Origin of the sequence: Desulfosporosinus acididurans, assembly GCF_001029285.1 — a bacterium.
GTDB classification, from domain to species: Bacteria; Bacillota; Desulfitobacteriia; order Desulfitobacteriales; family Desulfitobacteriaceae; genus Desulfosporosinus; species Desulfosporosinus acididurans.
Window position 1 is genome coordinate 57672 of record NZ_LDZY01000013.1, and the last position, 57671, is coordinate 115342.

Annotated in this window: 48 protein-coding genes, 2 pseudogenes and 1 riboswitch (1 of these 51 only partly in view); of the genes and pseudogenes, 36 read left to right on the plus strand and 14 right to left on the minus strand. The window is 41.4% G+C overall.

Annotation, left to right across the window (positions count from 1 at the left end; genetic code table 11):
* Both DEAC_RS17120 and DEAC_RS17125 read left to right on the plus strand, forming a co-directional pair.
* Positions 1–671, plus strand: partial view of a vWA domain-containing protein gene (locus DEAC_RS17120; protein ID WP_047811294.1) — the 3' portion only. Its footprint begins 748 nt before the window's first position; the window shows 671 of its 1419 coding nt (coding positions 749–1419); its start codon lies beyond the left edge, outside the window; it ends in the stop codon at positions 669–671.
* A 40-nt stretch (positions 672–711) separates the two neighbouring features.
* Positions 712–1644: a hypothetical protein gene (locus DEAC_RS17125; RefSeq protein ID WP_047811295.1), complete on the plus strand. Its 933-nt coding sequence runs from the start codon at positions 712–714 to the stop codon at positions 1642–1644.
* Between the two features lie 195 nt (positions 1645–1839).
* Here DEAC_RS17125 and panB read toward each other — a convergent pair whose 3' ends face one another.
* Positions 1840–2673 carry a 3-methyl-2-oxobutanoate hydroxymethyltransferase gene (gene panB / locus DEAC_RS17130; protein WP_047811296.1) on the minus strand — a complete coding sequence of 278 codons (834 nt, stop codon included), beginning with the start codon at positions 2671–2673 and terminating at the stop codon, positions 1840–1842.
* A gap of 563 nt (positions 2674–3236) precedes the next feature.
* Here panB and DEAC_RS17135 point away from each other — a divergent pair.
* The 14 genes and pseudogenes from DEAC_RS17135 to DEAC_RS17190 all read left to right on the plus strand — a co-directional run bounded on the left by DEAC_RS17135 (position 3237) and on the right by DEAC_RS17190 (position 17897).
* A complete protein-coding gene (locus DEAC_RS17135) occupies positions 3237–6689 on the plus strand; it encodes a pyruvate carboxylase (protein ID WP_047811297.1) in 3453 nt (1150 codons plus the stop codon).
* A 273-nt stretch (positions 6690–6962) separates the two neighbouring features.
* Positions 6963–7337, plus strand: a complete 375-nt coding sequence (locus DEAC_RS17140; RefSeq protein WP_047811298.1) for a BlaI/MecI/CopY family transcriptional regulator — start codon at positions 6963–6965, stop codon at positions 7335–7337.
* A gap of 53 nt (positions 7338–7390) precedes the next feature.
* Positions 7391–8311 (plus strand): annotated as a pseudogene (locus DEAC_RS24815) (M56 family metallopeptidase); the annotation flags it as partial.
* Between the two features lie 171 nt (positions 8312–8482).
* Positions 8483–9175, plus strand: a pseudogene (locus DEAC_RS24820) (phosphodiester glycosidase family protein); the annotation flags it as partial.
* A 10-nt stretch (positions 9176–9185) separates the two neighbouring features.
* Positions 9186–10157 carry a phosphodiester glycosidase family protein gene (locus DEAC_RS17150; RefSeq protein ID WP_083996250.1) on the plus strand — a complete coding sequence of 324 codons (972 nt, stop codon included), beginning with the start codon at positions 9186–9188 and terminating at the stop codon, positions 10155–10157.
* Positions 10158–10200: 43 nt separating this feature from the next.
* Positions 10201–11466 (plus strand): hypothetical protein, encoded by a 1266-nt coding sequence (locus DEAC_RS17155; RefSeq protein ID WP_047811301.1) that lies wholly within the window; start codon positions 10201–10203, stop codon positions 11464–11466.
* Positions 11467–11610: 144 nt separating this feature from the next.
* Positions 11611–12093, plus strand: a complete 483-nt coding sequence (locus DEAC_RS17160) for a cytochrome c3 family protein (protein ID WP_047811302.1) — start codon at positions 11611–11613, stop codon at positions 12091–12093.
* Positions 12094–12504: 411 nt separating this feature from the next.
* Positions 12505–12702: a helix-turn-helix transcriptional regulator gene (locus tag DEAC_RS17165; protein ID WP_047811303.1), complete on the plus strand. Its 198-nt coding sequence runs from the start codon at positions 12505–12507 to the stop codon at positions 12700–12702.
* Positions 12703–12704: 2 nt separating this feature from the next.
* The gene (locus DEAC_RS17170; protein ID WP_047811304.1) at positions 12705–13133 is read left to right on the plus strand and encodes a hypothetical protein; all 429 of its coding nucleotides are present in this window, start codon (positions 12705–12707) and stop codon (positions 13131–13133) included.
* Positions 13134–13272: 139 nt separating this feature from the next.
* Positions 13273–13551 (plus strand): hypothetical protein, encoded by a 279-nt coding sequence (locus DEAC_RS17175; RefSeq protein ID WP_047811305.1) that lies wholly within the window; start codon positions 13273–13275, stop codon positions 13549–13551.
* Between the two features lie 152 nt (positions 13552–13703).
* Positions 13704–15440, plus strand: a complete 1737-nt coding sequence (locus DEAC_RS17180; protein WP_047811306.1) for a cell wall-binding repeat-containing protein — start codon at positions 13704–13706, stop codon at positions 15438–15440.
* Between the two features lie 365 nt (positions 15441–15805).
* A complete protein-coding gene (locus DEAC_RS17185) occupies positions 15806–16852 on the plus strand; it encodes a phosphodiester glycosidase family protein (protein WP_083996252.1) in 1047 nt (348 codons plus the stop codon).
* 304 nt (positions 16853–17156) lie between these two features.
* Positions 17157–17321: an aspartyl-phosphate phosphatase Spo0E family protein gene (locus DEAC_RS22885; protein ID WP_083996254.1), complete on the plus strand. Its 165-nt coding sequence runs from the start codon at positions 17157–17159 to the stop codon at positions 17319–17321.
* Positions 17322–17402: 81 nt separating this feature from the next.
* Positions 17403–17897: a GNAT family N-acetyltransferase gene (locus DEAC_RS17190; protein ID WP_047811307.1), complete on the plus strand. Its 495-nt coding sequence runs from the start codon at positions 17403–17405 to the stop codon at positions 17895–17897.
* 26 nt (positions 17898–17923) lie between these two features.
* On the opposite strand, the gene DEAC_RS17195 is transcribed toward DEAC_RS17190, so the two are convergent.
* Positions 17924–18928 carry a cation diffusion facilitator family transporter gene (locus DEAC_RS17195; protein ID WP_047811308.1) on the minus strand — a complete coding sequence of 335 codons (1005 nt, stop codon included), beginning with the start codon at positions 18926–18928 and terminating at the stop codon, positions 17924–17926.
* A gap of 132 nt (positions 18929–19060) precedes the next feature.
* Here DEAC_RS17195 and DEAC_RS17200 point away from each other — a divergent pair, with 132 nt between their 5' ends.
* On the plus strand, positions 19061–19684 hold the full coding sequence (locus DEAC_RS17200) for an SGNH/GDSL hydrolase family protein (RefSeq protein ID WP_242847187.1): 624 nt from the start codon (positions 19061–19063) through the stop codon (positions 19682–19684).
* A gap of 153 nt (positions 19685–19837) precedes the next feature.
* Here DEAC_RS17200 and DEAC_RS17205 read toward each other — a convergent pair whose 3' ends face one another.
* Positions 19838–20482: a TVP38/TMEM64 family protein gene (locus DEAC_RS17205; RefSeq protein ID WP_047811310.1), complete on the minus strand. Its 645-nt coding sequence runs from the start codon at positions 20480–20482 to the stop codon at positions 19838–19840.
* A 162-nt stretch (positions 20483–20644) separates the two neighbouring features.
* On the opposite strand from DEAC_RS17205, the gene DEAC_RS17210 reads away from it, so the two are divergent.
* From DEAC_RS17210 to DEAC_RS17220, 3 genes are all read left to right on the plus strand, one after another.
* Positions 20645–22195 carry a sensor domain-containing diguanylate cyclase gene (locus tag DEAC_RS17210; RefSeq protein ID WP_047811311.1) on the plus strand — a complete coding sequence of 517 codons (1551 nt, stop codon included), beginning with the start codon at positions 20645–20647 and terminating at the stop codon, positions 22193–22195.
* A gap of 161 nt (positions 22196–22356) precedes the next feature.
* Entirely contained in the window at positions 22357–25665 is a 3309-nt protein-coding gene (locus tag DEAC_RS17215; protein ID WP_053006481.1) for a sensor domain-containing phosphodiesterase, read from the plus strand.
* Between the two features lie 313 nt (positions 25666–25978).
* Positions 25979–27139 (plus strand): aminotransferase-like domain-containing protein, encoded by a 1161-nt coding sequence (locus DEAC_RS17220; RefSeq protein ID WP_047811312.1) that lies wholly within the window; start codon positions 25979–25981, stop codon positions 27137–27139.
* Positions 27140–27452: 313 nt separating this feature from the next.
* On the opposite strand, the gene cobS is transcribed toward DEAC_RS17220, so the two are convergent.
* The 3 genes from cobS to cobT are packed head-to-tail and all read right to left on the minus strand — an operon-like array spanning position 27453 to position 29948.
* On the minus strand, positions 27453–28190 hold the full coding sequence (gene cobS / locus DEAC_RS17225; protein WP_047811313.1) for an adenosylcobinamide-GDP ribazoletransferase: 738 nt from the start codon (positions 28188–28190) through the stop codon (positions 27453–27455).
* A 3-nt stretch (positions 28191–28193) separates the two neighbouring features.
* Positions 28194–28820, minus strand: coding sequence for a bifunctional adenosylcobinamide kinase/adenosylcobinamide-phosphate guanylyltransferase (gene cobU, locus DEAC_RS17230; RefSeq protein WP_047811365.1), 627 nt, complete (start codon positions 28818–28820; stop codon positions 28194–28196).
* A gap of 48 nt (positions 28821–28868) precedes the next feature.
* A complete protein-coding gene (gene cobT, locus DEAC_RS17235) occupies positions 28869–29948 on the minus strand; it encodes a nicotinate-nucleotide--dimethylbenzimidazole phosphoribosyltransferase (RefSeq protein WP_047811314.1) in 1080 nt (359 codons plus the stop codon).
* Positions 29949–30051: 103 nt separating this feature from the next.
* Positions 30052–30226, minus strand: a riboswitch (cobalamin riboswitch).
* A 334-nt stretch (positions 30227–30560) separates the two neighbouring features.
* On the opposite strand from cobT, the gene DEAC_RS22340 reads away from it, so the two are divergent.
* Both DEAC_RS22340 and DEAC_RS17245 read left to right on the plus strand, forming a co-directional pair.
* Complete coding sequence (locus DEAC_RS22340; RefSeq protein WP_053006482.1) at positions 30561–30968, plus strand: c-type cytochrome; 408 nt, start codon at positions 30561–30563, stop codon at positions 30966–30968.
* A gap of 286 nt (positions 30969–31254) precedes the next feature.
* Positions 31255–32598, plus strand: a complete 1344-nt coding sequence (locus DEAC_RS17245; protein ID WP_047811367.1) for a hemolysin family protein — start codon at positions 31255–31257, stop codon at positions 32596–32598.
* An 86-nt stretch (positions 32599–32684) separates the two neighbouring features.
* Here DEAC_RS17245 and asnB read toward each other — a convergent pair whose 3' ends face one another.
* Complete coding sequence (gene asnB / locus DEAC_RS17250) at positions 32685–34571, minus strand: asparagine synthase (glutamine-hydrolyzing) (RefSeq protein ID WP_047811315.1); 1887 nt, start codon at positions 34569–34571, stop codon at positions 32685–32687.
* A 288-nt stretch (positions 34572–34859) separates the two neighbouring features.
* On the opposite strand from asnB, the gene DEAC_RS17255 reads away from it, so the two are divergent.
* The 6 genes from DEAC_RS17255 to DEAC_RS17280 all read left to right on the plus strand — a co-directional run bounded on the left by DEAC_RS17255 (position 34860) and on the right by DEAC_RS17280 (position 40905).
* Positions 34860–35081 (plus strand): hypothetical protein, encoded by a 222-nt coding sequence (locus tag DEAC_RS17255; RefSeq protein ID WP_047811316.1) that lies wholly within the window; start codon positions 34860–34862, stop codon positions 35079–35081.
* Between the two features lie 268 nt (positions 35082–35349).
* Complete coding sequence (locus DEAC_RS17260; RefSeq protein ID WP_047811317.1) at positions 35350–36582, plus strand: LL-diaminopimelate aminotransferase; 1233 nt, start codon at positions 35350–35352, stop codon at positions 36580–36582.
* Between the two features lie 154 nt (positions 36583–36736).
* Positions 36737–37936, plus strand: a complete 1200-nt coding sequence (locus DEAC_RS17265) for a saccharopine dehydrogenase family protein (protein WP_047811318.1) — start codon at positions 36737–36739, stop codon at positions 37934–37936.
* 9 nt (positions 37937–37945) lie between these two features.
* Positions 37946–39085, plus strand: coding sequence for a carboxynorspermidine decarboxylase (nspC, locus tag DEAC_RS17270; protein WP_047811319.1), 1140 nt, complete (start codon positions 37946–37948; stop codon positions 39083–39085).
* A 47-nt stretch (positions 39086–39132) separates the two neighbouring features.
* Entirely contained in the window at positions 39133–39384 is a 252-nt protein-coding gene (locus tag DEAC_RS17275) for a hypothetical protein (RefSeq protein WP_047811320.1), read from the plus strand.
* Positions 39385–39720: 336 nt separating this feature from the next.
* On the plus strand, positions 39721–40905 hold the full coding sequence (locus DEAC_RS17280; protein ID WP_047811321.1) for a pyridoxal phosphate-dependent aminotransferase: 1185 nt from the start codon (positions 39721–39723) through the stop codon (positions 40903–40905).
* Between the two features lie 333 nt (positions 40906–41238).
* Here the strand turns inward: DEAC_RS17280 and DEAC_RS17285 are convergent, their stop codons facing one another.
* A complete protein-coding gene (locus DEAC_RS17285) occupies positions 41239–42084 on the minus strand; it encodes a patatin-like phospholipase family protein (RefSeq protein ID WP_047811368.1) in 846 nt (281 codons plus the stop codon).
* Positions 42085–42325: 241 nt separating this feature from the next.
* On the opposite strand from DEAC_RS17285, the gene DEAC_RS17290 reads away from it, so the two are divergent.
* Positions 42326–43606, plus strand: a complete 1281-nt coding sequence (locus tag DEAC_RS17290; protein WP_047811322.1) for a 4Fe-4S dicluster domain-containing protein — start codon at positions 42326–42328, stop codon at positions 43604–43606.
* 121 nt (positions 43607–43727) lie between these two features.
* Here the strand turns inward: DEAC_RS17290 and DEAC_RS17295 are convergent, their stop codons facing one another.
* Positions 43728–44336 (minus strand): nitroreductase family protein, encoded by a 609-nt coding sequence (locus tag DEAC_RS17295; RefSeq protein ID WP_047811323.1) that lies wholly within the window; start codon positions 44334–44336, stop codon positions 43728–43730.
* Positions 44337–44639: 303 nt separating this feature from the next.
* On the opposite strand from DEAC_RS17295, the gene DEAC_RS17300 reads away from it, so the two are divergent.
* The 4 genes from DEAC_RS17300 to DEAC_RS17315 all read left to right on the plus strand — a co-directional run bounded on the left by DEAC_RS17300 (position 44640) and on the right by DEAC_RS17315 (position 49110).
* On the plus strand, positions 44640–46379 hold the full coding sequence (locus tag DEAC_RS17300; RefSeq protein WP_047811324.1) for a methyl-accepting chemotaxis protein: 1740 nt from the start codon (positions 44640–44642) through the stop codon (positions 46377–46379).
* A 98-nt stretch (positions 46380–46477) separates the two neighbouring features.
* Complete coding sequence (locus tag DEAC_RS17305) at positions 46478–46657, plus strand: hypothetical protein (protein WP_047811325.1); 180 nt, start codon at positions 46478–46480, stop codon at positions 46655–46657.
* 101 nt (positions 46658–46758) lie between these two features.
* Positions 46759–48294, plus strand: coding sequence for a Na+/H+ antiporter NhaC family protein (locus tag DEAC_RS17310; protein ID WP_047811326.1), 1536 nt, complete (start codon positions 46759–46761; stop codon positions 48292–48294).
* Between the two features lie 96 nt (positions 48295–48390).
* Positions 48391–49110: a M48 family metallopeptidase gene (locus DEAC_RS17315; RefSeq protein WP_047811327.1), complete on the plus strand. Its 720-nt coding sequence runs from the start codon at positions 48391–48393 to the stop codon at positions 49108–49110.
* A gap of 50 nt (positions 49111–49160) precedes the next feature.
* Here DEAC_RS17315 and DEAC_RS17320 read toward each other — a convergent pair whose 3' ends face one another.
* Positions 49161–50084: a LysR family transcriptional regulator gene (locus tag DEAC_RS17320; protein ID WP_047811328.1), complete on the minus strand. Its 924-nt coding sequence runs from the start codon at positions 50082–50084 to the stop codon at positions 49161–49163.
* 633 nt (positions 50085–50717) lie between these two features.
* On the opposite strand from DEAC_RS17320, the gene DEAC_RS17325 reads away from it, so the two are divergent.
* From DEAC_RS17325 to splB, 3 genes are all read left to right on the plus strand, one after another.
* Positions 50718–51020: a phasin family protein gene (locus DEAC_RS17325; protein ID WP_047811329.1), complete on the plus strand. Its 303-nt coding sequence runs from the start codon at positions 50718–50720 to the stop codon at positions 51018–51020.
* Between the two features lie 99 nt (positions 51021–51119).
* Positions 51120–52796, plus strand: a complete 1677-nt coding sequence (locus DEAC_RS17330; protein ID WP_047811369.1) for an ABC1 kinase family protein — start codon at positions 51120–51122, stop codon at positions 52794–52796.
* A 134-nt stretch (positions 52797–52930) separates the two neighbouring features.
* Positions 52931–53974, plus strand: a complete 1044-nt coding sequence (gene splB / locus DEAC_RS17335; protein WP_047811330.1) for a spore photoproduct lyase — start codon at positions 52931–52933, stop codon at positions 53972–53974.
* 163 nt (positions 53975–54137) lie between these two features.
* Here the strand turns inward: splB and DEAC_RS17340 are convergent, their stop codons facing one another.
* From DEAC_RS17340 to DEAC_RS23945, 4 genes are all read right to left on the minus strand, one after another.
* Positions 54138–54851, minus strand: coding sequence for a LutC/YkgG family protein (locus tag DEAC_RS17340; protein ID WP_047811331.1), 714 nt, complete (start codon positions 54849–54851; stop codon positions 54138–54140).
* A gap of 16 nt (positions 54852–54867) precedes the next feature.
* Positions 54868–56310: a LutB/LldF family L-lactate oxidation iron-sulfur protein gene (locus DEAC_RS17345; protein WP_047811332.1), complete on the minus strand. Its 1443-nt coding sequence runs from the start codon at positions 56308–56310 to the stop codon at positions 54868–54870.
* The gene (locus DEAC_RS17350) at positions 56297–57034 is read right to left on the minus strand and encodes a (Fe-S)-binding protein (RefSeq protein WP_047811333.1); all 738 of its coding nucleotides are present in this window, start codon (positions 57032–57034) and stop codon (positions 56297–56299) included. Before DEAC_RS17350 ends, DEAC_RS17345 begins: the two co-directional genes overlap by 14 nt.
* 266 nt (positions 57035–57300) lie before the next feature.
* Positions 57301–57471, minus strand: a complete 171-nt coding sequence (locus DEAC_RS23945; protein WP_172408182.1) for a hypothetical protein — start codon at positions 57469–57471, stop codon at positions 57301–57303.
* Positions 57472–57671 lie beyond the last annotated feature (200 nt).

Sequence of the window (57671 nt, forward strand, 5' to 3'; positions counted from 1 at the left end):
TAAAAGGTAACCTGCCAAATTACTTGGCAGGCATGATATCATTACTTAGAAATAGTAAAGGTGAATTGCCTTGGAATTTATATCTCAAGAGGTTAATGGGAACTGTTGAAAGTAATAAAAAGAAGACTATAACCAGAAGAAATAGAAGACAGCCTTATAGACTGGATTTAAGAGGTGAACTCAGAAGTCATAAAGCAAAAATTATTGTTGCCCTAGACATAAGCGGAAGTATTAGTGATGGAGAATTTTGTCAAGCAATTAAAGAAGTACTCGATATAGTGAAAAATTATAACCAAGAAATAACCATTATCGAATGTGATAATGAAATAAGACGTGTTTATAATGTCAAATCTATTAAGGATGTAAGAGATAGGATTAATATCAGAGGAGGTACAAAATTTAGCCCAGTTTTTGAATATGCTAATCAGAATAAGGCTAATTTGTTAGTTTATTTTACGGATGGCAAAGGTGAAGATAAGCTTCTCGCAAAACCTAGGGGGTATAAAACGTTATGGGTTATTTCCGGAAGAGGAGATAAGCTTTCCTTAAAAGAAGCTTATGGACCTGTCAAAAAACTTAAAACTATTGAAGAAAAAGATGACTCACTAAATATGAGTGATGTTAAAAGAGACGGGTTTTCAATGAACGACCAAGAAGAAATACATATCTAAACCAGCTATCCGTTAGATTGAAAGGGGTTCCGTAACAAATATGGCTATCAAAATCAATAGTAAGAATAAGAAGATCCTTTTAGTATTAATCACACTTTCCCTTCTTTTAACAGGATGTGGAAATGCAGAAAAAGTATCTACTGCGACTGTAAGTGATGCATCAGCGAAATCTTCGGCAGCGAAGAAATCTTCACCGACAACTGTAACCAATGATTCGGTTGATTATAATCAGTATGTTAAAAAGGTATGGAAGCTGAAAAATAATAGCGATATGTCATTCGTGATTTCAAAAATTGAAAACAGTAAGGCGATAGGCAAATTAAGTGTCCTCAACTATACAACTGCAGATAAAAATTTACAAAGTTTCGAGGCTGATTTTGAGGGGGAAATTAATAAAGATACTGCTGTCTGCCAGTATAATGATTCCAAGGGTAATAAGGGATCCTTGAAATTAGTCTTTAAATCCAATCAGGAAATTGAAGGAACTATAACTATAGCAGATAAAGCAAAGGCAACAGTTCAACCGTCACTTGGAACTTTTTATTTTGCCCCGGAAACTATTAAAGATATAAAGGGGTTTAGCCCGATTGAAAAACAATCGTTTATGGTCAACCTAAATTCTTGGGGTAACATCAAATTTGTTTCAGGAAAACTTACGGGCGGCAGTCACGTACCTGTGGAATTCTATTTAACGGATAAAGATGGAGACATCCTCTATGATTTCGCTGCTACACTCCCCTATAGAGTCGATGTCAAAGCCGTTTCTTTTGAGGATGTAAACAAAGATGGGTTAAAAGATATAATCATTATTGTTAACGATGAAGATGATTCAAGTAATTGTTTGGCAACAGTCTATTTTCAAAAGGCAGATGGTTCCTTCGCTAATGATATGAAATTGGATCAAGAAATAAATGAATCAAAAAATAACAAAGACGTTAAAACAGTACGGACCTTTTTAGCCTCGAAATTTTAATGGTTTAACGCCCTCACTTACAAGAAGGGGGAGTCTTAAAAACTGGATAAATGTGAAAATGCTGATTCCCTTCCATTATGAACGGGGAATCAGCATTTTCTTAAAGTTGATGATTAAAAATCGTAAAATTCTTACATTTTGATGGCCATATGACGTCATCCTTGTCTCGTAATAGGGAAAAACAGACAGCGTTTATTACCTGCCGCCATAAAGTGTTTTTAATTGCTCGTCGTTCATCGTAAAACTATGTTGATCATCGGGGAAAAGTTCACTTCGTACTTCTTTAACGTATGTCTGTATGCCGTCAACAATTTGTTTGTTTATAGCCGCATAGGGTTTAACAAACTTGGAAACGCGTTCCACACCATAGGTGAGGACGTCATGGTAGACAAGGACTTGTCCGTCTGTATGCACTCCCGCACCAATCCCGATAGTAGGAATCGTTACAGATGATGAAATTTCCTCGGCGAGCTGTTTGGGAACGCATTCGAGGACAATCGCAAATGCTCCTGCTTCCTGACATCGTTTTGCATCCTCGAGTAGTTTTCTGGCGCTTTCAACGTCTTTTCCTTGTACTTTAAATCCGCCCAGGACTCCTACTGATTGCGGAGTAAGTCCCAGATGAGCAACAACTGGAATACCGGCTTTAACAAGTGCTTCGATGTGTAAAAGTACTCCATCAGCGCCTTCCACTTTTACCGCCTGGGCACCGGTTTCCTGGATAAGCCTTGCTCCGTTTAAGAGTGTATCCCTAACAGATAGATGATAGCTCATAAAGGGCATGTCCACGACAAGAAACGTGTTACTAGCACCGCGTTTTGCTGCCTTTGCATGATGAATCATGTCCTCCATGGTCACATAAATTGTTGAATCATAACCAAGAACAACATTGCCAAGGGAATCACCAACGAGAATCATGTCCACATCTGCCAGCTCAGCTTGTTTAGCGGATGGATAATCATAAGCCGTCAGCATGACAATTTTCTTTCTTTGCCGTTTCATTTCCAAGAAGTCTGTTGTTGATTTCATAATTCTTCCTCCTTTTTTCAGGAGAGGCGAGAAAACAAGTTAATTAAAAAAAGTTCCTAAGCCAGAAGGAACTTTTTTACATAACAGTTTTATCCCTCTGTCCTTGCCTGTAGCAGGTCTAGGCAGAACCATTTAAATTGTCAAAGTTCCATAGGTGCAGTTCAAATGATACCGCCCAAAATGAGTATATCAGGTTATATTTCTCTTGACTATGGTTGTTTGGTTATTTTTGAGGTTTTCCAACGCATTCTCTTTAATCCTGGTATATAATAAGGCTTATATTTAATCAGAAAAGAGATTCATCCATGTCAAGGGCAGCTAATAATTTCAATGTATTAATACATCGAAATTAATTTTATGTTACTATAGATCATAGTGTTGCTAAATTGATCTGTTCAAGAGCAGAAAATAATGTAAGCGAGTGAACTATAAAGTATAATAGTTAAGTGCTTGTTAATCAAATCAAGATAGATGTATTGCCAAAACTCGCTGTTGAACTGCCTCGATAGGATCTAAGATAACAAACATAGTAAGATAACAAACATAGATGGAGGAAAACAGTCATGGGTAATTTTAAAAGAGTGATGGTCGCCAATCGAGGTGAAATTGCCATTAGGGTATTTAGAGCCTGTAATGAACTGGGAATAAGAACTGTAGCAATATACTCCAACGAAGATAAATATTCTCTCTTCAGAAGCAAGGCTGATGAAGCTTATCTTATCGGCGAAGGCAGAAGCCCTGTTGATGCTTATTTGAATATTGAGGAGATCATCAGTTTGGCAATTAAGAAGGGTGTGGATGCTATTCATCCAGGATACGGCTTCTTGTCGGAAAACCCTGAATTTGCTAAACGATGTGAGCAGGAAGGTATTGAGTTCATTGGACCAACTGCGGAGATGATGGAGCAGTTGGGGGACAAGATTACGTCAAAGATTGTTGCCAAGAACGTCGGTGTTCCGATCATTCCTGGTTATGAGAGAGACATTAAAACTGTGAATGAGGCAGGAGTTCATACAGCAGAATGTGGTTACCCCTTGATGCTTAAGGCAGCTGCCGGAGGCGGCGGAAGGGGAATGCGTATTGTCAGAAATGAGAGCGAGTTGGAGTCTGCTTTCTTAAGTGCCAAAAGTGAAGCTAAAAAAGCCTTTGGTATTGATCATATCTTTATGGAAAAATTCATCGAGAAACCGAAGCATGTTGAGGTGCAGGTCCTTGGCGATAAGTACGGTAACATAGTTCACATGTTTGAACGTGATTGTTCAATCCAGAGAAGGCATCAGAAGGTCGTGGAATTTACGCCGGCTTTTTCTATCCCTCAGGAAATCCGAAACAATATTTACCGGGATGCCCTGAAGATTGCTCGGGCCGTAAATTATAGGAGCGCGGGAACCTTGGAATTCCTGGTCGATAATCAGGGGAATTATTATTTCATTGAAATGAATCCGCGGATTCAGGTTGAACATACGGTTACGGAGATGGTGACAGGGATAGACATTGTTCAAGCCCAAATTAAGATCGCCCAAGGATATGCTTTGAATTCTCCTGAGATCGGGATAAACTCCCAGGAGGACATTAAACTCAATGGGTATTCCATTCAATGCCGAATCACAACCGAAGACCCTGCCAATAATTTCGCTCCCGATACAGGGAAGATTGAATCATACAGGACTGGTTCGGGATTTGGGATCAGGCTGGATGGCGGCAACGGATTTACAGGGGCTGAAATCAGCCCTTATTATGACAGCCTCCTCGTTAAGAATATCTCTTGGTCCAGGAGCTTCCAGGATGCCATTAAAAAATCCATTCGTTCAATTACTGAAACTCAGATTACAGGCGTGAAGACGAATATCGGTTTTCTGATTAACGTCCTCAACCATCCGCAGTTTATGCAGGGTGAGTGCCATACTGGTTTCATCGAGGAAAATCCTGACCTGATCTCGTTCACGCATAAGACTGATGACGAAAGCCGGCTTTTGAAATTTCTTGGCAATGTCGTTGTTAATGAGACGATGGGGATAAAACTGCAATACGATGTCCCTAAGGTACCGCAGATTCATGATGTTAGTCCGAACGATCTGAGCGGGACCAGACAGATCCTTGATACTCAAGGCGCTGAGGGACTTGTTAACTGGGTAAACGCCCAAAAGAAGGTGCTGCTTACCGACACGACCATGAGGGATGCACATCAATCGCTGATGGCGACAAGAGTTAGAACGAAAGATATGATCAAGATCGCCAAGGCAACTTCTGTTTTGGGCAAGGATTTATTTTCTCTGGAAATGTGGGGAGGCGCAACGTTTGATGTGGCCTACAGGTTCCTGAAGGAATCTCCCTGGGAAAGGCTGGAGCAACTGAGAAAAAGAATTCCAAACGTTCTGTTCCAGATGCTCATAAGAGGTGCGAATGGGGTAGGCTATAAGAATTATCCGGACAATGTCATCAGAGAATTTATTAAAGAGTCAGCGCTTGCGGGCATAGATGTTTTTAGGATCTTCGACTCTCTAAATGAGTTGAGAGGCATGGAGATTTCCATTGATGAAGTATTAAAGAACGGGAAAATTGCCGAAGCCTGCATTTGTTACACGGGAGATATCCTTAATAGCCGGAAAGAAAAATATAACTTGGATTATTATATTAAGCTGGCGAAAGAGATCGAAAAAACCGGTGCCCATATTCTCTGCATCAAAGACATGTCAGCTCTTCTGAAGCCCCATGCGGCCCATAAGTTGGTCAGCGCCTTGAAAAGTGAGATCGGAATGCCTATCCATCTTCATACCCATGATACTACGGGTAACGGGGTAGCTACGGTTCTTATGGCTGTGGAAGCAGGTGTAGATATTGTCGATACTGCCTTTAACAGCATGTCAGGTTTGACGAGTCAACCAGCCATGAATTCTATTGCTGCGGCACTTAAAAATACGGAAAGAGACCCTGGGATTGACCTGCAAGGAATTCAAAAAGTATCTGATTACTGGGAAGCAGTGCGGCCGGTATACGGCAAGTTTGAGTCGGGTTTGAGGTCTGGATCGGCCGAGATCTACAAATATGAGATTCCTGGAGGCCAGTACTCTAACCTTAAGCCTCAAGTTGAAAGCTTCGGACTTGGTCATAAGTTCAATGAGATTAAAGAAATGTATAAAAAAGTGAACGGGATGTTGGGGGATATTGTAAAAGTCACTCCTTCATCTAAAGTTGTTGGGGACTTCGCCATATTTATGGTTCAAAATCTCCTCACCCCAGAGAATATTTATGAAAAAGCCAAGAATATGACATTTCCTGATTCCGTCGTAGCCTATTTCAAAGGTATGATAGGCCAGCCTATGGGGGGATTCCCTGAAAAACTTCAGGAGCTGGTCTTAAAGGGAGAACGACCGATAACAGAACGTCCCGGTGAACTCCTTCCGGCTGAGGATTTTGACGAGATCTTTAAATATTTAAGAGATAAATATGGTTTTGAACCAACGAAGAAAGATATTCTGAGCTATGCTTTATATCCGGAAGTGTTTGAAGGATTCTTGAAAGTTATGGCTGAATATGGAGATTTGAGCAGGCTTGGAAGTGATGTCTTTTTCCATGGTCTTAGTGAAGGGGAAATTATCGAGGCTGAGGTTGCTGAAGGAAGAAGCTTGATGATTAAGCTTCGTTCCCTTGAGAAACCAGATCTGGAAGGATATCGAACTCTCGTGTTTGAAGTCAACAGGAATCGAAGAGAAATTAAAATCAAGGACAAGAACTGGAACAACAGTAACCCTCTCACTCAGTCGGGCGAATATAGTTTGACGGAAATGGCAGATCCTGAAAATAAAAACGAAATAGGTTCCCCTATTCCGGGGACTGTTGTGACATTGATGGTTAAAGAAGGAGACAAGGTTACGGAAAACCAAACTCTTGTGGTTATCGAAGCCATGAAAATGGAAACAAGAATAACCAGTTCCTCCGCAGGGATCGTCAGCTCAGTCAATATTAAAGAAGGACAGCAAGTCAAAGCCGGAGAACTTCTTATTGTTATAAAATAGCTGGTAAGGGAAAGTTCCTCTCTTATTCTCTAAAACCCACCCCAAAGGCCTCTGCCACACTGTGCAGAGGCCTTTAGCTTTACCCACTAATTAATCAGACAAAATAGATCCTTATTCTGTCTTCCTTGACTTAAGTGTTGATTGTAAACGAAAATTCTCCTTAAATTTATTGACAATATTAGTTTACAAATGTAATATAATTATCAACTACACATGTAAACCTTACGCGCGATCTTAAACTACCTAACGCTAAGAAAGGATGTTGTTATATTAATGAACAAAATACCTAATATATCAGATGCCGAGTGGGAAGTTATGAAGATCTGTTGGTTATCGGCGCCATGCAGTGCCAATGAGATCGTAAAGTCCTTAGAACAATCGACGAATTGGAAACCGAACACAATTAAGACTTTAATCGGGAGGCTTGTAAAAAAGGGAGCCCTTGCTTTTAAAGAAGAAGGAAGATCTTATAGCTACTATCCACTGATAACTGAGGAAGAATGCATTAAAGCTGAGAGTAAGTCTTTCCTGACACGTGTTTTTGGCGGCGCTTTAAAGCCGATGCTTGTCACCTTTCTTAAGGAGGAAAAACTCTCTCAAGTTGAAATTGAAGAACTAAAGCAACTCCTTGAAATAAGGGAGGAATGAAGATGCTGTTGCAACAACTGGTGAATTATCTCAGCCTTTTTAACTGGGTTATGATGATTTCTGCCAAAGCGAGCATCTTTGTGATTTTATTGTTAGGGGTAAAGTTTGCCCTCAGAGCTAAACTAGGAGTTCGCTATCACTATATGCTCTGGTCAGTTTTACTTATCGGTTTGCTGTTGCCTTGGACACCCGCTAGTTCTGTTAGTGTTTACAATTTTCTCGATTTTTCTCAATTACAGCAAAGTATTGCAGCAATCTTTAACCAGTCACATCAACTCGATTATGAAAAGAAAGAAGTACAATCTCATTTAGACAATACTCCTGTAGCCGTAAGCACAGACAATAAGGCGATATCGACAGCGACGGCACAGAGGTCAAGTAATGGTGTTCCCATTATTATTCAACTAATATACATAGATTGGTTCTCCGGAGTTTTGCTTTTATCAGTCCTTACTGTTATTAGTAACAAACAGTTTTCCGCAAAAATCGGAAATGAATTAATAACCGACGAAAGACTGCTTTCGAATTTTAATAACCTCAAATTGAAATTGAAAATAGATACAGAAATTCCCTTGGTTAGAACAAGATATGTGCAGAGCCCAGCCTTATTTGGCTTATTCCGTCCGCGTATATTATTACCCTTTGGTTTTGAACAAACATTTAATTCAGAACAAATAAACTATATTTTATTACATGAGTTAGTGCACTTTAAACGAAAAGATCTATGGGTAAATTGGATAGCACGGTTATTGGTCACAATTCATTGGTTTAACCCTTTACTATGGTATGCCTATTTTCGAATGAAGGAAGACCAGGAGATGGCCTGTGATGCCAGAGCGATATCTCGTATCACCCCTGAGCAGGCCAACGATTATGCATATACCTTGATCAAATTGGCTGAGACATACTCTTCAGCTCCTCGAATGGCCTGTATAGCAAGTTTAGGCGGCTCAAAGTCTCAGATTAAGAAAAGACTTCTAATGATCGCTAAGCCTAAAAAGACTTCGGTTAACTGGTTATTGCTGAGTGTTGTAGTTATAGGTGTGATAGCCTTTACGACCTTCACCAGTCCCAAAGTAAGTGCGGAGCCAATATACAATCAAAACGCCAATAATAGGCAGATAGATGGGACAGCAAAGGCTATCGACTCAAGTTCGGGAATTACAATCGAGGATATAACAGGTCCAACCTATAGGGGCAAAGTGATGCTGATTCAAGACCCCAAACGGGTTAAATTGGCAGTTACTAAGAATATTGGGATCACAGGAGAAAGGGTCAGTGATTTCGTTAAAGACACGGGAGCAATCGCCGGAATTAATGCCGGAGGCTTCTATGATCCTGATGGCAAGGGTAATGGAGCGATTCCCGATGGGATAACGCTGCAGGATGGAAAAATAGTCTCTAACAATATAGGAGACAAGGCTGTTAACATTGCCGGGTTTGATAAGCAGGGGAAACTTGTTCTTGGCCGCATGACTGCAAAACAATTACAGGATAATAACATGCGTGAAGCGGTAACCTTTAGCCCCAATCTGATGGTTAACGGCAAAGTAGTGATTGCTGGAGACGGCGGCTGGGGAATTGCTCCCAGGACAGGCATTGGGCAAAGGGCGGATGGAACGGTTATTTTTGTTGTCATTGACGGCCGCCAACCCTCATGGAGCCTGGGAGCGACTTTGGGCGATCTGGCCAAAGTCTTTGAAAATTATCATGCGGTCAATGCTGTAAATCTTGATGGCGGCTCCTCTTCAGAAATGTTCTTTCAGGGCAAGGTTCAGAACCGGCTTTGGAATGTTTTTGGTGAACGTTATCTTGCTACGGCTTTTGTCGTAAAGTAAAGGAGGCATTATGTGGAAGAAAAGAAAGATACGCCTAACTAAGATTGTTGGCTTTATTATTTTTAACGTCCTTTTTACGGTGCTCCTTGCCCCTTTTATCACGTTCTGGGGGCCTTTTGAAGCCACTAAAACAATAGCTGTGGGGTCTGTTCTAACGTCACGCCACCCTCAGGTTGTTAAGGCCTTTCTCTCTGATCAGGAAATTAGCGATATTGTAAACAATTATAATAATTCAAACCTGAACTCGAATACCCCAGTTCAGAGTGCCGTGACCGATACCTCTGCTGGAATCACAATAGAAACGATTACCGGCAAGACGTTCAAAGGCAAAGTCATGCTCATCAAGGATCCTAAACGGATAAAAGTTGCTGTGACTAAAGATTTAGGTGTTAAAGGGGAACGGGTGAGCGACTTTGTGAAAGATACGGGGGCTGTCGCCGGAATTAATGGCGGAGGGTTTTGTGATCCTAACGGTGCGGGAAACGGGGGATTTCCGGATGGGTTAACCGTACATAAGGGGGAGATTGTCCAAAACAACATCGGCAGCAATAGCACAGACATTGTAGCTTTGGATAAGGAAGGCAAACTGATTGTCGGACAAATTATGGCAGATGAAGTTAAAAAGAAAAATATTCAGGAAGCGGTGTTTTTCTGGCCTCCTTTAATCCAAGATGGAAAACGCTGTGAATTTAAGGACTCAGAATGGGGAATAGGGCCTCGCACAGCAATCGGACAGAAAGAAGATGGCACGATTATCTTGGTTGTCATTGACGGACGTCAGCCGCTTTGGAGTTTAGGGGCCAAAATGAGTGACCTCTACAATCTGTTCAGAGATTATGGGGCAGTCAATGCGGCTAATCTGGATGGCGGTTCTTCTTCAGAGCTCTTCTATAATGGAAAAGTGCTTAATAAACTCTGGGATTGGGCCGGTGAACGTTATCTGCCAACTGCCTTTGTGGTTATGCCGAAGGACAGCAAATAATGACCTTTAAATTTTAAACACTGACCCCAAAGGAGAATAAGGCATGAACAAGAAACTGCGTACCCTAATTGTCTGGATAGTCGTTTCCCTTATCCTGCAATTTGGAGGGTACTCTTTGTTAAACAAGCAAATGGAACAAGTTTTGGGAACGTCAGGTACAGATAATGAACCAGCCATAACGACCAAGTTTGAAGCAACGGTCCCGGGTACGGGGTTATCTAATATCCAGGTTTCTTATGCCAAAGATTATGTTGCGTATATGGAAAATAATGTACTGAAGGTTTTTAATCTAAAAAAGGGAACCATTGTGTTTGAAAAAAAACCGCCCTCAGCTCAAGATCAAACATTAGGGGTTCTTAATTACCAATGGCTGCCGGATCGCAATATTTTGCTTTATTTTTATGCCCGAAAAAACCCCAATGCTGTTACGACTGTAAAAGTCTATCCGGCCAAGTCTGAAGTTTCAACGCTTACAATTTCGCCCAATACCGAAGACCCTAAGCAAGAAAAAGCAGTTCCCAAGACATCACTTCAGCCAAAACTGGAAAAACGGTATGGTAATCCTCAGCTTACGGAACTATATTCTTTAGAACTTCCGGATAGTGATGAAGATGCAGCCCCGGATGATCGTTTGAATCCGTTTGAGAGCGGCAGTAAAGAGTTCCCTGCAGGCGGAAAAATCGAAAACTTTGTTGTTTCACCAGTTACAAATTTGATGTATCTGACCGTGAAGACAGGTTCCAAGCAGCAGCTTATGAAGATAGATGTGATGAAAAAGGTTAGTATTCTAAGTCAATCACAAGAACAAATCGATAATATGGCTGCCTCTGACCGCTATGGAACCCTTTATATTGATAGTAAGATAGGTGCGCTTCAACAGATCACAGCAATCCAATATGATACTGCTTTGCAAAAGAACAAACGTTATACTATCACTAAAAATACTTCAGATCGAATCCTCGGTGTCAGAAAAGGAAAAGTCTATATCGGAGAAGTAAAGAACAATCAACTTGTAAAGATAAAAACTACGAATGACCTTCCAGATGTTAAAGAAAACCCTTCTTTAACAACCGAATGGGAAGGTTCGATTCCCTTCAACTCAAATACACATGCGATTATAGGTGTTGATGGACAACTAATTGTCTGCAATAATCAGAAAGCCTATGTTGTTAGAGATGGACATCTTAAAGAGGTCACATTGCAGGGGGATGAAAATTATTGTTCCGCTGATGGAGCTGAGCTTATCCAGTTGAAAAAGAAAGGCACTTCAACTTTAGTCAAATTGCAGCCATTAGAGCAATTGCCTTAGTTTCTGTAAAGGATGTATCCCGAAGAACCTATTTACCAGCAAACTGTAGATGATATTATGACTTAAAATGTCTCAAAGTCAATTCATTAAAATAATTATTTTCTCACATACTACCAAAAAAGAAAACTGCCGGAGAGTAAAACTATGTGGAAAAAAATTATTTTAAGTGCTGCCTTTACGTTTGTTGGCTTATATGCTTTGTTTCAAGTCGGTTATTATGCTACCTCAACTCCACCCTTTTGTGGTTCATGTCATGAGGTGAATAAATACTTAATCTCATGGCAAACGTCTGCCCACAAAGACGTAAACTGTCTGGACTGTCATCAACCACGAGGAGAGCTGGGAAAAGTTCAGGCCAAGGCGCGGGGTCTAAATTACGTATTCCAACATTTCAGCGGCGATTATACGATTCCTACCCAGGCAATTGTATCCGATCAAAATTGCCTTCAATGTCATCTAGGGGATGATAAGTCATTTCCTAATGCAGCTAAACTCAAAAACACTCCCCGAGTAGATCATTATCAGACCATAAAAAAAGCCCAATCCTGTTTAGATTGCCATCGAGCAACCGGCCATGATGTCGACATCTATTTGACACGTGATTTAAAAGGCGTAAAGCAATTATAGTCTGGCCTCTGGCGCCATTCTTACGAGGTGTCGCAAAACGAATTTGATTAGTTCGTGGAGCGACACCCTTTTTATGCTTCAAAATAAATAAGCGTTGCCAATTTGTCCAGTTTTAAGGCCTCCACTTTTTAAGTGGGGGGGATCCTTCGTAAACTTCAGGTGGGGTAAAGTCCCCGCCTGAAGCCCCGATGTTCATCTTTAGCTGAACGAGTTCACTTTGAAGTTATTAATACCAGAGGATGATTCCGTTCAACTGCAAAGCCATATTTGGGATAGATCAAATTTTTACTAAGCATTATACAGGACTTTATTTAGGCATAATGGTAAAGTTAACTTTACATCTGACAGGATTCGCGTTATCATAGCTTATACGGAAAGTGTCCTTTACAATTTATGTTTGGAGGCATGTTCTTGAAAAATAAACTTGAAGAAATCAGAAGAGAACGCGGAATTACACAGGAAGAACTTGCTGATAGATTGGAAGTATCTAGACAGACAATTAGTTCTTTGGAAAATGGCCGTTATAACCCGTCGATCATGTTGGCCTTTAAGATTGCTCATTTCTTTAATCTGAGTATCGAAGAGATATTTTTCTATGAGGGGGAGTAGAAGTGAAGAAAGGTAAATTGTGGTTATATGCTTTTTTAACAGTCGCAGGAGCCGTCCTGTTTTATGTGGGAGAATTTGTTTTGGTCAGTGAAGCAGTAAAACAACTTTCTGGGTTGGGCATTGGGCTTGGCGCAGCTTTGTTTTGTCTCGGAATAGGAAAGTTTTTTGATGATCTTTTGGTATCAAAGACCGAAGGTGAAACAAGGAAACACAGAATAGCCATTGAACGTAATGATGAACGAAATATACGCTTAAAAGAAAAGGTTGGTGCTAAAGTCAATCAAGTGTTGATTTATCTCTTAAGTATTTTGGTTTTGACCTTAAGTTTTATGGGAGCAAAGAGTGTCATTATCCTGATGGTTGCAGCGATTATAGTTATTCAATTGTTTTTAGCAATTTTTCTTTTTTATTATTATGGGAAGAGAATGTAAGGATAAGTTCACAATTATCATAGATTGGCGACTTGTCTCATAGTCATAACTAATATACTTTTCTTCATCCAATTGTGAGAATCCCGCTTCAAGTGGGAGTGGTTCCTTGGCAGAATGATTAAAAAGTAGGAGGGGCGTTATGACTAAAGAGCAAGAAATCCTCGATTTTCTGGAAGTCAATTTATTTAACCCTATTTTGCAATCACCAACTTCTTCAGAACGGTTTAAGAAAGCGACTCGTGGTTTGCGTTTACGAATGAAACAGAGAGATGCTCAAGGGATGATACAGTATTTCTGGAATACAGTTATCGATACTAAGACGAAGCAGGCAAATTACGGGCGTTTGCTTGAAAATGAGGGATTTTCTGAGTTCGAGGAGGTTGTTGCCAACTTTCGGGTTCGTTTTAGAGAATTGTAGGCAGCAAAACTCTCTACTGGAATAATATACCAAATTCGTTCAAATAGGACACGTTCGTCGTTTAAAAGTGCATCAGCAGCATGCTCACTTCGACACTCTTCATTTCTTCAGCATGAGATAATTATCTCGATAATTGAAGGAGTGAGTATTTGATGAGCAAAAAGATGATCGCGTCTATCATTATCGTTTGTAACACAATGATGGCAGGGTTCCCGGTTTATGCTGCAACGAATAATTCAAGTTCGGATATTAGTATGTCACAAAGTGTTAAGATGAATCGTTTAGCTGGGAAGACAAAATATGAGACAGCCAAGGCCATTTCAGAGTATTATTGCAGCGGCAAAGTGGATCATGTTATTCTGGCAACAGGAAATAACTTTGCTGACGGAATTTCAGCAAGCGTATTGGCTCATACTAAAGAAGCTCCTATACTCTTAGTTAATTCAACTGTTGAGAATTCGCAAGATGCCTTTGACTATATTCGCCAACATCTTGATCCCTCTGGAACAGTTTATATTATTGGGGGGGTGGGAATTATTGGGGATGAGTTTGAAACTGAACTTAATGAACTAGGATTTGCCCAAATTGTACGAATTGCCGGTTTAGATCGCTATGATACATCATACCGCATAGCTGAATCTCTTCATACTACAACGGGATCATCCGTTGTAATTTCATCAGGTGAAGACTATTCCGATGCGTTAAGTATTTCGAGCTTTGCTGCTAATAAAGACTGGCCAATTCTTTTGTCACCTGCCAAGGAACTCCCTGAACAGTTGAGAAATTATTTGCGGGAACTAAAACCGGCGAAAGTTTTTGTTACTGGCGGAGAAGTTCTAATCTCGAATAATATAATCTCCGAAATCAGCGATCTTCTGCCTGGGGCAAGTATCGAGCGGTTAATGGGGCAATCACGATTTGATACCAATGTGATTATTGCTAAAACTTTTGCGACCAATCCGGCAACGGTCTATCTCGCCAACGGTTATGGCTTTGCAGATGCCCTGGCCGGAAGTACGGTGGCTGCTCAAAAGGGCGAACCCATAATTATGGTTGATCCTTCCATCCCTACATTGCCCAAAGCAACAGCCGGCTACTTTGAGAATTTTTGTGCGAATAACCTAAGTCCCGATTTAGTTGCCTTTGGCGGAAGCGGAGTGGTATCAGACGAAATAATGGCAAACTCAAAACGTTTGATTTCAGGAGCAGTGAAAGGTACGAGTATCTATTCCATAGCTGACCTTAATCAAACAGTAACCCAAAATGAAAGTTATTCTTTACCCACAACAGTCCCCGCAAAACTCTATAATAGTGATACAGAGAATCTGCCTGTCCAGTGGAATCCGCAGACGATTGATACCAGTAAAGTAGGTACCACAGTTTACACTGGGGTTATCAATGGTTTTGCAAATACTATAAAACTTAACCTTACTGTCCGGGAACCATTGCCGATCGCCCAATATACGACCTACTTTGATCCTGGCTTGGCCAATAGAACGGAGAACATTCGCTTGGCAGCGAAAGCACTTGATGGGAAACTTTTAGCGCCTGGAGAACGGTTTTCCTTCAATAAAAGTGTCGGAGAACGAACTGCTGAAGCGGGGTATAAAGAAGCTCTGATTATAGAAGGAAATTCTTTTACTCCTGGACTTGGCGGAGGGGTTTGTCAAGTTTCCTCCACACTGTATAACGCGGTAATTCTTGCAGGCTTACAAATTATTGAACGACATCGCCATACTTTGCCCATCAGTTACGTACCGCCTGGGCAAGACGCAACTGTAGCTTACCCAGAACTTGATTTTAAGTTTAGAAATAATACTGCAGCTTCTATTTTAATTCGTAGTTTTGTTGGAGATAATTCTTTAACGTTCAAGCTTTATAAGAAGTAAAACGTAAAACTTCCTGTCTACACTTTGTTAAGAATGAAAACTCTAAACAACCTCACCGCTTAAATCGGTGAGGTTGTTTGTTTGAGAAGCAAGCTTTTTCTTAGAGCTTGCTTTATCTTGCTTACTGTTTCTCTTGAGGCTTTACTCTAGCTATAACATTTTTCTCTAGCTAAATTCCCCCAATACTGGGTGGATTTTTAAATACAATTGTTGGAAGGCAGCACAATTTTTCAGATGGATTTATACCCTTCGTATGACCAAAGAATGTATTTTGTTTCCGTAAATTGGTTTAACGTTATTGTGAAATATGTTGTAGAATATAGATATTTAAGGTATTGTGTTTTCTCCAAGAGAATGGAGGTAAAATGAGTAATACAGGAATTTCTCGGTCATCTGACCCAAGGGGAAACCAGAGGCTGCAGCGGAAACCTGCCGGAATTTATTATTACAGCCGTAGGAAAAAACGGCTAAGGCAGGCTTTTATAGGGATGTTTGCAAGTTTCTCGATTTTCGTCTTGTGCTTTTTAGGATTTTTGTTTGCACCTGTTGAACCTTTTGAGTCCCTTCGTGATTTATGGGTAACTAGTGCCATGACTACGCTGCATCATCAATATTTGGCAACCTTTTTATTTAGTGAAGCGGAAATCAAAAAAATAATGGATAGTAATAAAATAGCCGATTTGGGGAATTCTCATCCTGATAATATTCGAACTCAAGGAACGGTCAATAACAGTGGAACGGAACTAATTGACATTAGTCAAAAGGGATTTAAGGGTTATTTGCTTAAGATTAATGATCCGGCCCGTGTTCAAGTCGCTGCGACGCGTTATCTGGGTAAGGTAGGAGAAAAAGCTGAGGATATTGCCAAGGAGAACGGAGCAAGTGCTGTAATCAACGGCGGGGTGTTTGATGATCCACAAGGAACCGGCAATGGCGGGCAGCCCCTCGGCATTCTTATTTCTGACGGTCAGATTCTTCATAAAGATCCCGTTTCATCCTTTGATATCATTGGGTTAAATCGCGATAATGTATTAGTTCTTGGACATTATACATTAACCCAAATTAAACAAATGGATATCCGGGATGCAGTTACCTTTAGTCCGTTTCTTGTCGTCGATGGCAAGCCTTCAATTACTTATGGAGACGGGGGATGGGGGATTGCTCCCAGAACAGCCATCGGACAGACTAAGGATGGCACAATCTTAATGCTGGTTATTGATGGGCGGCAAGTTGGCTCTTTGGGTGCAACCCTTAAAGATGTACAGGATATTATGCTTCAGTATGGCGCCTATAATGTTGCTAATCTGGATGGCGGTGCATCTTCAGTTCTTTATTATAACGGTAAGATAATTAATCATCCGTCAAGCCGCTATGGCGAACGTTCTATACCATCGTTCTTTATTGTTAAATAGTTTTTAACGAGAAGTTAAAGTAACGATTTGCTTGCGGTCTTATAGAGCTGCTTATTAGTGCAGTCAGAGACAGCGGGGGAATGGAGGTGATTTATGGTTGTTACTAAGGAAAAGTCCTTTTTTGTCTATGGTCAAAAAGAGATAGACTATCTGCTTTATCGTCATAGCAATGTATTTTTAATTTCGATCTTTAAAACAATGTTTTATTTTATCTCTAAAAGAACCACTAAAGAATTGAATTCTTTTGCTGATTAGAGTAATATGTTGAAAGGAAATATGGAATTATGATTGGGGAGGGGAGATTATGAAGCAGGATGAAGTTTTAGGTCTAATTGAGAGTCTAAGGTCTCAACTCGTCAAGTTAGCCCAATATAAGTCCTTGAATGATCCTGAAGTGATCAATCTAAGCCAGCGTTTGGATTCGTATTTGACACTTTATCATAATATTATGTCAAATTTTGTTAGTTAAGAGATTTTGGGAGATGCCATTGCTGCTGATGGAATAGGAATTTTGTAACGTTAAATAATTATGAATTTAGGGGTTTGCCAGATGATGAGAAAAGCGGTTGTTGAAGACGTTCCGCAAATTATGGACATTGTCCAAAAGACAATTTTAGAAATGCATTCATATGGGAATTATCAATGGGATGAGAATTATCCACAAGCCGATGATTTTACGATGGATATTAAGGCAGGAAACTTATACGTACGAGAAGAGAAGGGTAATCTTGTGGCGTTTATCTGTATTAATAGGGTTGAACCCGAAGAATATTCTCATCTTCATTGGTCTTCCAGGGAAGGGATGGTAATCCATAGAATGTCTGTCCATCCCGATTATCGAAGGCGCGGTTTGGCTGTCGAATTGCTTCAATTTGCCGAGACCTTGGCTCGAAGCAATGATTTACCTTATTTGAAAACTGATACAAATTCGAAAAATGAAAAGATGAACTCTCTCTTCAGGAAATGCGGTTTTCAATTTATAGGTCAAATTAATTTTATGTCTAAAGAAACTCCCTTTTTCTGTTACGATAAAGTTCTTGAGTAAAAGCGCTGAACATCAACTTTCGATGTTCAGCGCTTCTTAATTTGAGGATTAGCTTTTAAGGGTGTGGGAAATTCAATTGGCTGCCAATCTTTAATCCCATCATCTTCAATAATGCCTAATGTTACATCTGTGACATCTTCGTACGCCAATAAATTGTCTCGAATTTTGGCTTTGATTTTATCTGCCTCTGCTAAGGAAAACCCTCTGTGCAGTTCAATGTAGCTTTCAACGTGATAAAAACGTCCTTCCTGGAGGATACGCATTTTATTAATATCCGTTACAGCAGGATCGGCCAAAATAATTTGAGAGACTTTATCTTCCACCTCTTTGGGGGCGGAAACTCCAATAAGTCCCACCATATTGTCATACCCCACTCGAAAGGCAACTCCGAACATGAGCAACCCGATTATGATTGCGGCAAATCCGTCAAGAGCCTTGAGAGGAGTAAAGCGTGTGAGTAGGATGGCTCCTAAAGCCAGAACTGCTCCGGAGGTGGCTACAAGGTCTTCATAGAAGACTAAACGGGTAGGGGGAGAAGCCTGCTTGACATTCTTGAGCGCAAAAGGGATTAGATTTAGCCCCTTTTTATCACTGTGAGTCTCTTTGCCAATTTCACGGATTGCCTTAAGGAGAACATAACCATCCGTTGCCATTGAGGCAACAAGACTAAAAATAGTAAATCCCAGAGTTTGAAACGACGAGGGATGCTTAAGGAGATGGATTCCTTCGAGAACCGTTTCATAAGCCATAATTGTTACAACGATTACAGCCCCCATACAAAAGACATTAATGAGCCTGCCAAATCCAGTAGGAAAACGAGGTGTTGGTTTTCGTTCCGCGAGGATGCTGCCGACAAAGACAAAGATCTGGTTAACCGTATCGGCTCCAGTATGCATAGCTTCAGCAAACATTGCCCCGCTTCCGCTGGTGTAAGCGGCAATACCTTTAATCACAACCAGAATAAGATTTCCTATGGAAGCATATAAGGATGAGGAATTCCCCTTTTGAATAAATTGCCAGAGATTGTTCACGAATATTCACACCAATCAATTCAATTGTTTCTTCTTAGCTTCTCTGAAATAAGGGTGATTATTCGTCAGGCGTGACAGAAATGGATTGGAAATCATACCCTATTAGAAAAGAAGAAGCTTTGGAAAGCAGGTGTGAATTTGTCGTTGTATCTGGCCTTGGGGGACTCTATCACTGCTGGGTATGGGGTTGGAACGACTTTCTCGTTTCCGTCGATATATGCCCAATTTTTAAGAAGGCATGAGCCGAATTTACTGTTGCGTAACTTTGGGGTTAATGGTTTGACGACCGGCGGACTTTTAGTTTTGTTACGGCAAAACGCAGCAGTACGCCGCTATGTTTGTCAAGCTTCGTTAATAACGATTACGGTTGGTTCAAATGATCTTCTTCAATTATTGAGAAATTCTTCTTGGAGCTTTAATCCTGCTCAATTGTCTTTGACCCTCGTTTCTATGGAGAAAACCGTATCTCAAATAGGGGAAGAAATCAGAAAGATTAATCCAAAGGCGATACTGAAAATAGGCACCCTTTATAATCCTTTACCGGCAGGACCCTATGCGCGGTTCTCTTCGCAAGCGCAGCAAATAATTGACCAGGTCAATATGATGATTGTCGCCTGGGCAAATCGTTATGGAGGAAACGTTGCTAATATTAATCGAGAATTCCGCGGCAAGGAGCAACAATTAATAGGCCCGGATTTTGCTCACCCAAACGTAATAGGATATCAGAGGATTGCCAGGGCCTTTAGCAGAGCTTAAGATTTTATCCACGAGACAGCCTTCATTTAATCATTGCATGAAGGCTTCTTATAGTTTATGATGAAGTTCGCAACTAAGTACTAGGAAGGCGGATGAATCGTCGTTCAAGAGGTGTTTTGAAGATGGAGGGGGAACTTTAGTGGGTTTTTGGCATTAATGCTGGGGATCTGTACTATTAGTTGTGTACCAATAATAAATTATTAAGCCAAAAAGGATTATTCCTATGCCTAATGAAATAATAAGCCGGCCTGGATGGTGGGAAGCTCGCCAGAAATCATGGCCTACCCAAGATTCCCAAATAATCATTGGGAATTTTCCGCAAAGAGTAGCCAGTAAGAAGGATGGAAAAGGCATTTGGGATAATCCGGCCGAATAGTTGACGGCCGCAGAGGGAAGTATGGGAATGAGCCTGGAGAGAAAAACAATTGAAAAGCTATTCCCTTCGATGAGCTTTCCCCATTTTCCCAATTGGGCGATTTTAGGCTGGGCCCAAGTTTGACCTAGGGTCCGAGAGAGACAAAAGCCAAGAGCAGCGCCTAAAAGGCTCCCTGTAAGAGAGAGTAAAAAGCCACCAAGACAACCAAAGAGGATGGTGTTCACTCCGGCAATCAAAACAAAGGGAACTACAGGAAAAAGCATTAGCAGTGCAATTATTAATATATCGATCAAAAGGCTTAGGTTTCCCCATTGTTTAATAAAGGTTTGAAGAACAAAGGGATGTTGAAGTTTGGGATAGAGGATAATCACCAGAGAAAGAGATAGCAACAAGGTGAGGAATGAAAAATACTTTTTTTTCAAGAGATATCCTCCCGCTGAAGAGTTTAATTGCACCTATTGTTTATCCTAACATATTATGTACTCTTTTGAATAGAAGTGATATTCAATCTTGAAAAGACTTTTTCTTTTCTTGGTTTATGATAAAATATGGTTATGACATGAGAATGAAAGGGTGATAAGCCCATGCTGCCGGCCCAATCGAAAACGTATCGTCTCAAACCTGAGGACGTCTTTGGTCTTCTTCAAGAAATTAATCACCAAGAGAATCTGGAAGACGCCCTAAAATTACTTGCAAAACGAGGGCTTGATTTTTTTAATTCGACGATGGCTGGTATTTGGCTATTTGAAGAACGAAAATTTCATTCTCTGACTATTAGTACTCTTACGGAACAACAAGAAAGATTTTTAAAGCATAGCTTTCTTTCTTCGGATTTAAGGAATTTCTTTAAAGGCAAAATAGAGAGCGATGCTTTTTTTGAGCCTTCAATTACGCTCCATGAAATTGACGAGCAAGGGTATGAACATGATTTCGGAGAATTAAAGAAGGGGTATCGTTTCACTGAGTGGAGCGAAAATCTAAGGGAATTTGCAATCCGGCGAATTTTATGTGTCCCTTTGGTTCATTATGGCCAGTTTTTTGGCTTGCTGGCGCTTTTTAGTGCTGATCCTTCAGCCTTTGATGAAAACAGCGTCTATTGGCTGGAGCAACTGATGCCTTTAATTTCTTCAAATGTCTATGAGCAGCAGCTGCGTTTAGCGGCTTTGGACCGTGAGCAGGCTTTGTCACTGCTTTTACGGGGAACTGAAATCTTAGTTAAAGCTGTTTCTGAGGATCAATTGTTAGCCGAAGCAGGGGAAATGGCTATGGAAATTTTATACCTCGAAGCGGGTTTTTTTCATATGGAGCAAGAGGGGAATTGGATCATACGGTCGCCTTTTGGGCGGCTAAAGCAATTAGAAAAAGTTTGGCAGGAGTGGATGAATCGCGATAAGCAAATCCATTTCCCGGCGGGGTATGTACCACGTTCGACACCAAGGTTAAGGGTTCTGGAAGAATCAGATCAAAGAGATATGCCATATCCTGTAAAGCGGATTTACATCCATCCGATCATAGCTCATCGCGGGATTGTTGGAGAGCTCTGGCTTATGGACTCAGGAGTTAGGAATCTTGAACAAACTCAAGAAATACTATCGGCCTTTGTCAGGATTTTAAGTATGTCTTTGGAAACAATACGCCAAAGGCTGGAGCTTAGGCGCTTGGCAACAACAGATTGCTTAACGGGGATTTTAAATCGTCAAGGTTTTGAACAGCGGATGTTGGGAGAAATGGCGAATACCTTGAGGCGGGGGACGACCTTTCAATTTTTGCTTCTTGACTTAGACGGTTTTAAATATTTGAATGACACCCAAGGACATCCTGCGGGAGATCTTGCCCTCGTTCATGTTGCTCAAAACCTGCAAAAATCTGTTCGCTTAGGCGATATTGTTGCTCGAACAGGCGGTGACGAATTTGCCGTGGTCCTTACGGATTTAAAGGCGGGTACAGACGCCATTAAAATTATTGAACGTTTAAAGAAAAATTTAGACCTAGAAAAATTTGGTCTGGGTATTACCATTGGGGTTGCTGAATTTCCTACGGAATCTCAAGATTATGAAACATTATATAAAGTTTCCGATCGCCGACTTTATATTGGAAAACAAAATGGCAAAGGACAAATTATTGTCAAAGACTAAGCCCTAAATTATCTCATAGTTAAAAGCTAATCTTGAAATTCGGCCGGCCGTATGGCGGCCGTTTTTTAATACGGAAAAAATTTGTCTATATTTAGAAAAAAACCAATTATTAGCAGGATTTTTACTGAATCTTGGAGAATGGATTTCTAAGGAGGAGATCCATGATGAGGGTTAACCTGAAATGGGACAATTTAAAACAAATTACCCCCTGGCGCTTAAGTAGCTTATACGCTTTAATCGGTGGCTTTTGGATACTTTTTTCGGATCGCATTTTAGGCTTTTTTATCCACGATCAGACATTATATGTTCAGTTATCGACCCTAAAGGGGTGGCTCTATGTTTTTGTTTCTTCGATTTTTCTTTATCTTTTCTTTTACTGGGGGTTAAAATCGCTTCAAGATTCTGAAGAAGCACTTCAGGAAAGTTATCAACAACTACAGTTAAAGCATAAGGAACTTGAAATTGCCCATGAAGAAATGGAGGCGACTCATGAAGAGCTTGTGGCCGCCGAGGAAGAGCTAAAGCAGCAATTTTATGAAGTTCAGGAACAAGAGGCGTACTATCGAAGGGTTTATGAGGGGATTTCCAGTGGAATTATCGTGCAGAATCGCCATGGACAGCTTATTCATGCCAATGATGCTGCTTGTCGTTTGTTGAGGCGTGGCCGCTCCCAATTGAGATTGCCGTCCCCTACTGATGGTTCTTGGCAAGCTTATTTTTCTGACGGAACACCTTTTAAATGGAAGGAATTACCTCAATCTGCTTTGGCTCATAATGCAAAATCACCTCTTTATCGTGAACTAGTAATTTCAGAGGGGAGTCAACAGAAATCCTGGCTATCGATTCATTCTGACATTATTCAAAATCTAAATTCGGATCATGATCAGGAGATCATAACAACCCTCGTGGATATTACAGAAGAGAAAACGTTGGAAATCTATGAACATCTTTTAAATGAGATCAATCAAATGGTGTTATCTGAAAAGTCCTTGCCGGAAATTAAAAGATATCTTTGTGAACAGCTTGTCAAGCAAATGGAGTTTCCTTGGGTTTGGATAGGGGTAAAAAAGGACGATGGAATGGTTGAGTTTCGGGCAGAAGCGGGCCTAAAGTATTCGAACTCTAATCCGATTCGTTGGGATGAGTCTTTATATGGGCAAGGAGCAGTAGGACGGGCTATTCAAACCGGTTACAAACATGTGGAAGTGTTAGAGGGTAACCCCATTTTCGAAGCTTGGAAGGATTTTATTGAGAAAAATGGACTTCGTTCTGTAGCAGCTTTTCCTTTGATTCATCAGGGAGAAACCTTTGGAGTTTTGACGTTATACTCGCAAATAACTGACTATTTTAATGAAAAGCGGCTAGCTTTTTTGGAACATTTTTCGTTTCAATTAGCGGTTATGTTTAATTCAGCAAGCGATCGGGAACATATGGAACGCTATCGCCTCTTAGCCGAGGACTCTTTGGAAATGATTCTTTTTATTCAACCGGACGGACGGATCATAGATGCCAATGAGGCTGCCATAAATCGTTATGGATATACTCGAGAAGAGTTAACGAGTAGGTATATCCAGGATATACGCTTACAAGATGACTGTAATAAACTTATCGAACAAATTAGACTAGCGCAAACTGGGATTCAGTTTGAGTGCATGCACCGCAGTAAAGACGGCAGTGCATTTCCGGTTGATGTCAGCTCTAAGGGGGCTCTTTTTCATGGCCAGTCTATTATCGTAAGTATCATCCGCGACGTCACAGAACGAAAAAATGCCGAGGCTATGATCTGGCTGGAAAAAGAACGTGCTCAAGTTACTTTGGATTCAATTGGGGATGCGGTTATTACGACGGATGTTCAGGGGAATGTTGAATATCTTAACCCTATAGCCGAAGCCTTAACTGGTTGGAGTAATCCTGAAGCAGTAGGTCGTTCATTAGAGCAAGTTTTTCATATAGTCAATGAAAATACCAATGCCTCTGTTGAGAGTCCCATTGTTCGCTGCTTAAGAGAAGGGCGTATCGTTGGTTTAGCAAACCATACTGTCTTAATCCATCAAAATGGGCAGAGAATTGCCATCGAAGACTCTGCTGCTCCAATTCGCGATCGGCAAGGTGCTGTTATTGGAGGAGTTTTGGTCTTCCATGACGTAAGCGACAAGCGAAATTTAATGAACGAACTTGCTCATCAAGCCCACCATGATTCTCTTACCGGCCTGCCAAATCGTCTTCTGTATAATGAACTCCTGAACCAAGCGTTGGCGCAGGCTCGGCGTAAAAAGAGTATGCTGGCAGTTTTGTTCCTTGATTTAGACCATTTTAAACTAATCAATGATACTATGGGACATAACATGGGTGATCTTCTCCTTCAGCTGTGTTCGGAGCGACTTAAACAAGCGATACGTGAAGGAGATACTATTGCTCGTCAAGGCGGAGACGAATTTTTGATTCTTCTTCCCGAAATTAGGCGGGGAGAAGAAGCTGCCTATGTCACTGACAGGATCTTAAAAGTTTTTTTCGAGCCCTTTATGCTCAATGGGAACGAAGTATTCATTAGTACAAGTGTCGGAATAAGCCTTTATCCTAATGATGGCAGTGATTTAGAATCTTTAGTCAAACAAGCAGATACAGCAATGTATTATGCCAAGGAGCAAGGCCGAAAAAACTATCAATTTTTTACACCTGAACTCAACAGCAGGGCACAGGAACGTCTCTCGCTTGAGAATAATCTGCGTAAAGGCTTAGAACGGGAAGAGTTTGTTCTTAACTATCAACCACAAGTGGATTTTAGTACCGGACGGATTGTTGGCATGGAGGCTCTGATTCGCTGGAATTCTGCTGAGAGAGGAATCGTTTCCCCGGATGTATTTATTCCTATTGCTGAAGAAACAGGTTTGATTGTCCCCATAGGGGAATGGGTACTGCGAAATGCCTGTGCCCAGAATGTTGCCTGGCAAAAACAAGGACACCAGCCCTGGCGCATTGCTGTTAATATTTCGGCGCGGCAGTTCCAAGAAGCCAATTTTGTTGAATTACTATCTAGAGTATTAAACGAAACCGAAATGGATCCTCAGTGGCTGGAAATTGAAATAACAGAGAGCATTGCTATGAAAAAAGGGGAATCTGCCGTTAACTTATTAAATCGTATTAAGGAATTAGGAGTTCGGATATCTATTGATGATTTTGGAACTGGATTTTCGTCATTAAATTACTTACAGCGATTGCCGGTAGATACCTTGAAAATCGATCAGTCCTTTGTTCGAGATATTTCCGAGGATGACAATGGAGAAGAAGTGATCACCACAATTATTTTATTGGCTCGAAGCCTTCACCTTCGAGTAATCGCTGAAGGGGTAGAAACGAAAATTCAGTATCATTTCCTCAAAGAAAAACAATGCGATGAAATGCAAGGGTATTTCTTTAGCAAACCGCTCTTGGCAGAGGACATCGAACGAAAGTTCTTATCCGGTTTTTAAGCCCCCCACTTCTATAAGTGGGGGTGGGCCCTTCGTAAAACTTCAGGTGGGGTAGAGTCCTACTTCGCCGCTAAGTATTCCTATTGGGAAAGGCGGCTCGGCAATAATGTCCACTGGACATTATTGTATCTGAAGCCCCGATGTTCAGCTTTAGCTGAACGAGTTCACTGTCCGATTAATACATAATAATTACAACAACCTGATATCTGGCAGGAAATTATTTCAGAAAGTAGAATTATATATAAGCCAACTATATAAAAGAGAGAAAAGTATCAAAATGTGACATATATCAGGCGACTGAGGAGGATTTAGGATGCGGTATGCAAAATGGATGGCGAATATGGGTGAAAGCTTTATAGGGGAAATGCTAAAAGCTGCCCAGAATCCAGATATGATTTCCTTTGCCGGCGGTTTACCGGCTCACGAACTTTTTCCGGATCAGGTCTTGCAGCGTAGTTTTCAGCGCGTTTTCGAGGAACAGGGAAAACCTGCCCTTCAATATGCTCAAACTGCCGGACATCCGCCCTTGAGAGAGTGGCTTGCCAAAGGACATCTAAGAAATGGTAAACCAGCTGGGATGGAAAACATCGTGATCACAACAGGAAGTCAACAGGGCTTAAGTTTGTTGGGACAAACCTTTTTAGATCCTGGTGACGTTGTGTTTTTGGAAATGCCGACTTATCTGGGAGCGATTCAGGCCTTTCAGGCTTTTGGTGCTCAATTCAGGATGATTCCCTGCGATGATCAGGGGATTATTCCTGAAGAACTGGAGAAAATGCTTGGAGAAGTAACACCCAAATTCTTATATCTTATTCCCAATTACCAAAATCCTACCGGCAAGGTGATGGGCCTTGCGCGCAGATTGCAGCTTTTACGGGTAGCTCAGATTTATGATTTGCTGATTGTTGAGGATAATCCTTACGGGGAACTGCGTTTTGAAGGTGAAGCCTTGCCCAATTTAGTGGAATTGGGTGAAAATGTCATTTACTTGGGCACCTTCTCAAAAGTTTTAGCCCCAGGACTAAGGGTCGGGTATGTTGTTGCGGATGCAGACATTGTAGATCACCTTTGCCAAACGAAAGAGGGGGTAGACTTACACAGCAATAATCTTACTCAACGTGCTGTCTTAGAATTTTTAAAGGAAGGTGTGCTTCCAGGACATATTCATACCTTACGAACGGTCTATAAGGAACGAAGAGAAGCTATGGTTGAGGCGATTGAAAAGTATCTCGGTGACCAGGTGGAAATGATTGTGCCTTCAGGAGGTCTCTTTCTTTGGGCTCGCTTTAAAAATATAGCCAACAGTTTTGATTATGTTGAGGAGACTATTCGTCAGAATGTCCTCTATGTTCCTGGCGCGGTCTTTTACACAGATCAACGGGTCACTCCGGAGATACGTTTGAACTATTCCTGCTCGACACCGGAAGTTATTGATGAGGGAATTAAACGCTTAGCACGAGCGATCGTAGGCTAGATAATTATAGTTCTTAGTTTATCTAAGATGATTAGTTGGGATAATAGGATGATTAAATAGAATTTGAGAGAACTAATTAATTTAATAAGAAACTGGGGCCGTAACGAAGATTAATTCGTTACGGCCTCTTCACAAACATAAGCCTATTTTTAAATTATCCAATCCTAAGACACTTACTTCTATAAGCGGGAGTGGTTCTCATACCTTACTTCGGTGAGGGTAGAGTCTAACCTTCAGCGCGATAGCATTTGTTATAGGCTAGGCGCATTCGTCCCTGAAGTGCTAAGGTTCAGCTATAGTTGAACGAGTTAGCTTAATGGAGAAAAGGAAAGGCTGTAAAAAGGCAGAGAACTTCAGAAAGCTCAATAATGGCTCCATAGAGATCGCCGGTCAAGCCCCCGATTAGGGAAGTGATTTTATGAGCCCAAAGAATTACCGCGACAACACAAACGAAGAAGGAGATTATACCTGCGAGGCCTGATAATAAATAGGAAATTCCACAGACTAGGGCACCTGAGATAAGAAGTGTAATCCACTGAGCTGCCTCGTGAAATCCCTTGCCTAATCCTTGGGAGCGAGCATAAGGAAAGGCAATGACACCTATTTGAAAAACCCAACGCGAAAGCATAGGCATAATAAGAAGGAGAGGAAATTTTGATGGGGTTAGACTTGCAAGTAAAGAAAATTTGAGGAGCAGCAAACCAAAGAGTGCCATTGAAGCGTGGGCTCCAACTCGGCTGTCCTTCATGATTTCTAAGATCCGTTCCGGGCTGCGGGCGGACAATAATCCGTCCATGCTGTCCATGAAACCATCAAGATGGAGCCCGCCGGTGAGCATCAGTTCGGCAGCTAAGAGGAGAGCCCCTAACACTAACGGCGGGAAAAATGGAAACAATCCTTTGGCCAAAAGCCAAAGAATAAACCCAATCAAGAGACCTACTAAGGGATAATAACGATAACTTCCCGTAAACTCTTCTGAGGTTACCTCCACCTTAGGTGAGGGTAAAGGGAGTCTGGTCAGGAAAGTGAGAGCGATGAAAAATCCACGCATTGGCTATCTCTCCTTGTGCAGGGATGAGAGTATGGCCTCGCCTGAATGCTTGATTTCCATGGGGAGACCCGCAGTGACCCAATAAACTTTATCTGCACTTTGGGCAAGAATTTGATTACTTCGTCCTGCTAAATCGCGGTAAGCACGGGATAAGGGGTTTTCCGGAACAATTCCCTGGCCGACTTCATTGGTAACGAAAATAACGGATGGCTGAATTTTCTGTGCCAAGAGCCCCACTTCTTGTACGAGTGATAAGAGTTTAGGTTCTATTGACTCATAAATGGTCTGGGTAAGGTGAGCTGATTGCGAAGCTTGTCCATTTTTCTCTGTCTCAGAAAGAAGAAGGTTCGTGAGCCAAAGGGTGACACAATCGAGGAGAATAACCCCATTAGTCTCTTTTAGTTTCTGCAAGGTGTTGGGAATATTTAATGGCTCTTCGATTAATTGCCAAGTTGCGGGCCTTTGCTGTTGATGTTTTTTGACCCGGTGTGCCATTTCTTCGTCTAAAATTTGAGCCGTTGCAATATAAATGACAGGTCGGTCGGGGTATGCCGTATGGGCAGCTAATAGTTCCGCAAAACTACTTTTGCCGCTTCGTGACCCTCCCGTTATAAGGGTGAATTGTGACATCGTTTTCAATGACTCCCCTCATTGTCTTATAAACCCAATCAAGTAGCCCTAATTTGCTTTTTCACTGACACCTGCATCTTCAAAGGTTGCCATTTCGTTTAAAATATGCAGGGCAGCTTCAACGAGGTGAAACGTCAAGGCTGCTCCCGTGCCTTCACCCAATCTCATATCAAGATTAAGCACCGGTTCCAGTTTTAGTTCGGCTAGTGCTTTACGGTGCCCAATTTCGACGGATCCATGGGATGGAAGCATATAAGCCACGCTCTTGGGAGCAAGTTTAGCAGCAATTAAAGCTCCTGCCGTGGAGATAAATCCATCAATAACGATGGGAACATGACTGGCAGCAGCTTGTATGATGCTGCCTGCGATGGCTGCTATTTCTAAACCTCCAACTTTCATGAGGACATCAAGTGCATCCGTTACGTCCGGCTTGTTCACTTCGATGGCTTTTTCAATAGCTTGGCATTTTCTTAAGAGGCCTTTGTCATCAATTCCAGTTCCCCGTCCCACAACGGACTCAACGGAAGAATTCGTCAGGAGGGCTACAATAGCTGAACTGGGAGTGGTATTGCCGATACCAAGTTCTCCAGTAGCAAAAAGGTTATAGCCGTTTTGGATTTTTTCTTGGGCAACTTCAGCCCCGGTGAGTAACGCTTGGAGTGCTTCCTTTTTTGTCATAGCCGGCCCTTTCGTCATATTCCGAGTTCCGTCGGCTACACGTCTATGAAGGCAGTTACCTTCGAGAGGAAAAGCAATTCCAACATCTGTTAATACGACATCAGCTCGGGCTTGGCGAGACAAGACGTTAATAGCTGCACCGCCGTTGATTATATTATACGCCATTTGGGGAGTTACTTCCTGAGGAAAGGCACTGACACCTTCTTCCACGACTCCATGATCTCCAGCCATTAAGAGGACGGCTCTTTTTAAGAGTTTAGGCTGAGAAGTGCGCTGAATTCCGCCAAGCTGTTTCGCAAAGTGTTCCAACTGACCTAAGCTTCCTTGGGGTTTAGTCAAGGAATTTAAACGTACTTGAATTTTGGCCATAGCTGCTTCGTCAAGGTCTGAAATTGAGGCAATGAGATGTTGGAGCTGATCATAGAGTTGTGCTTCGGATAAATTATTCATGACATAATCCTCCTTAATTTTTAGGTTAAAAAAAAAGTAAAGTCCCGCCACAGATAATGTGGTCGGGACTTTGCCGTCGTCACCGACGCTTCCCAATATGGGGAAGCCGTCAACATTTTAGGCAGGTCTCCTGGCTCTCGAGTCATTGCCGGTTCGCAGCCTTCCCAGCATAAGCCAGTGGTCAGCGAGGCTCATCGAATACAGTGGTGGGTCCGCGTCGTTTTTTATTCCGAACTTCCCTATTCTCCCCAAAGGGCACCTAAAATGGATTAATTTTCTTTAGCATATCACAATGGTTTATAATTCTCAAGACAGGAAAGCTCATTGGCTGAAAATAACAACAATTTAATGGATTAAAAAGTTTGAGTTTCCTTAAAGTTAAACTATTTTAACAAGCTAATCTAAACTGTACTACACTATACTAACTATCTTAAAAGAAAAATCATGCGTTATATATGATGGTAAAGAAGCTTACCCTAGAATTTGCAAGAACGAATTTTAGCGAAGAAAAATCTAACAGTATGCAGTAATTCTGCACGGGGAATTACTAATTTTAAATCTTGTCGACTAACTGCATTTTAAGTTAAAATTTGACATAGGGAGGGAACAGTTATGAAGAACTTCAAGATTATTTGCTTGTTCCTAGGAATTATGGTCATAGGTGCCGGCTGTGCGACGAAACCGACGGTTCCCACAAATCCTGCAGATAAGAATACACAGGTTCGACAATCAGTATCAAAATCATCATCGACAAGTTCAAATACAACACCTGCTCCGACACCGTCATCATCTACACCAACTTCCACGGGAAAAGATCTTTACGACAAGAATTGTGCCGCTTGTCATGGTCCAGCTGGAGCAGGTGGTTCAGCACGAGCCTTAAATACGGAAACAAGGTCCCAGAATGAAGTCGCAAATATCATACGAAATGGAAAAGGATCAATGCCCGGTTTTGGAACTTCTTTGAGTGTTGCTGATATTCAAACAGTTTCAGAATATGTTTCCGGTTTGAAAAAGTGAACTTGTTCAGCTAAAGCTGAACATCGAGACTTCGGTGACGAAAGTGTCCTGTGGACAGTTTCGCTGAAAGATGGGCTCTACCCTACCGGACATCTTATTTTTCGCAAAGATGTCCTTGTCCTTTTTTACAAGTCATAATGTATCATATATAATTGTAGTGTAATTACTAAGTAGAACAAATATCGCTATGAAAAAATTACGGAGTTCTGTATACAATATTAGGAAAGGAAAAGGTTAGGCTGTGTTCGAGAGAACACTTCTTAATCAGGGGAGCGTCATAGAAGGTCTGCTATGGAGCCTTTTTAAGGTTTTATTTGCTTTTCTCTTAGTTTTAATAAATGGTGTTTTTGTAGCTGCCGAGTTCTCGATGGTTAAGGTCCGAAAAACCCGTTTGGCGGAGCTGGCCGAAAACGGTTCCCGTCGTGCTCAGACGGCTTTAGAAGTCACCTCAAAACTTGATGCTTATCTATCGGCGAGTCAGCTGGGCATTACCCTGGCATCTCTGGGCCTGGGCTGGTTGGGTGAACCAGCTGTTTCCGCACTTATTGAACCTTTATTCAGAGGAATGGGGGGATGGGAGAAGCTTTATACTGAAACCATCTCGATAATTATTGCCTTTTTATTGATTACCTGTGTGCATATTGTGCTTGGAGAACTTGTTCCAAAATCAATGGCCATTCAGAAAGATGAAGGAACTGCTCTGGCGACTGCCGGTTTATTAAAAGGGTTTTATCGAGTGTTTTATCCGGTGATATGGACTCTTAACAGTCTTGCGAACTTTGTCCTGCGACTCTTAGGTATTCAACCGGCTAACGAACAGGATCTTGTCCACAGTGAAGAAGAACTGCGCATGTTAGTAGATGCCAGTCAACGACATGGCTATTTAGATAAAATGGAAGGGAAGCTTCTCGATAATGTCTTTGAATTTTCGGATCGAATTGCCAGTGAAGTTATGATTCCCCGCCAGGACATGGTCTGTATTTTCCTTCAGGATACGTTTGCCGAGAGTCTTGAACTTATTAAGAAATATGGGCATACTCGTTATTTGCTCTGTGATGGGGACAAAGACCATGTTCTGGGGTTAGTACATATGAGAGACCTCTTCTGGCTTCAGGAACAATCAGATAAAAAGGATATTATGAAGATTAAACGAGATGTACTTGTTGTTCCAGAAGGAATGCCAATTTCACATTTAGTTCAAGCTATGCGAAGTCAACGAACTCATATGGCAGTGGTCGTTGATGAATTCGGTGGTACTGCGGGACTTGTAACCATTGAAGATATGCTGGAGGAACTCGTTGGCGAAATTTACGATGAATTTGAATTGGAGCAGCCACCTATAGAAAAGCTTAGTGACCGGGAATACATTCTTAATGGCCGTGTTCTTATGGAAGAAGTATCGGAATTACTGGAAATTCAGCTTGAAGAAGAAACCGTATCTACCATCGGCGGTTACGTCTTTTCCCGCTTAGGTCGTAAGCCTTCGAAAGGCGATGTGATATATTTTGATGGTTTCCTCTTTGAAGTTCTTGAAGTCAATGGTTTTCGCATAACGAAAGTTAAGGTCACTAAAAAGCAGCCTCAAGAATCCAAAGAGGTTGAAGCAAATAATTTTGAAACTATAGAATGAGGCCTGCAAGTAAGCTGCAGGCCTTTGTGACGGTTAATCTAATCGTGAGACTCCCACTTCAAGCGGGAGTAGTCCAGAATCTCAGGTTACGAAAGAATTTGGATCTCTTTTTCTCTAAGCCAAAAATCGACTTGAATTAAAAAGGCAAAAAGCTGTGGAATATCCATTAACTGACCAAACCACGGGCGCCCTGAGGGCAGTGCATCTGAAAGTTTCATAAGATCTTTAAGTGCAGGAAGATTAATAAGAGGCAGCAGAGGAGAAGAAGGATCAGCAACAATTTCCTTTAGCCAACTGCGCACGGCTTGCAGATATGCGGGGTGATGTGTCTTTGGATACGGACTTTTGCGGCGCCAAAGGACATCTTCAGGAAGAACGCCGGTTAGAGCGTGACGCAGAAGCCCTTTTTCCCGACCTTCCAAGGCCTTCATCTCCCAAGGAATATTCCAAGCATATTCAACGATGCGATGATCACAGAAAGGCACTCTTACCTCTAAACCTGTGGCCATGGTCATTCGATCTTTACGATCAAGGAGAGTGGGCATAAAACGAGTGAGAGTTAAATAAGAGATCTCTCGGCTGCGAGCCTCGCGTTGGCGTTCTTCGACGGTTCTGCTGTCTTGGTGAACCGGTGCGTTGCCTGGAAGCTTAGGGATCTCAGCTAAAGCTTCTTCATATCGTTCGCGAATATAGTCATAGGGTTGAAGAAATTCTATTAATTCGGGGGAAAGTACCTGTAATCGATTTTCGACATGAAGTGCCCAGGGAAAGGTCTCTGCAGCTAGCGAGTCCGGGCGATGAAACCAAGGGTAACCTCCGAACACCTCATCCGCACATTCCCCGGAGAGTCCGACAGTTACATGCTTTTTGATTTCTCGGGAAAAGAGAAAGAGTGAAGAATCAACATCTGCCATGCCTGGAAGGTCACGCGCCGTTGCGGCTGTTTTAAGCGCTTCGACGAGGTCAGGAATCGAGAATGTACAATTTGTGTGTTGAGTGGAGAAGGCTTCCGACATTCGTTTTATCCATGGACCGTCCGCCCCGGGCTGAAAATCATTAGGCTTGAAATATTTGTCATTATCGGCATAATCTACCGAGAAAGTTGGTAAGGGGCCTTTTCCTTGATATGCCAACGTATTAGCGGCAATTGCGGTAATAGCACTGGAGTCCAGACCGCCCGAAAGCAGGGTGCCGATCGGCACATCAGATACCAGTTGCCGCTGGACAGTATCGAGAAAGAGGTTTCGGATCTTCGTTGACGTTTGGTCAAGATCATCAGTATGAATGTTATTTGGAAGTGACCAATATTGATAAATTTTTAAACCGTTGTTGGAATAAATCATGCTATGACCGGGTCTTAATTCAGAAATCCCTTCAAAGACGCCGTTTCCTGGAGTTCGGGCAGGGCCGATGAGAAAAACTTCCGCTAACCCATTTTTTCCAAGCAACGGGGAGATTTCCGGGTGTTTAAGTATGGCTTTAATTTCTGAAGCGAACAGCATATAACCCTTTTGTTCACTGTAGAAGAGAGGTTTTACCCCCATTCTGTCTCTTGCCGCAAACAAATGCTGAGATTTACTGTCCCAAATGCCAAAGGCAAAAATTCCATTGAGACGCTCAACACAGGAGGGCCCCCATTCTAAGTAAGAGATAAGGACAACTTCTGTATCCGAATGCCCTTCAAAATGATAGCCGAGACGTTGAAGTTCTGAGCGAACATCTTGTGTATTATAGAGTTCACCATTATAAATGAGGGTGTAAGTATATTCCCCGCGCTGGCGACTCATCGGCTGCAGTCCGCCTTCAGGATCAACAACAATCAGACGTCGATGTCCAAGGGCAGCTCGTGGTGAGAACCAGTACCCTTCTGCATCAGGTCCTCGGGGTGTAAGAGTCTGAGTCATACTGTTTAGAACTTCTTGCTGAGACGATAAATCACGTTTCCAATCAATCCAACCAACAATGCCACACATTATAATTTCTGCCTCCTTGTTTGAAGGGTAATTATTATCAATTAACCTCCTACACTTTATGTTCCAAACGCATAATAGTTTACGTATTCGCTGTATACTTGGGGAAAGACTTTTTGAACCATAATCGTCAAATCTCGAGTATATAGTTAAAGTTCACTCATAAGTTAGTATTTCCCTAAATGATTTATACGCTTTGACACTACTTAAATATTAAAAGGAGTCATGCTCCTAATGGAATAAAATGGAATAATCTATAGGTGAGTGTAACAACAGTTAGGAGGCTAAGCAATGACTGAAAATGAAACGAGTTGTTCTTGCCAATGTAAAAAGGAATCTAATAACATGCCTATCTTGATTGGCGCAATTATTGTCTATGAATTGGCTGTTGCAGTGGTCCTATTGACATTTATCCTTTGGGAACTTGAAAAACCCTGTGGGTGCAATTCCCGCGAATCTTGCTGTCAAGATGAATCTAAGGGGGATACTATCGAACTATCAACAGAAGAGTAGCAAATCCACTTCTACAAGTGAGCGTAGTTACTGTTCCTTGCTTCGGTGGGGGACTCTACCCCCACCGAAGCAGATTACGGGGGACCCACTTCCACTTCTATAAGTGGGAGTCTTACGATTGGATAAAATAAAAAGGGCATGAACATCCAAAGAACATGTATTATTCTGTTTGAGCATTGTATACTTAACTGATAGAGTTGCAAAATTTCCAATCAATAAATATAATTTGTAACAAGCAAGAGGAATAAATAAAGGAGTTTGAATACATATGGCACTTGTCAATGAAAATTATTTGAAGTTACCCGGGAGTTATCTGTTTTCCGAAATTGCGCGCAGAATTAACCAATTTAAAGCCACCAATCCGGAAGCGGATATTATTCGTTTAGGCATTGGTGATGTTACCCGCCCTTTACCGCCGGCCGTTATTGAGGCCATGCACAAAGGTGTTGAAGAGATGGGGAAGGCAGAAACGTTTCGGGGTTATGGGCCTGAGCAAGGTTATGAGTTCTTGATCGAGAAAATTATTGAACATGACTTTACTCCCCGCGGAGTGGAACTTTCCGTTGATGAAGTTTTTATCAGCGATGGAGCCAAAAGCGATACAGCAAATTTCCAAGAACTTTTTGGAGTTAATAATATAATGGCTGTGACCGATCCCGTTTACCCCGTTTATGTGGACAGCAACGTCATGGCTGGGCGGACAGGAATGTATGATAGTGATAAGGGACAGTATGGTAAAATTGTTTATCTTCCCTGCACGGAAGCAAATGGCATGAAACCTTCTCTTCCCAAGACACGCGTGGATATGATCTATCTTTGTTTTCCTAATAACCCCACCGGAATGACTCTTTCGAAAGACGAACTAAAACAATGGGTAAACTATGCGCGCGAAAATCGTTCAATCCTTTTATTTGATGCCGCCTATGAAGGTTACATCCGAGAAGAAGGAGTTCCCCACAGTATCTTTGAGATCGAAGGCGCACGAGAAGTAGCCGTTGAGTTTCGAAGTTTTTCCAAGACGGCTGGTTTTACAGGCACTCGCTGCGCCTATACCATTGTCCCGAAGGATGTAAAAGTTTATGATTCCAAAGGTGAAGCATACAGCCTTAATCAACTTTGGCTCAGGAGACAAACAACCAAGTTCAATGGTGTTTCCTATCCGGTCCAAGTGGCTGCAGCTGCTGTTTTCTCGGAAGAAGGCCAGCGGCAGATTAAGGAGACGATTAATTACTATATGGAAAACGCCCGGATTATTCGTGAAGGATTACAAGCTGCCGGCTATACTGTTTTCGGAGGCATCAATGCTCCCTATATCTGGATGAAGACCCCCAATACAATGGGCTCATGGGAGTTCTTCGATAAACTTATGACGAATGCTCATGTCATTGGAACACCGGGAGCAGGCTTTGGAGCAAATGGTGAAGGATATTTTCGCTTAACTGCTTTCGGTACACGTGAAAATACGTTGCAAGCGATTGAAAGAATAAAGACGAGAATGTAGGCGAAATATTAATAGAAATAGTTGGTTGTATAAAAACAAGGGATAATTCAAAGAATTATCCTTGTTTTTCTTTATTTTTCGAGATTGTTATTGCTAAATTGACGCTGTTTAGGTATAATTTGCATTGCTGTAAAAGTGATAGGAGGTTGTTGACATGGGGAAAGCTTTGATTATCGGTGCTGGCGGTGTAGCCAGTGTTGCAATTCATAAATGTTGTCAGAATCCGGATGTTTTTGAGGAAATATGTATTGCCAGCAGAACTTTAGAAAAATGTGAAGCAATTAAAAGTAAGTTATCCGGAAGCCGAACAAAAATCCAAACGGCACAGCTAGATGCTGATTATACAGACGAGGTTATTGAACTAATCAAGAGCTTTAAGCCGGATATTGTCATGAACCTTGCACTTCCTTATCAGGATTTGACGATTATGGATGCTTGTTTAGCAGCAGGTGTTGATTATATGGATACGGCTAATTATGAACCACCGGATATTGCAAAATTCGAATACAAATGGCAGTGGGCTTACAGAGAGAAGTTTGCGCAGGCGGGGTTAACAGCGCTGTTAGGGAGCGGTTTTGATCCCGGAGTTACCGGAGTCTTTTGCGCCTATGCCCAAAAGCATTATTTTGATGAAATCCATTCCATTGATATTGTTGATGCTAACGGTGGTGATCATGGTTATCCCTTTGCCACGAATTTTAACCCTGAGATAAATATTCGGGAAGTCACAGCAAATGGAAGGTACTTTGAAAACGGCTCTTGGATAGAAACGCCTCCTCTTTCCGTGAAGCAAGTGTATGATCTTCCTGAGATCGGTCCCAAAAACATTTATCTTATGTACCACGAAGAATTAGAGTCCCTGGCAGTAAATATTAAGGGAGTAAAACGAATCAGATTCTGGATGACTTTTTCGGATAATTATCTTAATCATTTACGAGTCCTCGAAAATGTTGGTATGACGTCCATCGAGCCTATTGAATTTGAAGGACGACAAATCATCCCCTTGCAATTCTTGAAAGCAATTCTTCCTGACCCTGCATCCCTGGGGCCTAGAACGAAAGGGAAGACGAATATCGGTTGTATTATCCAAGGGCTTAAGGACGGAAAACCCAGAACCTATTACGTTTATAATGTTTGTGACCATCAAGAATGTTATGCAGAGGTCGGTTCCCAAGCTATATCTTACACGACTGGTGTTCCGGCCATGATTGGCGCTATGTTAATGCTCAAAGGTGTTTGGAAAAAGGCCGGTGTCTATAATGTTGAAGAATTCGATCCGGATCCCTTTATGGAAGCCCTTAATAAATATGGTCTGCCCTGGCAGGAATCGTTCGTGCCAACACTCCTTGATTGAGGTATAACCATGGACTTTGATATAAAAGCCCTGCCATCTCCCTGTTACTTAGTGGATGAGCGGCTGATCTTAAAAAACTTGGAAATTCTAAATTCTGTACAGGAGCGTACGGGATGCCGTATTCTTCTTGCTTTAAAGGGCTTTTCGATGTTTTCTGTATTTCCTCTTGTGGCTAAATATCTTAAAGGGGTTACAGCAAGTTCTTTGTACGAAGCGAAACTGGGGCGGGAAGAAATGGGCAAAGAAGTTCATATTTATTCACCTGCCTACATTGAAGAGGAATTTGACGGTATCCTTGAGAACTGTGACCATATCGTTTTTAACTCGTTTTCTCAATGGAATCGGTATAAAGAAAAAGTGCAGCAATACGGAAAGAAGAAGATTAGCTGCGGTCTTCGCGTTAACCCGGAATATTCGGAGATTGAGACCCCTATTTATAATCCTTGTTATCAAAACTCCAGGCTGGGTGTGACACTGTCGAATTTTAGGCCTGATGAACTGGAAGGAATTGAGGGTCTCCATTTTCATACAATGTGTGAGCAGAATTCCGACACCCTGGAACGAACACTTCCGGTGGTCGATAAGAAATTTGGCCAATATATTAAAACTATGAAATGGCTTAATCTTGGCGGGGGTCATCATATAACAAGACCTGATTACGATATCGAAAGGTTGATTCAAGCGATTAAGTGGCTTCAAGATAAATATGGCGTGGATATATATCTTGAACCGGGGGAAGCGGTTGCCTTAAACACAGGATTTCTTATTGCCAGCGTTCTTGACATTGTTGAAAACGGCATGAAGATCGCTATATTAGATACTTCGGCAGCCTGTCATATGCCGGATGTGCTTGAAATGCCCTACAGACCAACTATAATTGATGCCGGGAAGCCTGGTGAATACTCTTATACCTATAGGCTGGGAAGTCATACTTGTTTGGCAGGAGATGTCATCGGAGATTATTCCTTTAAACAACCCTTAAAAATAGGACAGAGACTTGTTTTCTGTGACATGGCCCATTATACTATGGTAAAGAACAATATGTTTAATGGAGTTAATCTTCCTGCCATTGCACTTTTCAACGAAGAACAAGGAATTAAAGTCATCAGACAGTTTGGTTATGAAGATTTTAAACATCGTTTATCCTGAAATTTGTGCTATAATAAGTTTAAGACGATCAACTGATGAGGTATTTTATGTATGATTTAGCGGACTACCGCAGTTTGAAAAATCGAAAGCATGTTCAGGATTCTCCCGTGGGAATATTAGATGTAATTGAATCAGATTATCCGTGTCAATATTCACTGCTTCTTGATAATCAATCTCTTATGGCGACACTTTTTTCCAAAGAGGAATGGATTGACATATTAACTAAGTCGAGAAATTCTTACAAAGATCATATTCAACGACTTGATCTATCAAGGGAAATTATGGTTCGTAAAATTTAATCTTACGTTTGAAAAAGGGGTTTAGTTTGTGTTTCGGCACAATCTAGACCCTTTTTTATGTTGAGAGTCTAACCTCCCTCCTGAAACAATATATAACATTAGGATGTTCTATGAGGGAGGTAGGATTATAACTTGACTGCTGAATCATCTGAACGTGTTTTATTTGAGCATCGTTTTTGGATACAAGTTCTTGGTGATCATGGAGGGGTTTAGCCTCTTCAGCAATATGTATTGTGTATACAAAATGGGATGGTTTAACAATGTATCTATTTCAGTGCTATAATAAGCTATGAGAATATAATGGACAAATTATAAATGTTAGAAAGGTTGAAGGCAATGATATCCAATAAAATGAAAGAGCAGGTTAAAAGCAGCTCGATTATTCGGGCAATGTTTGAGGAAGGAAAGCGGTTGGCGGAAATTCATGGTGCAGAAAATGTTTTTGACTTCAGCCTTGGAAATCCAAGTGTTGAGCCTCCAGAGGATGTTAAGAAAGCAATCGTAGAAATATTAAATACAGAAAATTCCACCAAAATTCATGGATACATGAATAATTCAGGATTTGAGGATGTTAGGGCAACAATCGCTGACTCAATTAATGATAAATTTGGCACTGCTTTTGGAGAGAAGAACATACTGATGACTGTCGGTGCTGCAGGCGGTATAAACGTTATTCTCAAAACATTACTAAATCCTGGAGATGAAGTCATTACTTTTGCCCCTTTTTTTGGTGAGTACCGAAATTATGTTCATAATTTTGAGGGCCAACTGCTTGTGGTTTCCCCTAATACTCTTGATTTCCAACCAAATCTCGAAGAATTTAAGCAAAAAATCACTTCTAAAACTAAAGTGATAATTACTAATTCACCAAATAATCCTACCGGTGTGGTTTATTCCGAAGAAACGATTCTTAAAATGGCAGACATTTTAAGAGAAAAACAAAAAGAATTTGGTACTGATATTTATCTTTTTTCCGATGAACCCTATCGAGAATTGGCCTATGATAATATTAAAGTACCTTACGTGACAAAGTATTATGAGAATACAATTATTGGCTATTCTTTTAGCAAGTCCCTTTCTTTGCCCGGCGAACGAATTGGCTATCTTGTAATTTCAGATCAAGCGACTGATTTTGAAAATATCCTGGCAGCGGCAAATATTGCAAATCGTACCTTGGGGTATGTCAATGCGCCATCTCTATTCCAAAGAGTTGTGGCAAAATGTTTGAATGCCAAAGTGGATGTCGAGACCTATAATAAGAATCGTGAACGTTTCTATAACGGTCTCTTATCTTACGGCTATCAATGTATTAAGCCTGAAGGCGCATTCTACTTGTTTATTAAAACCCCCCTTGAGAATGACGTGGAATTCTGCAATTTGGCCAAGCAGAAGAATATTCTTATTGTACCGGGAACTGCTTTCGGCTGCCCCGGCTATGCACGTATTGCTTATTGTGTTGCTTATAAAACCATTGAGAACGCCCTGCCGGGCTTCAAGGCGTTAATTGAAGAACTTCAATAGGATATAAGTAATCCTATTTATCTTTCGATGATGAAAGACCCCAACTTCTATAAGTTGGGGTAGTTCTTCGTTAACTTCAGGTTGGGTAGATTCCTCCTTCGCCGCTAAGTAGTCCTATTGGGAAAGGCGGCTCGGCAATAATGTCCACTGGACATTATTGTATCTGTAGCCTCGATGTTCAGCTTTAGCTGAAGGAGTTCACTAAATGTTAACTGCGGGCTTTCAAAGCCCGCAGTTCATTTTTGTTGAAATAAAAGTTGTTGGCTAACGGACTTTCTGTCCCTTATCCACTCTGCGTTTTTTCCTTATTTAGAATAAAAATCAGACTCATGACTAGGAAACGAACTCCAGAATTTTTTTGTAGGTTTCTTTTGTGTCCAGATACCCGTTTTGCAATAATCCATGGAGCTTTTGGGGATTCTTTTCGATTCGCCCAACCTCTAAGGCTTTAGACGGCCTGATGACAAGAGCCTTACCGTCACTCTCAAGCTGCTCAATATAATCCAAGGTATCGTTGTAAATTTTATAGCGATTCAACATAGTTTCCACTAATGACGGGTACTTTTTGTAGGCTGCTTTGAGGAATCCGGTGAACTTAACCGGGCTTTTCCTGTAGCTGCGATTTCTTGTTAAGACGATGACATTTTTGGGGTTGCCGTCCTGAATAGATTTGCGAATTGGTATGGAATCTGAAATTCCGCCATCTAATAATTCGTACCCTTTATAATGCACAATAGGAGATATGAGAGGCAGAGAAGCTGAGGCTCTTAAAGCCTGAAATTTATCACCAATTTCTTCTTTCGTTAAATAAACAGGTTTGCCGGTCTTACAATCTGTAGCACCTACTAAAAAATTACAAGGGGAATTATAAAAGGTCTGAAAATCAAAAGCGACATACTTATTTGGAACTTCGTCAAAGATGAAATCCATGCCAAAATATGATTTGCTGAACAGAAGATTTCTTAAACTCATGTACCGCCAGTCTTGTGCATAATTGATAATAACTTTCTCATTACGTCCACGTTGCTTCGAAATATAGGAAACGGCATTGCATGCGCCGGCGGATACGCCAATGATATAGTTGAAATAGAGATCATTCTCCATAAAATATTCCAGAACTCCACAGGTATAGAGTCCCCTCATGCCTCCGCCTTCTAACACTAAGCCTATTTTTTCCATAGTCTTCACCTCAACACTATTCATCTAATCGTGAGACTCCCACTTCTACAAGTGGGAGTGGCTTTCACTATTTATAATAAAGCAATTTAAAAATGCTGTAAAACTGAATTTGCGTTAGTTTAATGAACTATATGATATTAAAACTCTAGTTGGCTATGGTTGCCAAATTCATAGAAGAATATCCCATCTTGTACTATAATTAATCCTAGACTATTAAGTAGGAACATAGAGGAGAGTATTCATGGCACATAGAACGTTGAAAACAGGATATGAGCAATTAAGCGAACGCTTAAATCGATTTCCGCAAGGGGCACCGCCTACAGAATATTTGTTTAAAATACTTAAGGTTCTCATGAGCGAAAAAGAAGCAAGGATTATGTCCAAGCTGCCGATTAAACCATTCACGGTACAAACTGCTAGTGAGGCCTTATCCATGAATTTAAAAGATACGGAAAAACTACTAATAGAACTCGCCTCCAGAGCTCTATTGTTGGATATTGAGGAACCTACAGGTGTGAGAACCTTTGTACTGCCGCCGCCGATGGCCGGCTTTTTCGAATTTTCCTTGATGCGGCTTAATGGGAATAGTAACCAAAGGATCCTTGCCGAACTATTTTATCAGTACTTAAATGTTGAGGAGGATTTTGTTCGCGATTTATTTGTTACCGAAACGAAATTAGGCAGAATTTTTGTCAATGAACAAGCCTTAAGCACTGTTAATGATCTTCACATCTTGGATTATGAACGAAGTAGTGAAATAATTAAAAAAGCCTCCCATATAGGAGTTGGCACTTGTTATTGCAGACATAAAATGAGTCATCTTGGCAAGGCATGTGATGCTCCTCTGGAGATCTGTATGACGTTTGGAGGAACTGCAGCCAGCCTGATTAAATATGGTTATGCCAGAGAAATCACCGTTTCCGAATGTATGAATTTAATTGAAAAGGCTTATGATTATAACTTAGTCCAAATTGGTGAAAACGAACAAGAAGGATTACCTTTTATTTGCAATTGCTGCGGCTGTTGCTGTGAAGCTCTCTTGGCAATAAAACGGTTCGGAACCTTAAACACCATTAATACAACAAATTTCCTGCCAGAGGTAGAAGAAGCCCGCTGCAAAGGCTGTGGAAGCTGTGTTCAAGCCTGTCCCGTAGACGCCTTGTCCCTTGAATCCCAAATAAAAGGCAACAACACTGTCCTTAAAAAAGTTAAATTAGATGAGAATGTCTGCCTGGGATGCGGTGTTTGTGTGCGAAATTGTCATCATGGGGCCTTAAAGCTTAAGCATAGGGATAAACGGGTAATAACCCCTGTCAACTCTGTTCATCGTATCGTTTTGCAAAGTATTGAGCAAGGCAAACTTCATAATCTCATCTTTGATAATCAGGCGTTGTTTAGTCACCGTGCCATGGCTGCAATTTTGGGAGCAATCTTAAAAATGCCTCCCCTTAAACAAATGATGGCAAGCGAACAGGTCAAGTCCAAATATTTATTAGCTCTTATTAAAAATTATAAGGTGTGACAACAATTAGGTAATCTCCTTTATGCCAGCAAAGGAAGAGACTTGTTGAAAGTTCTTCCTTTGTCGGTATTGATTCACCAGTTTTGGCTTTTTAGGGAAGTATGTAGCAGGCAATGATACATTATACTTCTTTAAGAATTAGTTGCTCTAGATCAATTCTCGGGCGTGGCTTAGGGCTTTGATCAGGATAGCCGACAGGGATTAAGGCCACGACACGATAATTTTCACTCAAATCGAGGATTTTCTTAACCTTCTCTTGATCGAACATCATGATCCAACACGTACCAAGACCAAGATCAACAGCTCGTAAAGTAAGATGATCAACAGCAATGGCGGCATTTAACCGCAGATAGCCTTCGGCAGCTGCCGGATCCATGGGTTTGCGTTTGGCATAGGCATCAGGGTCCATTTTTTCAAGAGGAGTATCGTTAAAAGCTCCTGCTTCTTTAAGTTCCCGGGCTCTTGTTCCCATGCCTCCGAAGGACTCCATGTCCACACAGCAGGCAATGACAACAGGTGCTTGGCTGACAAAGGGCAGCGGTGAAGCTTCTGTTAATTGGGCACGTGCAGCATCGCTCTTGATAACTACAAAGCGAGTAGGCTGAAGGTTACTGCCTGAGGGGGCAAGCCGAGCTGCTTCGATCAATTCTTTGATCGCCGTCTCAGGGACTGGATCTGTTTTGAATCTTCGAATACTTCGTCTGGTTTTCAGAGCATCAAGTAATTCCATAGAAATTCATCTTCTTTCCTTAGTAAACTCGCTAGTGCTTGGTATCGTATTCATATCAAGCAAGGCATATGTTCTTACTCCTAACTACTTATATTTTAGGGGATAAGCTCTCTGTTTGCAAATATTGTACTGATTATAAAAAAATGTAAGTTGTTATTTACGTTTAAGGAGAAAGCTTAAATAATTGGCAGTAATTAGAAGGTTATTGCTTTTTGTTGTCGAAATACAAAGGTTAATGATTATGTTATAGTCGGAGAAAAGCTGTTGTAAGAGATTATCTATTGAAATGGAGAGTGTCTGCCTATGAAAAATAAGACGATGAATACAAAATCGGGTATCAACTACGGGATTAGATTTAAATTACAAGCAAGCTTTTTTGCCGTAATTATAATGACACTTTTTGTCGGGGCAGTGGGATATTATGGTATTTACCGGCTTGATCAGAGCGCAAAAGATTTAGGTGATCATTGGTTAAAGGCCGCTAATGCCTTAGCACTGGTAGTTGAGGATACGGAAGATATGCAGCGGACGCTCCTCTTGGGCTTTTCGGAACGAAACGACGCAACAGCGTATCAAGGTGTTAAGTTCAGCTTTCTTAATAATAAAACGAAATGGGAAAGTGATTTTACGACCTATAGCAGATATGTAACGAGCTCCGAGGGGAAAACCAGAAATGAATCTATGAAAAAGGCATTCGATGATTACATAACAGATGCTAATCAGGTTTGGACGTTGATTGAAGACAATAACGACAATGAGGCTCGAACTCTTTTAATCAATAAGAGTAAGGAAAGTTTTGATCAAGTAATCAATGCTATGGAAGCTCAGATATATTTTATGGATAAAGGAGGAGAACAAGCGGTTGCTGACGCCCAGCTTACAAATGCAACTGGCTTAAAGTTTCTAATTATTTTTATTGCAGCCGCCTTTCTCCTCGGAATTGTGCTGACAATATTGTTGGCGAGAAGCATAAGCCGGCCCCTGAATAAGGTCACGATGATTGCTCAATCCGTAGCCAATGGTGATTTAAAGGTTAGTATTCCAGAGATAAAAAATCGGGATGAAATAGGCGTTTTAGCACAAGCCGTAGGGGATATGGTTCGTTCGCTAAGAGAAATTATCGGTGAAGTATTAAATCAATCGGAGAGTGTAGCGGCAACGAGTGAGGAATTGTCGGCAGCTGCCGAAGAAGCAACCACTGCGAGTGAACAAGTTTCCAGTACTTTGGTTCAACTCGCGACTGGTGCATCGAGTCAAGCATTATCGGTAAAGGATACTAGTGTTGTTATCGAACAGATGTCTTCGAGTGCTCAACAGGTGGCAGCTAATACGGAGATTGTTAATCAAAGCAGTGAGAAAGCAGCACAAGCAGCTGATGTGGGATCTCTCCAGGTGGAAAATGCAGTGCGAAAAATCGAACAAATTCGTGAAGCTTCGGTCCAAACCGCTGAGGCCGTATTTCACTTAGGCGAGCAATCGAAAGAGATTGGACAAATTGTTGATGTGATAAAAGGCATTTCGGATCAAACGAATTTATTAGCTTTAAATGCTGCCATTGAGGCGGCACGGGCAGGTGAACACGGAAGGGGTTTTGCGGTGGTTGCTGACGAGGTTAGAAAGTTAGCGGAACAATCTTCTTTATCTGCTACTCAAATCGCATCCTTAATTGATACAATACAACGTGACACGGAACGGGTTGTTGACGGGATGGAGAAAGGCAAGGATGAGGTCGCTGCCGGTGTTGAAGCCGTGAATCTGGCAGGGAGTTCCTTTAGAACTATTGTTGAAGAGGTTAATACTGTCGTTAAACAAATTCAGGAAGTTATTTCTGTTACTCAGCAAATGGCCAGCGGAGCTGTTCATGCTGTGGAATCTGTTAATAATATAGGCGTTATTGCCGAACAGACCGCGGCAAAAGTGGAAGAAGTTTCAGCAACTTCTGAGGAACAAGCGGCAACAATGAGTTCTGTAAGTCAATCTGCTGAGGCCTTGGCAAAGCTGGGTGAAAGTCTGGCTTTATTGGTGAGTAAATTTAACGTTTAGTGAAGATGCGTGTGATTTGAGTTCTGCGCTAAAAGATGTCTCCTGACGAAGAGTTCGGTCTCAGTTTGGAATTCGCTGTTATATAAAGGAGGAAGTATATGGGAACAATGATTGCGGGATTTACTCTGAATAAACTGTTGATGTTGGGCTTAGGTGTTATTGCTGTAGGCTTTATACTAAAAAAGTTGTTTAAGTTGGCAATTGCGGTACTTATCATTGCTGCACTTGTTTATTATGGACTGCCTCTAATTCATACTACAATTAGTACAATTCCCTAATATGCTGATCTCTTGTTCGTAAATCTTTAAATAGCTCTGTATAGATTGCTTTTCAGCGCGGGATATTATATCAATAGCCTACGTTGAAAAGGGGTATTTAAATGCATGGAACTGTATGGTCTTTGTTACCGTTTCTTGTGGTAATTCCACTGGCTCTGTTCACAAGACAGGTCTTGCCGGGCTTAGTTGCCGGTTTGCTAATTGGGGCCTACATGATTAGTCCTACGCCGTTTGGCGGGGTGGATACAGCACTTCAATACATTTTAAAAGAATTAGCTGTTCCGGACAATTTGCGTTTGATCGTCTTCATGTATGGTTTCGGAGCTTTCGTTGGCTTAGTTCGCATTACCGGAGGAGTCAGCGGTTTTGCTCAATTGATGGAAACAAAGATTCATTCCGGACGAGGTGCCTTTATCGTGACTTGGTTATCGTCTTTACTTACTTTCATGGCGCCTGATTTTCGGATCATTACAGTGGGACCGGTTATGAAACAAGTATTCTCGCGTCTTCAAGTTCCTGTCAATAAGGTTGCATTTGTGATTGACGCTACGGCGACACCTTTATGTGCGATTATGCCTTTAGGAACAGTCTTTATTGGTTATAGTATCGGATTGTTGGGGGTGGCGAGCCGGCACCAAGGAATTCCTATGCCCCCCTATAATTTGTTTTTACTCAGCATCCCTTTTAACTTTTTTTCCTTGGCGATGCTTGCTTTTGCTTTGGGCTATACGTTCCTCAAAAGTGATAAGGAACAGGAAAAAAATGTGGGTACTCAACCTGTTGAATCCACAGAGAAAATGAGATCAATTGGTTCGGCGAAATTAGCTTTTGCGGAAACATCGCTGGAATTGTCAATCCCTTCACCTATCTCCAGGGAGAGGAAAAAGAGGGGGCATGACCATGGTGATGAACTATTTCCTGATCCAGTAGAACTTGTCGCTCAAAAGGTTAAGCCGGATGCCCTTAATCTTATTGTACCCTTAGCTCTTTTACTAATCTTAACCTTATTTTTTACCTGGTGGGATGGCCATCTTCATTCTTCAAACATATTAGGGGCCTTTATCCAAGCTAATGCAGCAAAAGCGATGTTAGAAGCCTTGTTATCGACGCTGTTGTTCTCCTTTATTTGGTATGGCTTTCGAAAGGAACCTATCCAACGAACTCTTTTTGGTTTCATGCAAGGCGGCAATGAAATGATGGCTGTGAACGTTCTTTTAGTTTTTGTCTGGGCAGTTTCGGCAATCTCTACGGACCTTGGGTTTGTCACTTATACAGAACAGACAGTGGGACGGATAGTCCCGGCTGCGTTTATTGCACCGGCTTTTTTCGCGCTGGGATGTATGCTCTCCTATGTCATTGGCTCATCCTTCGGTACGTGGGGTATTTTAATGCCTCTGGGGTTTTCGCTGGCAACGACTGAACACGCAGCTTTGCCCTTAATTGCAGGAGCCGTATTTGCCAGCGGTACGTTTGGCGGATTTGTATCGCCCCTAAGTGATAATACTGTGGCCATGGCAACTGTCATGAAAATTCCGGTTATGGATTACGCAAAGTTAAAACTGCGTCTGGGACTTCTCGTTGCAGCTGCCTGTATGATCTTATATGCTCTCGTTGGCTGGTTTTATCGCGGAACATAATTTCAGTCATCTTGAGACGACTAAGGGGACGGTTCAAACAACACATTTTACAAGATGTTGTTTGAACCGTCCCTTAAGTTAGGAGGAGCTCTTACCATGGGCCAAATAAATATCCGAGATGAAATAATCCCCTATGAAGAACGACGGAGCGTTCGCTATCGAAGAATAACATTAAGCATCCTAAATGATCGAATTCGAATTTCAGCGCCCCCAAATGTGTCGAAAAGGCAAATCAAGGAGATATTAAAGGCAAAAGAGGATTGGATTTTAAAATATTGGTTGATCAAACGTCAAAAGCAAGAACATTCGGCAAAAAATTTTACTGTTGGTGAACAATTTCCCTTTCGCGGTCGGCAATTAATCCTATGTTTTCGAAGCCACAATTATCGTCGGATTCGAGTGAATTCAGATGGCCAAATGCTTATTGTGTCATTACCTCAGGACGGTCCTAATTCTCAATCTGCGGAAACTATTCGCAAGCTGATTATTGCTTGGTATAAAGTTCAAGCACGTAACCTTTTCAAGCAAAAGCTTGATGAGCAGGCAAAGAGAATGCAGGTTACATTCCAAAACTTTCGTTTAAAAGATCAAAGAACAAGATGGGGAAGCTGTTCCAGTCGTGGAAACTTAAATTTTAATTGGCGAATTATAATGGCTCCCGATAAAGTGATCGATTATCTTATTATTCACGAACTGGCTCATTTGACGCATCTGAACCACTCGCCGGAATTCTGGCAGCGTGTTAAAACCTTTATGCCGGAATATATGACCTGGAGAAAGTGGCTGAAAGACCATGGACATGAATTAGTGCTCTAGGATAACGGAATTTCCGAAACTGCGAACTACGAAATAGTGAACTCGTTCAGCTAAAGCTGAACATCGATAAAGTTAACAAGAGGACGATCACTAGATTTAAAAAATTCTTCGGCAAATTTCAGCCACAAATTTGCGGCATGTGACAAGGAACGTCCTCTTTTCCAAATGATAGACATACTATGAATGATTTGTGGTTCAGTTAATTGGACAGAGACTATACGATTAGGGTCTAATTCGGAACATACTGCACTTGGTAAGAAAGCGATGCCTAAATTTGCGGCTACCATTTGAGTCATTAGCTCAAGCTGAGACGTTTCAAAAATAATGTTTGGGGAAAAACCAACATTTCTGCATTGATTAATGATTTCATCGTGAAGACTAAAATCTTTACTATATAAAACAAAAAATTCATTAGCCAAGGCTGAGAGTTCAATGGATGGGAGTTGACTTATGGGATTCTGGGAGGAGACGATAACAAAAAGAGGGTCCTTGGAAATAGAAATAGAGTCATAGTAGTGATGATCTGGGACTATGCATACGACACCAGCGTCCAGAGTACCGTCTTTTATAGCAAGTGCCACTTTTTTGGAGCCATATTCAGACAAGCTAATATCAATTAAAGGATACTTCTGTTTAAACTCTCCTAATAATTCGGCAAATATGGTTGAACTAGTTATTGGTAATAAACCAATTGCAATCTTTCCTTTTGCCATTTTGATTTTATTTTCAAAATCAGTCGTTAAATTATGAAACATTACTACAACCTGTTGAGCTTGCTCTAAAAAAATAATTCCTGTATCTGTCAACTGGACGTACTTTGAGTTCCTATTAAATAAGGAAGTGCTAAGTTCAGTTTCCAAATCTTTAATCATTTTACTAATGGCGGATTGTGAGACATGGCAAACCAGAGCCGCTTTACTAAAGCTTTTTTGGCGAGCAACTTCGATAAAATATTCTAAATGTCGAATATCCATTAGTAACACCTCCAAATACAGTTTAATATGAATTTCCATCATAGTAAAGATAACAATTATATGTTTTGTTTATGTTTTACTGCGCTTAGAATAAAGTCAGAAATAACAACAAAGGATAAAAAATAAGTAACAAACATGTCTAAATTATCTGGGAAAGGCTGTGATTCGAATGAAGAAAGATAGCAACCCAACGGTTAAAGAACATGAAGAAAACAAGAAAAAGGAACCGTCTGATTTAACCCAAACAAAAGAATTTTGGTCAACTCTAGGAGTTATTAGTTAAAGCAATTAAATTTCTAGGTACCTTCTGTATTAATGAACGAAATTATCCATATACAGAAAATGGGCTGCTTGATCTCAAAAGAGGTTAAGCAACTGTTTACCATAATTAATCAACCTGGGAAACTGAAGTGAATCGACACTTCGGTTTTCTTTTTAGTGAACTCATTCAGCTTTAGCCGCACGAGTTCACTATCGAAAGACTCCCCTGGAAATGTACATTAGAGAAAACCTAATAAGTTAGAGGTGTTTTGTAAATAATCATAAAGAAGTTAAAATAGATATAAGCATCATAGAATGAAAAAACTATTGTTGAATAATTAGGTTGGATATTATAAAGGAGGAATATTGATTATGAAAGATTTGCTTCGAAAAGGGTTGGCATTTGGTTTGGGATTAGCGGTTGTCAGCAGAGAACAGATTGAAAAGTTTGTAGACGAGATGGTAAGAAGAGGAGAAGTAACCTCCTCAGAATCGAAGGATTTAATTCAGGAATTGCTCGAAAAAGGTGAAGCTCAAAGGAAGGAAATGAATAGCTCTATTCACAATCAATTAGAAAAAATGCTGAAAGAGCTGAATGTAGCTACTAAGGCGGATATTGAAGGATTGGAAAAGCGCATTTCGGAATTAGAGGCTATCGTTAAGAACCAGGAATAGTTGATCCACTTGGGAATTGCGAGGGGCCTATCTCTATTGGGGATTATATTTCTTTTGGCAAAGTAATGACTTTGATAGAGGGGACATTAGGACATTATGATGATCGGGAAGAGGATACGGCATTTAAAACGATATCGAGATGTTGCAAAGGTTCTCGCTCGCCATGGATTTGGTTTTTTTGTTGAGGAAATCGGACTTATTCACATGCTTTCTCTTCCTAAACGCCTTTTTACAGATTGGGAGGACATTGATCCCATGTCCATGGGAGAACGAGTACGTCAAGTTCTTGAAGAATTAGGTCCTGCCTACATTAAAATTGGTCAGATTGCCAGCACCCGCGCAGATATATTTCCGGAGGAGATCATTGAGGAACTAGAAAAATTGCAGGATAATGTTCCTCCCTTTTCCTTTCAGGAAGTGCACCGGATTATTGAAGAGGAATTAGGATCCCCGGTTGAAGAGATTTTTTCGATGTTTGAAAAAACAGCTGTTGCAGCGGCTTCAATTGGGCAGGTGCATCTTGCTCAATTGCGAACGGGAGAGAAGGTTGCAGTAAAAGTTCAACGTCCAAACATCAAAGATCTTATTGACACGGATTTGGAAATTCTGCTTGATCTGGCAACTTTAGCAGAACATCGGATGGTTCGTATGGAACGCTTGCAATTACGAGATGTTGTCGAAGAATTTGCCAAATCTTTGCGCAATGAACTGGATTATACTATTGAAGCACGTAATGCTGAAAAAATTGCTAAACAATTTAAAGATGATTCAAATATTCATATTCCTGGTATATTTTGGGATTATTCAACCAGTAAAGTGTTAACCATGGAGTACGTGGAAGGCCTCAAGCTGAATTTGTATGACGAGATTGATGCCAAGGGTTATAAGCGCAAAGAGATTGCTGACCGCCTGGTGAAAGCGCTTTTTCATCAGGTATTAATCGAAGGATTCTTCCATGGCGATCCTCATCCGGGAAATATCTTCATCTTAGAAGGAGGAGAAATCTCCTTTATTGATTTTGGTATGGTGGGCAGACTTACTCAGGAAATGAAAAACAATTTCGCCTCTATGGTCATTGCCATGATGCGTCAGAATACGGAAAGCATGATTCAGGCAATTTTAAGGATTGGCATTGTTCCGGATGATGTAAATTTGCCGCTTCTCTCCAAGGATGTGGATGATTTGCGGGAAAAGTACATGGATGTTCCTATGAGTCGGATTAGTCTGGGCAAAGCTATTGGAGATCTTTTGGGTGTGGCCTATCGGCATCAGATCAGAATTCCTGCCGATTTTACCTTATTAGCAAAATGTTTATTGCTTTTAGAGGGAATTGTAGAGAAACTTGATCCTCAGCTGAGTATCATGGATATGGCTAAACCCTTTGGAGTTCGTTTGCTCAAGGAACGCTATCATCCGAAAACTATTGCTGGTCGAGTGTGGCATAACATCTCAGATTTTAGTGAGCTTTTAGTTGATTTGCCAAAACAGATGAAGGTCTTAATGCGTGATGTTTTAAGGGGAAGAATTCATTTAGATATAGGTATCCCCGAGCTCGATGTGTTTTTGCGCAGAATAGATCGGATTTCTAATCAGATCACCTTTAGTATTGTGTTATTGTCCTTTAGCATCGTAATGATGGGTTTGATCATTGCTTCGGCTTTAGGCCGGCAGCCGATCATGCTCTGGAAAATGCCGGCTATTGAAATTGGTTTTGGTGCCGCTGCTATGATGCTGATTTGGTTGTTTATTTCTATATTTCGATCCGGAAAGTTCTAATGTAACGTTTACTTTGCTAACATCGTAGCTTGGAGTTGCCGCAACTTTGGAAAAGGAATGAAGTGAAATTAGGGCAATGATTCTTGGAGTTGAATCTTCTGCTTAGGGGTAACCTAAGTATGAGGTGAAAGACTGTGACAGAAGAATTTGTTCCGCAGCGTGTCTTTTTCGAACCATCGGCTCTTGAATATCCTTTGGGGAAGCTTTTAGTGGAGGATTTTCGCAGAATGGGTGTTTCTGTGACTCCAACACCTTCTCACAACAGAGTCACGGGAATACCCGGGAAAAATCCGGCTCAGGCTTACCGTGAAGCAAAACGGACTTTGGTTATAGGCGTAAGACGGAGTGAAAAATTTCAAACTTGTAAACCATCGGCACATTACCAGCTGCCTTTAGTAACCAGTTGTCCGGGGATGTGTGAATATTGCTATTTGTCGACGACCTTGGGGAAGAAGCCTTATGTGCGTGTTTATGTGAATATCGAGGAGATCTTGGGAATTGCCTCTAAGCTAATACAAGAGCGTTCACCTGAAATTACATTTTTTGAAGGAGCTGCGACATCTGATCCCATTCCTGTAGAGAGATATACGGGGGCTCTAAAACGGGCGATTAATTTTTTTGGGCTCGAACAAAATGGGCGTTTTCGTTTCGTAACGAAATTTACTGCTGTGGATTCCTTGCTCTCAGCTCGTCACGAGGGGCATACACGCTTTCGCTTCAGCCTGAATTGCGACTATGTTGTGAACAAGTTTGAACATTTGACGCCTTCTCCTGAACAGCGAATTATTGCTTCCGGTAAGGTACTTAAGGCAGGTTATCCCTTAGGTTTTATTATTGCGCCTATTTTTAAGTTTTCCGGCTGGAAAGAGGAATATGAACGTTTACTGGAGAGAACAGCGGAAGAATTAACACGCCTGGCACCTATGGGATGGTCTCCAGAGCAGCTGACCCTTGAGTTTATTTCTCACCGGTACACTTTGAAAGCGAAAGCAACAATTCTTGAGATTTACCCAAATTCTTCATTGCCTATGGCAGAGGAAGAACGTAAGTTTAAATATGGCCAGTTTGGCTATGGAAAATATGTTTATCCTAATGAAGATCTCGAAGAGTTAAAAGAATTCTTCAGAAAACAAGCAGATATCTATTTTCCTATGGCAAAAGTGGAATATTTTATATAATCAAGGCCTGAAAGACACACATTAATTACTCTGCTCCCTGTCAAGGGAAGCATACCATTAATAGGCGTTTTTCAGGCTAATTTGGCTAATTTCGGTGGACCTAGAGTCCAACCTTCAGTGCGATTGCAATTGTCGGGCCAGGCGCTTTTGCGAACCATTGTGATCAGTCACCTGAATTTGAAGCTGTGTCCTCAGAATCATTAATGAGAAGAACGTAGACTTCTATCGGACCATGTACACCAATGGACAGATCCATTTCAATATCCGAGGTCCTGCTGGGCCCTGTAATAAACTCCAGCGCTGCCGGTGGGTTCTCCAAGACAGAAACTTCAGAAAGGATTTCAGCAATAGTATTTCTGATTTTTGACGTTTCCATAATCGTCAGGTGGCGGGGAGGAAGTAAGCTGACGGCCCGTCCCCGCTGAGGATTGCTGCTGGTTACGATGCTGCCGGAGAGAGCAACCCCCCAGTCCGCTCCCGTTACGCCAAGCTCGGCCTGCGCAGCTAATTGGTGTCGGTCTTGAGGGGAGGGGGCCGCTTGTGAATAGCGGGCCAGCGGCCAGTTTAAGGTTGTAAACGCGGATTCAGCAAATGCGGGGAGCAAGTTCCAGCTTACTATCCTTCCTTGATTAGTGGTTTGATCAAAGGAAAGATCGCCGAACCATTCTTGGAGACATCGGATCGCTTCATCCGGTGATTTCACAATGGCTCCTTTACCACCTAAAGCTTGCCAATTATCTAGAAAGGTTCTTACCCGCTCTTGGCTTGAGACTTGGAAAGAAGGAACGTTGAAAGCCACCGGTTCTGGAGCTGATTGGGGAGTAGAGCGCCCAAGTTTTGAGGCCAGGAGACTAATAAAATCGTTTGTGTTGGTCATTTGATCTCACCTCGACTTACTCTTTAGAGTTGGGAGTAGGGATAGTCCCTTTGTGCTTTGCTTCGGCCCATAGGTACATAAAGGATTTGGAGGCGACTTTTGGCAAGGTCTTGCTTTTGGTCCAATTGGAGAGAGGAGGCGGACCGCTGACAATCCGGTCACGCTGTACAAAGGGAAACTGAAATCTCGCACCTAGACGCAGAGCCTGGCGCAAGGTTTTTTCATGCGTAAACATATAACGATAGGCCTGGAATATTCGTTTTTCAATTTGCGGAGTATGCCCTGTCATAGTCTTACGGGCTCTGAGTTTAACCAGAAGGTCATGAAGAGGAATACGCACGGGACAGGCTTCGGTACAGGCACCGCAAAGAGAAGAAAAGTAAGGCAGATGCCCCCATTTTTCCCAATCATTTTCCAAAAGGGGCGTAATGACAGAACCTATCGGTCCCGCATAAACAGATCCATATGCATGTCCTCCAATTTGGCGGTAAACGGGGCAAACGTTAAAACAGGCTCCGCAGCGAATACATTTTAAGGACTGGCGGAAGGTAGGATCACCAAGAATTTCAGAACGGTTATGATCTAAAATGACCAGATGAAATTCTTCTGGTCCATCAGGATCGGTTGATTGCTTGGGAGGCGTAAGGATTGTCGTATAACTTGAAAGACGCTGCCCTGTCGCACTGCGGCCGAGGAGATTCAGCAGGACGCTGAGTTCACGGAAGGAGGGTACAATGCGCTCCATCCCCATAAGGGTAATCTGGACACGGGGCAGGGTGCTTACCATGCGCCCGTTTCCTTCATTAGTAACCATTGTGATACTGCCTGTCTCAGCGACGGCAAAATTACACCCGGTGATGCCAATATCACCCTGTAAGAATTTTTGACGCATTTGCTGCCGCACAAACCGTGTGAGGGTGGGTGTATCTGAACTAAGAGGGCGGCCAGCGAGAGGTTCAAAGATTTCGGCGACTTGTTGGCGGGTTTTATGCATAGCAGGAACGATAATATGAGAAGGTACTTCTCCGGCAACTTGTAGTATGTATTCTCCCAAGTCTGTCTCAACAACACTGATGCCGTCCTTTTCTAAGACTTTGTTAAGATGAATTTCTTCGGAAACCATGGATTTCGATTTAATAATTGTTTGGGCGCCATGGTCGCGGGCAATCCTGCTCACTATGTCAACGGCTTCAGAAGGGGTTTGGGCAAGATGGACGTGGCCCCCGTTTTTTTCGACTTGTGTTATGAGTTGTTGGAGATAATAGTCCAAATTGGCAATAACATGAGAACGAATTGTATCCCCGGCCAAGCGCCACTTCTCCCAATCTCCCAGCTCATCTGCTGCATTGTATTTGTTATGGCGCAAACGGTCTGTGGCTCGCCGAGTCGCTTTACGCAAAAAGTTGTTGGTTAGAGCATTATCGACTCGTTTTTCAACGATAGGTTTATATGTGGACATTCTTCATTCCCTCCCCAAGTAACTGAATAATATGCATGGTTTTAATCGGTTTATTGATTTTCTCCAGATAACCGGAGATATTCATGAGGCAGCCCAGATCCAGACCAAGCAGTAAATCAGCTCCTGACTCTAAAACGTGTTCCGCTTTTTCTGCGACCATGGCTTCGGAAATTTTTGGCATCTTGACCGAAAAGGTCCCGCCAAAACCACAACACAATTGGGATTCAGGCAAAGGAAGAAGTTCAAGATCTTGGACATGTTCAATCAGGGTAAGGGGAGCATCCTTGATTTCTAAAAGCCGGGTGGCATGACAGGAAGGATGATAGGTGGCTTTGGCCTTATATTTGGCCCCTAAATCGGGTTTCTGCAAGACATCAACAATGAATTGAGTAAATTCATAGCTTTTGTGAATCAAGTCTTCAGCCTTAGCAAGATAGACTGGATCATTTTCAAAAAGAAATGGATAGTAATGATGAATCATAGCTATGCATGATCCACTCGGTCCGACGACAACTTCGCTCTTCTCAAAGGCATCAATAAGTGTACGAGCTACCTCCCGCGCATCATCGAAATAACCGGAATTAAAGGCAATTTGCCCGCAGCAGGCTTGTCCATCGGGCACATCAACGGTATGCCCCAAGTATGTGAGAATTTTTGCCATCGTCAGATCAACGTCTGGATAAAGAGCATTCGCCAGACAGGTGGCAAAGAGGGAAACTTTCATAACTGACCATCCCTTCGTTAAAACTATTCACGCATAGTATAAAGTTAGTATTTCCTAAAACTATGAGTTTTGATGCGGTAGGGATGACTTTGGGATGATTTATCTGAGTATAAATATAAAGGAGAAGTTTAGGCAAAATAGGCCTAAACTTCTCCTTTGAAATACTAGAATTAATAGCAAATGAAATAACTTTCATAATGTAGATACAGTACATAGCTCATAATGAGCAAGCAAGAGTGAACATTTAAGTAAGATAAAAGACTATATTAGCCAAGGATAGGAACATTGGGTTCATTATACCAAATTGAAATTACAGTTGTTGATCCTGTACTTTGAGCAATATTAACAACTTTAACCCAACTGTTATCCTCTAACCATTGATTAATTTCTTTTTCCAAAATTCTTGGGTCGGGGGAAGTGAAAATTTTTACATTCATAGGGGTTAGTTCGTCCTTTCACTGCAATATTAACGTTCTTTTGGTAGTAAAGCTTTAAACATATCATAGCTGCTATGTGAAGAATGTCAAGGTAGTTGCTCTGCTAACTCAGCACAGGAAATTCTAACGAATGCACAAAAAAAGTCAGGCTCAATAAGCCCGGCTTTTTTGTGCATGTTATTCCTCTGGAGTAAATACCT

Bases quoted from the DNA above. Each gene is read 5' to 3' on its own strand.
- DEAC_RS17125 (WP_047811295.1), top strand. From the start codon at position 712: ATGGCTATCAAAATCAATAGTAAGAATAAGAAGATCCTTTTAGTATTA.
- panB (WP_047811296.1), bottom strand. From the start codon at position 2,673: ATGAAATCAACAACAGACTTCTTGGAAATGAAACGGCAAAGAAAGAAA.
- DEAC_RS17135 (WP_047811297.1), top strand. From the start codon at position 3,237: ATGGGTAATTTTAAAAGAGTGATGGTCGCCAATCGAGGTGAAATTGCC.
- DEAC_RS17140 (WP_047811298.1), top strand. From the start codon at position 6,963: ATGAACAAAATACCTAATATATCAGATGCCGAGTGGGAAGTTATGAAG.
- DEAC_RS17150 (WP_083996250.1), top strand. From the start codon at position 9,186: ATGTGGAAGAAAAGAAAGATACGCCTAACTAAGATTGTTGGCTTTATT.
- DEAC_RS17155 (WP_047811301.1), top strand. From the start codon at position 10,201: ATGAACAAGAAACTGCGTACCCTAATTGTCTGGATAGTCGTTTCCCTT.
- DEAC_RS17160 (WP_047811302.1), top strand. From the start codon at position 11,611: ATGTGGAAAAAAATTATTTTAAGTGCTGCCTTTACGTTTGTTGGCTTA.
- DEAC_RS17175 (WP_047811305.1), top strand. From the start codon at position 13,273: ATGACTAAAGAGCAAGAAATCCTCGATTTTCTGGAAGTCAATTTATTT.
- DEAC_RS17180 (WP_047811306.1), top strand. From the start codon at position 13,704: ATGAGCAAAAAGATGATCGCGTCTATCATTATCGTTTGTAACACAATG.
- DEAC_RS17185 (WP_083996252.1), top strand. From the start codon at position 15,806: ATGAGTAATACAGGAATTTCTCGGTCATCTGACCCAAGGGGAAACCAG.
- DEAC_RS22885 (WP_083996254.1), top strand. From the start codon at position 17,157: ATGAAGCAGGATGAAGTTTTAGGTCTAATTGAGAGTCTAAGGTCTCAA.
- DEAC_RS17190 (WP_047811307.1), top strand. From the start codon at position 17,403: ATGATGAGAAAAGCGGTTGTTGAAGACGTTCCGCAAATTATGGACATT.
- DEAC_RS17210 (WP_047811311.1), top strand. From the start codon at position 20,645: ATGCTGCCGGCCCAATCGAAAACGTATCGTCTCAAACCTGAGGACGTC.
- DEAC_RS17215 (WP_053006481.1), top strand. From the start codon at position 22,357: ATGATGAGGGTTAACCTGAAATGGGACAATTTAAAACAAATTACCCCC.
- DEAC_RS17220 (WP_047811312.1), top strand. From the start codon at position 25,979: ATGCGGTATGCAAAATGGATGGCGAATATGGGTGAAAGCTTTATAGGG.
- cobS (WP_047811313.1), bottom strand. From the start codon at position 28,190: ATGCGTGGATTTTTCATCGCTCTCACTTTCCTGACCAGACTCCCTTTA.
- cobU (WP_047811365.1), bottom strand. From the start codon at position 28,820: ATGTCACAATTCACCCTTATAACGGGAGGGTCACGAAGCGGCAAAAGT.
- cobT (WP_047811314.1), bottom strand. From the start codon at position 29,948: ATGAATAATTTATCCGAAGCACAACTCTATGATCAGCTCCAACATCTC.
- DEAC_RS22340 (WP_053006482.1), top strand. From the start codon at position 30,561: ATGAAGAACTTCAAGATTATTTGCTTGTTCCTAGGAATTATGGTCATA.
- asnB (WP_047811315.1), bottom strand. From the start codon at position 34,571: ATGTGTGGCATTGTTGGTTGGATTGATTGGAAACGTGATTTATCGTCT.
- DEAC_RS17255 (WP_047811316.1), top strand. From the start codon at position 34,860: ATGACTGAAAATGAAACGAGTTGTTCTTGCCAATGTAAAAAGGAATCT.
- DEAC_RS17260 (WP_047811317.1), top strand. From the start codon at position 35,350: ATGGCACTTGTCAATGAAAATTATTTGAAGTTACCCGGGAGTTATCTG.
- DEAC_RS17265 (WP_047811318.1), top strand. From the start codon at position 36,737: ATGGGGAAAGCTTTGATTATCGGTGCTGGCGGTGTAGCCAGTGTTGCA.
- nspC (WP_047811319.1), top strand. From the start codon at position 37,946: ATGGACTTTGATATAAAAGCCCTGCCATCTCCCTGTTACTTAGTGGAT.
- DEAC_RS17275 (WP_047811320.1), top strand. From the start codon at position 39,133: ATGTATGATTTAGCGGACTACCGCAGTTTGAAAAATCGAAAGCATGTT.
- DEAC_RS17280 (WP_047811321.1), top strand. From the start codon at position 39,721: ATGATATCCAATAAAATGAAAGAGCAGGTTAAAAGCAGCTCGATTATT.
- DEAC_RS17285 (WP_047811368.1), bottom strand. From the start codon at position 42,084: ATGGAAAAAATAGGCTTAGTGTTAGAAGGCGGAGGCATGAGGGGACTC.
- DEAC_RS17290 (WP_047811322.1), top strand. From the start codon at position 42,326: ATGGCACATAGAACGTTGAAAACAGGATATGAGCAATTAAGCGAACGC.
- DEAC_RS17295 (WP_047811323.1), bottom strand. From the start codon at position 44,336: ATGGAATTACTTGATGCTCTGAAAACCAGACGAAGTATTCGAAGATTC.
- DEAC_RS17300 (WP_047811324.1), top strand. From the start codon at position 44,640: ATGAAAAATAAGACGATGAATACAAAATCGGGTATCAACTACGGGATT.
- DEAC_RS17305 (WP_047811325.1), top strand. From the start codon at position 46,478: ATGGGAACAATGATTGCGGGATTTACTCTGAATAAACTGTTGATGTTG.
- DEAC_RS17310 (WP_047811326.1), top strand. From the start codon at position 46,759: ATGCATGGAACTGTATGGTCTTTGTTACCGTTTCTTGTGGTAATTCCA.
- DEAC_RS17315 (WP_047811327.1), top strand. From the start codon at position 48,391: ATGGGCCAAATAAATATCCGAGATGAAATAATCCCCTATGAAGAACGA.
- DEAC_RS17320 (WP_047811328.1), bottom strand. From the start codon at position 50,084: ATGGATATTCGACATTTAGAATATTTTATCGAAGTTGCTCGCCAAAAA.
- DEAC_RS17325 (WP_047811329.1), top strand. From the start codon at position 50,718: ATGAAAGATTTGCTTCGAAAAGGGTTGGCATTTGGTTTGGGATTAGCG.
- DEAC_RS17330 (WP_047811369.1), top strand. From the start codon at position 51,120: ATGATCGGGAAGAGGATACGGCATTTAAAACGATATCGAGATGTTGCA.
- DEAC_RS17340 (WP_047811331.1), bottom strand. From the start codon at position 54,851: ATGACCAACACAAACGATTTTATTAGTCTCCTGGCCTCAAAACTTGGG.
- DEAC_RS17345 (WP_047811332.1), bottom strand. From the start codon at position 56,310: ATGTCCACATATAAACCTATCGTTGAAAAACGAGTCGATAATGCTCTA.
- DEAC_RS17350 (WP_047811333.1), bottom strand. From the start codon at position 57,034: ATGAAAGTTTCCCTCTTTGCCACCTGTCTGGCGAATGCTCTTTATCCA.
- DEAC_RS23945 (WP_172408182.1), bottom strand. From the start codon at position 57,471: ATGAATGTAAAAATTTTCACTTCCCCCGACCCAAGAATTTTGGAAAAA.